Origin of the sequence: Yersinia pekkanenii (genome assembly GCF_001152565.1) — a bacterium.
Lineage (GTDB): Bacteria > Pseudomonadota > Gammaproteobacteria > Enterobacterales > Enterobacteriaceae > Yersinia > Yersinia pekkanenii.
In genome coordinates this window covers 19622-77292 of record NZ_CQAZ01000023.1, presented here as the reverse complement: position 1 = coordinate 77292, position 57671 = coordinate 19622, and the positions used below count along the sequence as shown (strand labels likewise).

Here is a 57671-nt window from a genome sequence, read left to right as displayed (position 1 = left end):
CGGGAATGAAATATCAATACCGCCAGAAATCAACACGATAAATAAACCGCAGGCCAAAATGGTCAACATGGCATAGTTATTTATCAGGTCATAGATATTGGCAAGCGTCAGGAATTCTGGACTGGTGAATGCAAGATAAGTCGAAATAATCAATATAGTGAATGCCAGCATCACTTCATGGCGTTTTAATAGCTCTTTATTAAACAAGCTGGTTTTATTCACACTTTTTCTATCAAAACCTTGAGGGTTAGCCATTTACTACCTCTGCAATGGCGGCTTCGCTGCTGTTGCCGGGTAAGAACTCCTGCACAAGCTGCCCGGCCCGCATGACGACAATACGGTGGCTGTTAAAATAGGCTTCATCGATCTCATCACACACCATCAGTACCGCGATGCCACGAGCTGCCAACGTATTGATAATATTATAAATACCGGCTTTATTCGCGATATCTACTCCGACAGTCGGGGAATCGAGGATCAGTATTTGCGGATCGGTTGCCAGCCATTTTGCAATAGCAATACGTTGAGCATTCCCACCCGATAAGGTATTGACCGGCAAGCCGCTGTTACCAATTTTAATCGACAGGTGCTTCACCATATCCTCCACCAGCGTATCGACTCGTTCAGTACGCATCAGGTGGAAGGTATTTTTCAGCCGATGCAATACGGTGGCACTGATATTGTCACGGATCGATTGCGCCATAATCAGCCCGGTACTCATCCTGTCTTCTGAGACATAACCGATACCGGCGGCAATAGCATCGCGGTTACTGGCAAAATACATCGGCTTATCATTGACGCGAATAGTACCTGACTCTGGTGTGGTCAAACCGAATAAACTCAGGCAGAGTTCTGTCCGCCCTGAACCCAGTAAGCCAATCAATGAAACAATCTCACCGGGATGCAGAGTCAGTGAGACATTATGATACTCGTTACTGCGGGAGAGCTGTTCCACCGCCAATACGGGGGGAAGGGCCGCTCTGTAGGGGGGCAATACCTGAAAATCGAATTTCATGCCGGTCATCAGCCAGGCCAATCGTGGGTTATCCACTTCGGCCGCCGGGTAGGTTCCTACCCAATCGCCATCTTTCAGCACCGTAATGCGGTCCGAAATTTCCAGTACTTCACTCAGCCGGTGGCTGACAAAAACCACACATATATTACGTGATTTCAGTTCATGCACTACCCGCAGTAAGCCGTTAACCTCTTGTCGGGTCAGAGAGGCAGTGGGTTCGTCCATGACAATCAGGCGAGCATCTTGGGCCAGCGCACGGCAAATGGCGACCAGTTGCTTCTGTGCGATAGGTAAATTCTCAACCAACTCATCCAGATTGAGGTGGGCATCAATGCTGTCGATCACCCGCTCGGCAGTCTCTCGCATCTGACGTTTATCCACCCACAGGTGATGGTGGTAATAGTTCATGGCGATATTCTCTGCCACAGTTAGATTGGGGAATAACGACAGGTCTTGATAAATCACCTGAATCCCCAGTCTGACAGATTCAATCGGTGTCAAAGTCGAGTAGATCTTGCCATCAATTGTCATGATAGCGTCGGCATCAGGTTGATAGACACCTGAGATAATCTTGATCAGTGTTGATTTGCCACAACCGTTCTGTCCCGCAAGGCAATGGACCTCTCCCGGTAACAGGGTCATGGCCACCTTATTCAGCGCTTTAACGCCATAAAAGGTTTTACTGATATTTTCCAGGGTAATAAATGGCTGCATAGCTCTTCTAATCCCAAATGTCATTAATGGCAGAGCCGAGCAGAAGCCCGGCTCTGCGATAACACCATGAATCAATACAGCGAATCCACGTTGTCTTTGGTCACCCGTAATACATTGTGGAACTGGATCAGGTGCTTAGCCTGGTCAACCTCGGCTTTACCTACTCCTGGGACGTCCATACCCGTTTCGATTTTCTCGCCTTTCAGCACTTTGTCAGCCACTGCGGTCATGGCATAACCGGCAGAACCGGGGTCATAAGTCACACCCATGGTGATATCACCGCTTTTAATCAGCGATGCAGCCTGAGATGGGATCATCATGCCGAACACATGAACGTTGTTTTTTGCCCGTTTTTCTTTCACTGCGCGACCTGCGCCAATCGGGCCTTGTGAACCGAAAGCGACAATACCTTTCAAATCGCTATGTGCCTTCATCAAATCCAAAGTGGTCCGGCGTGAATCATCAATGCTCTCGGCGACCGGCATCCGGCTGGTCACTTCAAACATCTCTGGATAGTGTTCTTTCTGATATTTCACAAACAAATCGGCCCACAGATTATGTTGCGGTACAGTCAGGCTGCCGACATAAATTACATAGCCACCTTTGCCACCCATCGCTTTTGCCATCTCTTCCACGTTATCGGCGGCAAACTTGGCGTTATCGATGATTTCAATATCCCAGTTGGCACTTGGTTGCCCAGGGGATTCGTTAGTTAACACCACGATACCGGCCTCACGGGCTTTCTTAAATACCGGCTCCAGCACATCGGCATCGTTTGGCACGATACTGATGGCACTGACTTTTTTGGCAATTAAATCTTCAATTATTTTAACCTGTTGCGGGGCATCGGTGCTGGAGGGACCAACCTGATAGGCTTTGATACCCAGATCTTTACCGGCACGGTCCACACCTTCTCCCATGCGGTTAAACCACGGCATCCCTGCAATTTTTGAAATATTGACCACTTCTACTTCTTGTGCCAGTGCGCTGCCTGAGCACACCATCATGCTGAACAGACTGGCCGCCAGTAAGGTTTTCACTCTTAATGTTTTCATCTAAGGCTCCGGGAGCTATTGTAGGTTGAGGTTATTATTATTCCGTAAGGTGTTGGTGTAATATTCAGCGTTTTGTATTACATGAATTTTATTTATGTTTTTAAAATAATGAAGATTTAACAGGACGCAAATTTTACATCTGTATTACATTTCCTGTAGGAGGAATCTACTACCTTGATAGCTGTTTTCCCCATATACCTGAATGCTATTTACATGGATAAAATAGCTGCATTCTCTGTTTGTGACTGGCGTCATGATTTTGAGGGGCAAGATGAAGAGAGTTACATCAAAGTGGTGGGCAGAAAGCGAATGACAGTGCTATTTACATGGATATTCTGGTTCGGATATTTTTTGAGGTTCGGACTGTTCACCCAGAACTGAATAGTCGTTTATAGAGAACTAACGCACTCCGCCGGGCACCATGGTTAACAAGTGCTGATGGGGATAATGACGGGTAATATTGCGCTGCTGTAATTGCCAATAAATTTTTTCGACATCATGGCGTTGCCGATCCAGCAATAACCCGACCACACTGCCGCTGTGGGCGACGTTCAACCCGTATAAATCGAGATCCTCCACCAGTTGCAACAGGGCCATAAAGTCGGGTTTGACCAGCAAATGCTGGCTGGCCTGTGCGCTGAGCGTGGTAGCCTGGCCTAACAGTGAGTAATCATGGTGTTCGGCGGCCTGAGTAAATAGTTGCCAGGCCCGTTCCAGTGAGGCCGAACCCGCCAGCAGTGCGGGTTGGCGATTACGGCGATGGTACTCCTCGGTGTTGAGGCGCTGCGGGCTTTCCAGCAATAGAATATCCACTGCTGGCTGCCAGTCATAAGCAATTTGCGTTGCGGCAGTCTGGTGGTCAAACAGCGTCAAGTGTTGGAACAGGGTGCTGTCGGTCGGTTCCAGGCTGACGCATAACGCAGCAAGGGCCGATTCATTCAGGGTTTCACCCAAATGACGGGCGGTTGCCAGTGCGGTAGCGGCAATGTCAGCGGTACTGCTAGCCAGCCCTTTTTCCACCGGAATGGTGGAATCAAAACGAATATGCAAGCCACGGGCGCTATCTGTGGGCTGACCGAAATAAGCCAGTACTGCCGCCAGCATCTGGCGCATGCGTGGCCGCTCATGGCGATCCGCGACACCGTCGGTGACCGACACGGTACTGAACCAGTTTATTGGGCAGGAAATCAGCTTCTCACCACCGAGAATCCAACCCTGAATCAGTTCACCACAAGAGGCGGGGCAACGAGCCTCAGCCATGGCCGAAAACCTGCTGCATGGCAGTGATCAGCCGCTGGTTATCAATGGCACTTTTGATGGCGACACGATAGTGGTCACGGCTCAGACCGGGGTAATTGGCGCAATGGCGGATCAAGATATGGTGCTGTAATAACGCCTGTTGCAAATCGAACTCTGGTTTCAGACAGCGCAGGAAAATGTAGTTGGCGCATCCTTGCCACACCTGCAACGCGGGCAGGGCGGCTAAGTGTTGATATAACCAAGGTCGCTGCTGAGTCAACCATTCATGTGTGGCTTGAATGTAAGGCTGGTCATCGAGAATAATCTCACCTGCCAGTGCGGCAAACGCATTGATAGTCCAAGGTTCACGCAGTTGTTTCATTTGCGAAATAGCCGCCAGATCGCCACTGAGTAAATAGCCAAGGCGCAATCCCGGAATGGCAAAGAATTTGGTCAGGGAGCGCAATAAGTATAAGTGTGGGAAATCCGTTAATTGAGGGATCAGCCCCGGCGCATCGGGTAGGAAATCGATAAAAGCTTCATCGATAATCAAAGCAATACGGTACTGATGACAACACTGCACAATGGCTTGCAGCAATTTGGCATCAGGCATCAGGCCGGTCGGGTTATTGGGTGTTGCGATAAATAGGCAGTCTGGGCGCTGTTGCGCTAATAGCGCCAATAGCCGTTCATCAGGCTGATAGCCATCAGCTTCACTCATCTGATAATTATGAATCTGACAACCAACCCGTTGCAGGGCGCGGCGGTACTCAGCAAAGCCCGGTGTCAGTAGCACAGCAGTGCGGGGTTGCAAATGCTGCACTACCGCGTAAATCAGCTCGGTAGCACCATTGCCTGCCATAATATTCTCTGGTAGGCAATGGTGAGCGCGGGCCAGCGCGGCGTGTAATTGGCGATACTCAACATCAGGGTAGTGCTCGGCACGGGCCAATTGTTCAATAATCGCGGCTTTCAAGGACGCCGGCATCCCCAGCGGATTAATGTTGGCACTGAAGTCAACGATATTGGTGGCATCGGTGCCTATTTTTAGTGCCATTTCCAGCACATTCCCACCATGCTCACTCATTGCTGCGATCCCGATTTAACGTGTGTGTGCAGGGTACCATAAGCGAGGGAGTGGCGTTTAATGGCAATGGCTGCGGTGTGAACGCCGTGAAATAGAATGACAGTTACTGATCTAATATCAATTAGTCACGATTTCCATTCAAGTTTATCTCTTTAAAACATAAACTGTGCATCAAAAATAAATAATGACAATATTAAACAATATTTTCAACACCTTCGGTGGGAAGCGGGTTGTCATCAGCGGCGTGCAGTGGTGACATTGCGTAAATGTCCCTTTTTGACACGGCATATCCTGCTTTAAATGGCGGGATTTTTTATGCAATGGTTTGGTAAACAAGCATTTTCTATCGCAGGCACCGGTAGCAACTGGCTGGCTCCGGCCCGGAGCGTGCGATGACCCTCGCCGCCTGGTTTATCGCTTTTTTACTTGATAGCTTGCTCGGTGACCCGCCGCACTGGCCACATCCGGTGCGCTGGATAGGTAACCTCATTTCGGCGCTGCAACGAATTATCCGCCAAGTCTGCCGCACTGAAACGGCATTGAAGTGGGGCGGCGCGTGGTTGTGGTGGGGGGTAGTGAGTATGACCTGGCTGATGAGTTGGGGATTGTTATGGCTGATGACGCACATTAATCCATGGCTCGGCTGGTTGGCGCAAGTGTGGATGATTTACACCTTGCTGGCCGGGCGTTGCCTGCGTGATGCGGCACTGCAAGTCTTCCATGCCCTGCAACATGGCAGCTTGACACAAAGTCGCGAGAAACTGTCATGGATTGTTGGGCGCGATACTTCGCAACTGGAAAAACCACAAATTACCCGCGCAGTGGTAGAGACAGTGGCTGAAAATAGCGTCGACGGGGTGATTGCGCCACTGTTCTTCCTCATGCTGGGCGGTGCGCCGTTGGCTATGGCCTATAAAGCCGTCAATACCCTTGATTCGATGGTGGGCTACAAAACCCCGAAATATCGGGCGATCGGTTATGTCTCGGCGCGCATGGATGATCTGGCGAACTGGCTTCCTGCCCGGCTGAGCTGGCTGTTACTCAGTGCGGCGGCTGGGTTATTGCGGGCCGATTATCGCCAAGCGTTGCGTATTGGCTGGCGTGACCGCTATCAGCATTCCAGCCCCAATTGTGCATGGTCGGAAGCCACGGTTGCCGGTGCGCTGGGAGTGCGCCTCGGTGGACCGAATGATTACTTTGGTGAGCGGGTAGAGAAACCATGGATTGGCGATGAACGGCGTGAGATAGCGGTCAGTGATATACCGCGCAGTATTCATTTGATGCTGGTAGCGTCGCTATTAGCCCTTTTACTGTTTGCCCTGATTCGTCTGCTGCTGATCGGCATTTAACATTGAAGAACAACTTGTTGCGCTGCTGCGACAGCGTGAGACGGAGAAAGCGCAATGAATTTATCGGTGATGGTGCAAGGTACGGCATCTGATGTGGGAAAAAGTGTGTTGGTGGCGGGGTTATGCCGCATTTTTATGCAAGATGGATACCGCTGCGCACCGTTTAAATCGCAGAATATGGCGCTCAATTCAGGGGTTACCCCGCAGGGTGACGAGATGGGGCGGGCGCAGATTTTTCAGGCCGAAGCGGCAGGCATCCCGCCGGATGTACGCATGAATCCGGTGTTGCTAAAACCCACCAGTGACCGCAAGGCACAGGTGGTATTGATGGGCAAAGTTGCCTGTAATATGGATGCGGTGGAATACCATCAATACAAGCCGCAATTGCAGCAGAAAATCAGCGAGGTTTACCACAGTCTGGCCCGTGAATATGACGTTATGGTGCTGGAAGGGGCGGGTAGCCCAGCGGAAATTAACCTACGCGACCGTGATATCGTCAATATGGGGATGGCGGCAATAGCCGATGCTCCGGTTTTGCTGGTGGCAGATATCGATCGCGGCGGCGTATTTGCGGCTATTTATGGCACGCTGGCGCTGTTGCATCCCCATGAGAAAGCACGGGTTAAAGGGGTGATAATCAATAAGTTTCGGGGTGATATCGCGTTGCTCAAATCCGGTCTGGAACAGATTGAAGCCTTGACCCAGGTGCCGGTATTGGGCGTCATGCCGTGGCTGGATATCGATTTGGAAGATGAAGACGGCGTCGCGCTGCAAAATGGCAAATATGAGAATACTGCGGAAAAAACACTGGATATTGCGGTGATCCGTTTGCCGCACATTGCCAACTTTACCGATTTTAATGCACTGGCAGCCCAGCCTGATGTGCGGCTGCGTTATGTATCGCAACCGTCGGCATTGGGTCAGCCAGATTTGATTATCTTGCCTGGCAGCAAAAATACCTTGGGTGATTTACAGTGGTTGCATCACTGCGGATTGGCGGCGGCATTGCTGTTACAACATCAACGTCAGGTGCCGGTGATCGGGATCTGTGGCGGTTATCAGATGTTGGGCAAACGCATTATTGATGGTGTGGAGTCTGGCCTTGAACCGATGGATGGCCTGGGTTTGCTGGATGTCCACACCCAGTTTGTGCCGGATAAAGTGACCACCCGGGTCAGCGGCCACTGTCTGCATGGCCTGCCGGGGCTGTTGGAAACCTGCGGTGAGCAACAACTGGAAGGCTATGAAATTCATATGGGCGCATCCCTGCTCGGGGCGGCCGCCAAGCCTTTCGCACAATTAACATTGCGTAACGGGCAAGTGGAACAATGGCTGGAAGGTGCGGTGAATAGCGACGGCAGTGTTCTGGGCAGCTATATTCATGGCCTGTTTGACTGCCACCACTTTACTCGCACGCTGCTGGACAATTTGCGCCAACGTAAAGGGCTGGCGGCGTTTGACGGCGTGACAGTGAATTACGCCGAACACAAGCAGCAACAGTTTGATATTCTGGCATCGAAAATGCGGCAGAATATTGATATTGAAAGCATTTACCAATTAATGAAAGCACATCAACAGGCGCGCGCGCAGTGATTTTGATTACCGGCGGTGCGCGCAGCGGCAAAAGTTCGCTGGCAGAACGACTGGCAGCACAGGCGGCTGAGCGGGTGTTTTACATTGCCACTTCAGTGGTAACGGATGTGGAAATGGCTGAGCGAGTTGAGTTACACCGTGTCAGCCGCCCGGCACATTGGCGTACCTGGGAAGGTTATCAGAACCTGGGTGTGGTGCTGGAGCAGCAAGTGCAGCCCGGCGAAGCGGTGATATTGGAATGCATTACCACGCTTATCACCAATCTGCTGTTTGAACAGGCCGGCGATACCCTGGCGGAGCGGATGGATTTTGCGTCGCTGGAAGTGGCTATCCAACAGCAGATAACTGATTTGTTGGCAGCCTGCGCCCGCAGTCGTGCGCCGATTTATCTGGTGACTAATGAACTGGGCATGGGGATCGTGCCGGAAAACCGTCTGGCGCGGCATTTTCGGGATATCGCTGGCCGGGTCAATCAACGCCTTGCTGCAGCGGCTGACGAGGTATTTTTAGTCATTTCTGGCATTGAGGTAAAAATTAAATGAGTCTGCGTTTATTTCTCGCAACATTGCAGTTTATGACCCGAATTCCACTGCCAGAGCGCTGGACACAAGGGTTGGCAATGGACCACTACCAACGCGGCATTATCGGCTTTCCGTTAATCGGCCTGATCGTTGGGCTGATCAGTGGGTTAGTTTTTACCTTGCTGGCACCGTGGTGTGGCGTGCCGTTGGCGGCGTTGGGTTATGTGCTGGCATTGGCACTGATTACCGGCGCTTTTCATCTCGATGGGTTGGCTGATACCTGCGATGGCGTGTTTTCCGCCCGTCAGCGTGAGCAGATGTTGGCAATTATGCGCGATAGCCGCCTCGGCACTAATGGTGGTTTGGCGCTGATACTTATCGTGGTGGCAAAAGTGTTGGTAGTGAGCGAGCTGGCATTGCGCGATATGCCGATGCTGACCACGCTGACGGTGGCATCGGTCGTCGGGCGGACAGTGATTGTGCTACTGATGTACCGCCAGCATTATGCCCGCGAAGATAATGGCTTGGGCAATATTTACATCGGTAACGTGACCGGCCGGCAAACCATTGTCACATTGGTGGGGGGCGCGATATTGACCCTGTTACTCGGCAAGGGGGCGGCTTTATTGGCATTGGTAATGACTATGGTGGTGGTGCTGCTGCTGGCGACCTATCTGCGTCGCCGTTTAGGTGGGCAAACCGGTGATACCTTGGGTGCGGCGGTCGAAATCGGCGAACTGGTGTTCTTGCTGGCGCTGCTGTGACATCAGCGGTTTCCGATCAATTTTAATGAGTCATTCCTATGCGACTTTTTTTGGTGCGCCACGGGCAAACCGACGCCAATTTGCGCGGTGTTTTTTGCGGTCTGACCGATTTGGCTCTCACTCCGCTGGGGGTGGAACAGGCCGGTGAGGTAGCCGGTTGGCTAGCTGAGGTGGATTTTACTTATGGGATTAGCAGCCAGTTACTGCGTGCCCGCCATACCGCCGACATCATTCTCGCGGGGCAGGCTCTGGGCGCGAGTACTGATGAGCAATTGAATGAAATGAATTTCGGTGATTGGGAAATGCGCCATCACCATGACATACAACGTGAGGACCCGGATGCATGGGCGGCATGGCTTGCCGACTGGCAACAAGCCAGCCCGACTGGCGGGGAGTCTTTTCCTCAGTTCTCCGCGCGAGTCGAGGAACGGGTTCAGCCCCTGCTTTTGGCATCGACTGCCTTAGCACAAAGTAACGACAATAATCAGCTACTGGTCGCCCATCAGGGGGTACTAAGCCTGATGCTGGCACGTTTGCTGGCGATGCCTGCGGCAGCGATGTGGCACTTTCATTTTGAACAGGGCGCATACAGCGTGCTGGAGATCCACGATGGATTTGTCACGCTGCGTGAGTTTAACAGTCGGGCTGTTTGGCAGCCTGCAACACGAGGTTAAAGACATGCGAACACTTTCGTCAATTCTGCGGACCATTGCGCCGCTGGATAGCCGGGCGATGAGCCGCGCTCAGGCGCGGTTGGATGGCTTACTTAAACCGCCCGGTAGCTTGGGGCGGCTGGAGCAGTTGGCTATTCAACTGGCGGGAATGCGTGGTTTATACGGGCATCAGGTTGACCGCAAGCAAATCATTGTGATGGCAGCCGATCATGGTGTCTACGCTGAAGGTGTGACTATTTCTCCCCGCGTAGTGACGATGGTTCAGGCGCTGAACATGGTGAGAGGAGTATCGGGGGTTTGCGTGCTGGCCGCCAATGCGGGTGTCGAAGTAAAAATTGTCGATGTGGGTATCGATAGCGAAACATTGCCCGGCGTTTTGGACATGAAAGTGACCCGTGGTAGTGGCAATATTGCCTGTGAAGCGGCCATGACTCGTCAGCAAGCAGAAGACTTACTGCTTGCCAGCATCATGCTGACATTACAGCAGGTAGCTGATGGCGTGAAAGTTTTTGGGGTCGGTGAGCTGGGTATGGCAAATACCACGCCAGCGGCGGCGATGGTCAGCGTGTTGACTGACAGTGACCCTGAATTGGTGGTAGGTCTAGGGGCTAATTTCCCCAGTACGCAGTTGCATCATAAAGTCGCGGTGGTGCGCCGTGCTATCGCAACCAATCATCCGGATGCCCGTGATGGTATTGATGTGCTGGCAAAAATAGGGGGGTTTGATTTGGTTGGCATGACCGGCGTCATGTTGGGGGCGGCGGCGGCTGGATTACCGGTGGTACTGGATGGTTTTCTCTCTTATGCATCGGCGTTGGCTGCTTGTCGTATCGCGCCGGGTGTCCGCGCATATCTGATCCCGTCCCATCTGTCGGCAGAAAAAGGCGCAATAATTGCCCTGAACCATTTGCAATTAGAGCCATACTTGCAAATGGACATGCGACTAGGTGAGGGCAGTGGTGCCGCGCTTGCCATGCATTTAGTCGATGCGGCCTGTGCGATATATAACAATATGGGATCGTTGGCGGAGAGTAATATTGAACTACCGGTATCGCCTTAGTCCTTGATGGTTAGAACGTTGGGTCCATTTATCGGCGAACGCCCATCGCACCAGTACCGCAGGCGAGCATACGCCCGACGACCAGTTTGATCCCTTCGGAGATAGTATTGCCGTGTTTAGCGAGTAAATAACCCTCAACTATCATCAATTTGGAAGAGCAGTTTTGCCGAGGGTAGGTGTATACGCGAGATTATAGCGAGCGTTGAAGCTAACGGCCACGACACCTCGACCGTGACCCTGGCTCTGCGTGACAGTAACAATAATCCTATTCCTGATTTGGCGATTACTTTTACTACTGATCGGGTAAACAGCCAGATCACAAACCAGAGCCACTCTGGTAACAGTTATACCGCGAATATTGATGGCACTAAAGTTGGGATTGCAAATATAGCGGTGCAGTTATCAGGTACACTGATCGCGGGGCTCATGGAAACGGTAACCATAACACCAGGGGCCAGGGATCAGGCACAAGAACCAGATATTTTATCTCTAGGGCAACCTATTCAGGAATGTGCACTGCGAGATGGTACTTATAGACGAAGAATTATTGACGTAGATGCAATGACTTTGTACGACAATTACGGTAATGAGACTGCCGGAGTAATAACATACGATTTAAACGCCGGACGTGCAATTTTAGTCACTTAAGCCAGTTATTAATAATATAACTGGCTTAAGTGGGATTGAAATAAATAACAACACTGCTACCACAATTGATATTAGGGGCGACGCGTTCGTTACACCGGCACAATGTACCGATAATGGGGTCATACAAACTTAATGCCGAGTATTGTTGGGATTATTGCCGACCGCTGGGTTAAAGCCAATATTCTCTATGACTGTTGCCATCTGTTGGGTGCAATTGCATTGCTGATCGCGGCCAATGTCACAGACCCTAATTTCATGTTCTTTGTGATACTATTCAATGCGATGGTTTATATGCCGACGATTGCATTAGCCAACACCATTTCTTATATCTGTTTAGAAAAGGCCGGGTTGGATACCATTAAGGATTTCCCGCCGGTACGTGTTTTTGGCACCATTGGCTTTATTTTTGCCATGTGGGCGATTAGTTTGTCCGGATTTGAACTGAGCAATATTCAGCCTTATATTGCTTCAGGTGCGGCGTTGATGTTGGCGATGTACGCGCTTTCATTACCCGGTTGCCCAACCTCTAATGTTAAAAAAGACCGCACGTGGGTTAATATTTTAGGGCTTGATGCCTTCGTATTATTTAAACAAAAGAAGATGGCTATTTTCTTCCTGTTTGCTATGTTACTGGGTGCCTCGTTACAGATTAGCCATACTTTCAGTAGCCCATTCCTGCATGATTTTGCAAAAAATCCAATTTACCACGACAGTCTGGTGGTTCAATATCCCTCAATTTTATTGTCAATGGCGCAAATTGCCGAAGTGTTTTTCATTCTGACCATTCCCTTCTTCTTATCTCGCTTTGGCATTAAACGCGTGATGATGATCAGTATGATTGCATGGACTCTACGATTCACCTTGTTTGCCTATGGTGATCCGTCTACGACTGGCCTCTTTTTATTACTGCTATCAATGGTGGTATATGGTTGTGCTTTTGACTTCTTTAATATTTCTGGTGCAATTTATGGTGAGAAAGAAGTAGACCATAATATCAGAGGCAGTGCACAAGGCTTGTTTATGACGATGGTAAATGGTGTCGGGGCTTATGTTGGAGCAATAATCAGTGGGCATGTGGTTGATTACTTCACCGTCGGTGGTGTAAAGGATTGGAATAGCATTTGGTTATCTTTCGCTGCTTATACCGCCGTTCTGGTCATTATTTTTGCATTTGCTTTTCAATATAAACATGAGCCGACCGAGTTAAAAGGGCAGCCGATATCACATTGATTATCATGCTCATATTGGATTGATAGTTATTACTATTTACCTTATCTCCATGGCCTTAACTGAGTAGGGGCAAACGAGTCCCTTACGCGACAATTTTAATTATTAAAATTATCTGCTTGGTATTTTTCTTCTCCGCGTCAACCCGTTTATCAGCAACATTATCTTCACTCACTCAGCGATTCTACTTATTAGGTGTAGAAAGTTGATTGATATCACCGATCAATTTTGTCTTTATGATTTATTAAAACGATTATCTTTCGGCTTATCTGACGCGATATAATCCATCAACGCTATGACTTCATTTTGTTTCCATCTATATGATGGAGGGATGTTGCACACCCTAAATTTATTCCCGTTGTCAATCAAATAGACATGTCCACGGTGAATGTAGGGGAATATAGCGTACAAATCCAATCGCCATGATCACTAATAACATATTTCTGTCGGGTACATTGATACTGATTTTATATCCACGCCCGTCATTGCTGAACATGGTAGCCATATTTTGGCTAAGGTGAGTATTTACGCCAAACAGCAGATTACTCTATATAGCGTAAGCAGCAGTGACTCAATGGCGAAATTGACGATTGTTAAGTTGGAGTGTGTAAGAAAAATCTGACAACTAGTGCTGTCGCATTCCCATATACTTTTGCTTCCCGTTACTGTCTAATTGCTTTATTGAAATTTACTATGATCAAGGTCGATATTTTGCAAAATAAATAATTTATAGATGGAAGATTTATGCTGTTAAGTGAAATATGGCTCTTAAATTGAGAGTGCTTTCCTAGTATACATGCTTTCCTCAGATATTGACGTTTAAATAAAACGAGTTCTATCTCCTGAGTTTTAACTTTTTACTTATCACATTGTTGGTGAGCGACTCTTTCTATGAAAAAGTGATAATCGCAAAGATAAAATTCTACTAATTACTATTTGTAATGTTCATTTCTATTCAAAATTCACTCAGTTAACACTGATTGAAAATAGTGAGTAATAATAAGGAATGTAAAATATGCTAGGCGTAGCGATTAAAACCCAAAATACTTTTTATGAGTTAGGTTTGCTCTCTCTACTAAAACAAGTCTTTGATAAAGAGGGCTATGAGGATTACTTATTTATTTGTCTTGATGAAACTAAAGCAGTACACAAGGCTAATATAATATTTAAAGATTTCATGGTGATAGTGAATATATATCAAGATAATGGAGTTATCACGAATAGTACGAGCAGTAGTAATAAGCCGATGATGACGATTAATATTCCGTTTAACAGCAATAAGTTAGATATTTACAACATCATATCTAAAATAAAGAAAATCCTGGTTATTGCGCACTTGAGCCACTGTAGTATTATGAATAGTGATATATCCAGACGCCTCGGGCTTAATAACTACGTCCAACTCTCTCTAACTGAAAGTAAAATTGTTGAGCTAACAGGCCAGGGATACAGTACTGTTGATATTTCAAAAATACTTGAACGCTCGGAAAAAACGATATTAACCCATCGTCGAAATGCCATTAGAAAACTTGGGGTATTAAATCGGTTGGATTTTTACAACTACGCAACAAATATGAGTAATTATAGTAATAAAGAAACCGTTTTTATTTGTATTTGATAAGTCAGGGTATCTCCCTCCAGAGCATATAACTTCATTTAGAACTCACTTTACCAATCCATGTCTGGAGAGGCTTTCACTTCACGCTAGATTGGATAATGTAGAGTGAAGTGATTTTGCTTGGCATTAACTGGCAGATACAACTTTCGGATTGAAGCTATTGATAATTTGTACGTAATGTTTACGTTGATGTTCGGTAAATTCACCCCCACTGGTCGTCAAGGTAAATATCAGTATCGCACGATTATCAGGATTAGATCTGGCGTGTTGTGGCAATAGCACAATAGATTGAACCTGGCGCGTTCTTTCCCCATCTTGTAAAAAATTATTTGCTACCTGCACAACCGGCAGTTTTGCCGGGCCGAGCTCATGTTTGAGCAATTTGCCGTCAATCTGGAAACCAGGCAGTTTATTACGCAATGCTTCCATCTCTTTTTCACAGAAGGCTTCAGGTGTTTCCTCCTCAGCCAGCAAAGCACGGTTGATGATAATGTTATATTCGTGGTTATTAGGATCTTTGAACATTAAAATATTCACTGACTGATCCAGAACCGGGGCTGTTGTTAAAAAGGTGCCCTCATAAATCGAATAGGGCGAAGGTATCGTATTCATAGAATTTTAAGCTCCAACATTCTGGTTATGTATGGGTAACAACAGCACTTCAACGCGCCTATTTTGTTCTTGTCCTGCTTTTGTATCATTAGATGCGACCGGTTCTAATGCTCCTACTCCCCGGATAATAAAGTTCTCAGCAGAGCGTGAACTGTATTTAATGAGCCAGTCGCGAACGACTAACGCACGCTGCTCGGAAAGCTTCATATTGAATGACGCATTACCGGTGTTATCCGAATGACCCACTATCAATATTTTACTACCTTGATTATTTTCTACCAGCAGTAACAGGGACGCCAGCATGTCGTTGGTTTGCGTATTGAGTTTCAGTGTAGTGCTGTTTGAGTCAAACAGAGGAACCATTTGGGCTGAACTGAACATGGGAATATCTTGATAAATTTCAATTCGCTGGTTTATTTGGTTCAACAACGGCTCGCATTGAGAGAACCCCCAGCGCGTGATGTCGAATGAGTTAACGCATGCAGACAATATTTTTCCCATATCGCTTAACTTCACGATGTTATCTGCAATATGTTGAATAGAGATATTATTAATATTATCCAAAGAAACTATCTGCTGATTAAACTGTTTATAGCGAACTTTTTCTTGCGATAAAGTGTGTGCCATGTGCAAAGCCAATAGCAGGGTAACGAAGCATAGGCTCCATAACCATTTTGGGCGGGAGATCGGCATTATCATTGGTGGTTTTACTGCATCTATCACCTGCGGTTTACGCCAATTAATCACCTTCGGGAACGGTGGTAGTGATAAGGCTGAGGCTAAACCGGGCAAAATACCCAACGTCTTCTCCAGCCATGCTGACCAGGCACCATGCTTGATAAACCCTTTGCCATTATCAGATAAAATCACATCAGTTAACTGGAATGATGTATGGGAAAAGAGGGTTTGTAAGGCACTGGTGACACCGGATTGGTTTAACCAGATAAATAGATTGTGCGCCATCGCATAGCGCTGAGCCGCGAACCTGGTGTTGTTGGTATCTTGCGACTCAAGTTTCTGGCTCAATGATTGGAAAGCAGCCGTTATATCAAGCGCTTTCTGGTTGGCAAGATTAATATCCCCTGTCCAATAGGCGTTATCAGAATTATGGCTGAGACGTTCATTACTCAACTGTATATAAATAGTCAACACGCAGGAGAGGGGGGTTGGCAGCGACAGTGCAGAAAAACTGTTCTGCCACTTGGCGAGCTGTGAAATTATAATTGATGTATTTTCATATACATCAGGCAAGAACGGAAAGAAGGCCAATACCTGTGCTGATGGATGGTGGGCCGCAATATGTTTGAGGCGTTTTTGTAACGTTTCTGGATCAGGAATTAAGATCCAAATAGCATGGCTGGAAAAACGCGTATTATCGGCAGTCGCAGGGTTACTAAACCACTTGGCCGCATAGGGGCCGAGGATCAAAATGACGGTGTTTCCCTGATCCGCAGGCTGTGCCACGACCGGTTGAGGTCGCTGAGCCGGTTCCGGTTGCTGGTGTGCCGGTTTATGGGCGTAATGCCAGCAGACCGTGATGACTAATAGCGCCAGAAAAACAATAAAAATAACGTTATTCCATAACGTATTCCCTTGAAAACTAACGCTTGTTATCAAAGCGCAACTCGCCGCGAGCCATAGTAGCACGAGTGTTTTATTTAATTTAATCTTAAACATTTAAGACAGAGCACCTAAATTACGAAAGCACCAGAACCAGAGTGCGGAGAGCGATATTGTCAGAGCAAAAAAGGGCAAACCAAGAGAGCGCCAGTGACGGTGTTGTTCCATGGGTTTATCTGCGGTGGCAGGCTCGGCTTCAGGGGTAACTTCCTCGAGTTCTGACTCAATGTTGATATCATTACTGGCTACGACCAGGCTTGGCGCTGATAACTTATGACCATAACGTGCGAGCAATTGTTGTGATTTAATATCACAGCTCGGTAAATTGCATGTGAGAACAAGGATCTTGTGCGCATATTGGTAAATTGTTTTGTCATCACTGTTTAATAATTTTTCCAGGCTTAGGCTATCGATAGGTAAAGGCGTGCTGTAACCGTAGAAGTAATCTGATAATAAGTAGCCATCCCAACTTAAGCCTTTGTCTTTAACTGTATTTTCAGTACGTCTGTCGAGATAATGGCAAAGCTGATGACATAAACAATTGACTTCGATTGGTGGTAATTGCTCTGATTTCAGCGCGAGACAGAATTGTTCAATCAGCGTTACCAACTTTAACTGAAAACCGGACAATGACGGAATGATGCCATTGAATGATAATAAGCTGTCGATAGTTAAAATCTGTTTAAAAATGCCTGCGCTTTTCACCAGCATTTCTCCACAACATCACCCCAACCTTGCGAACGAATATAAGGACATATTCTGATCGAGTGTGGGTTTGAGTCCGTTTCAGTATTAAAGGCTAGGTTTAACTCAAAGGTTGAGTCATCGATTTGGTTAATAAATTTTTTCATATTGTTCATATCAACCTGTTCCACCATCACTTGCACGTTTTGTGGGTTATAAACGCCAAGGTGCCACCACTCCACATCTTCACGGGTAAAATCCACTTCATCTTTTTCTACTTTCAGCGTTTTTTTATTCACAATAATCAGGGATTCTAGCCACTGTTGGTGGACGCTGGGGAGGTCAGCGAAATAACTCACTTTGTTTACACCAACAACATCCGGATGTGCGGCCCGTTTTTTAAAATTGACACCAATCCGGTATTCGAATTCCTGTAAAGAACGTTGTGTACCCAAGGTATAGCAGCCTAGATCACTCCCTTCTTGTTCAGTATTCAGTAGAGTACGAACCCGTTTTTTGGCGATTTTGTCTCGCTCCCACCAAGCGAGATCAACGGCACCCGATTTTTTGGCCGCATCATTGTGATCTGACCAAACCTTACTGTGCTCCTTTCGGGTATAGAAATGCCAGAGTAAGATTTTGTGTGGGGCATAGGTATCATAGCCGTGGGTAAATGTGCGGGCCGCCATGGCAATTTCTTCGCCCATAAAGAAAATATCAGGATCGTTGGCGACATCGCGAACAAAACTGCCATCACTAAATATAAAGCCAGCGGCCAAATAGCCACACCGCACTGGTGCGGTTTCGGTGAACGGCATTGACATCATTCGCACCATTCCTTCCGGCGTGAAAGAATGAAATATTAAGCGGCTGACATAATCTTTTCTGTGTTCGTTCTCGCCGGGTTCATAGCCAGGTGGATAACTGGATAATACCGGCTTAGGGCTCTTATCACGCAGGCTGTTCAACATAGTGACCATTTCATGATCCCAGTGTTGAATAAAGCGGCAGTGAGAGTCTATTTGCAAGAAATAGGCTTCATTTTGAAATAGCCCTTCGGCCATATGCCTGGCCCAACAGGCACCTTTACTCTCATAATAATGAACACTTAAAATCCATATGCACGCCTGGTTATATTCCAACTGATACAATGGAAAACCAAGATGGGTGCTACTTTCGATCAGTTGCATACCCTGATTTAAGAACGCATTGATGTCATTATCATTTTGCCAAAAAACGGCAATATTAAGATTTTCTGGCTGTTGGGCTGTATTTATCATGTCATGCAGCGTCGGGATCAATTCGGGATCCCGATAACTGGCAATGCTGACAAAAATAGACGATACAGGCTGCATATATAATCCGTGTAAAATTGACTGTGTTGTTATCGTGGGTTAATTAATCTGCAAAATAATTTCTGCTGCGGCGCTAAATTTACCGTTAGCCGGTTTTGCGCTAACTGAGGCTGGCTCAAGCGTCGCTTTCCATTTGAATTCAGCGGGTGTGGCACTGGCAATATTGATTTTTTGCTCGTTGGCGCTGCCATCTAGTGCCAGTAATCTCCCGGTGCTGTCGCTGATTTTTATGCGCATCCGATCATCCTGACCTTCGTTGTCTTTTACTTTGATGTAATTGCCGTCGGCAGTCGGGGTTTGCGTAGTAATGGCTGCGGTTGCCGAATACTGGCCATAATCGGTTTTACAGGTAATATCAAAATTAAGGTCTCGTTCTATTCCGTTACTTAAGTTGCCGGAGGTCACCAGACCAAAGTCGACAAATTTTGTACCGTCAAAAGTGCAGGATGGGGTGCTGATGATGTTGATCTGGCTAATGTCCAGTTTCTGCGCATAGTTAACCACGCTATTACTGTTCACCCAGTTATAGGCTATTGTGCCGCCAGGCAGAACCTGCTGACCGACCGGATTAGTCAAGGCTAGCGTATCCTTGATTTTATAGATCTCAATTCTGAAATAACTATTTTCGCCATAATCCCAACGGCCAGTCGGGGTACTAAATGTCATCTCCCCACTGCTGTTAAAAGTACCATATGCAGGGTTGCCACCATTATTCCACAGGGGTTTGATGGCAATACCGTCGATATTGGTGGCAAACAGCCCGTTCCCCAGACTTTCGCCCAGCATGGCAGTGACATTTTTGCCGTAAAGGTTGCCTGTCACGCACTGATCATGGCTGACGAGGAACCCCTGTGTCGCAGTATTCACATCAGAAATATACTTTGTAGAATCCGCCGGTTGATCTGCATCAATGGTAATGGTAAATGCAGAGATCGTCATGGTTGACGGCGGAGATCCCCCTTCGGCACTTATCGTGTCAACCACACAGGCGGCATTTGCTTGCCCAGCGAAAACTGCACCGCATACTAAAATAAAAAGCTTCCGTATCATGGCTGACTACTCCTGTTCTGTATCAAGTTTAGAAATCAGTTCCTGGGGAATGATCTGAAGTAATTCACCAAAGCTTTTGCCGATTGTTTTTTCTGAAAAAGACAATAAAGCAATGACCGGGCTGCTGGGTTCGGCATGGGTAAACCACTGGCGGACCTCAATAAGTCGAGATAAGGCATCCGCACGGTTTTGAATCCCTTTTGGCAGTGTTGGCGCTTGCAGCGCGACAGGTGCCGGGGGTAATGGTGCTTGCGGCTGAACAGGCGGCATCGCAGTGTCGATCTCTGCTGTTACCGCCATTGCTGCTGCCGTTATCAGGGGATCAGGGGAGGCGATGTCTGGCTCATTATCCAGTGGAACCGCAATGTATTCCGCTACTTCAAAAGCGACCACCGCCGCCAGATCATCCCCGGCAAAGTGGCGCAGTAGTGAGGTCAATCTGACAAAGTCTGGTGTAATGTCGCCAAGGGAATCATTAGTCCGCGCCGTTAATTCCAACAACAAGGCATAGGCTTTCTGCAACGAGAGGATGGTACTGTCGCCACGGCTCTGCCATTCATGCTTAATCGCTTCCAGTATGCCTTCTTCCAGTGCCCCTTCTTCACGAGGGAAGGAGTGAGCTTTTTCCATCTCTTTAACTGAAATCTGCATTCCTGCTGCTTTAGGTAACAACTGGTTGCGAAAGTCAGCGATAAACCCTTCAGGATTGTCCAATTCTGCCAGGGCATTAGCCCGCATAAAGGGTTCAAACTCCCCTTCATCAAAGAGTTGGGGGTGCAGGTCATCAGGCCAGGTATTCAGGCACCAGAGTATGGCCTCCAGCCCTTCGTACACGGCACTGACACCAATTTGGCGCAGGCGACAACGCATCAGAATAATAAGCAGCCGCACATCGCGAGCTTTACCCAGCAGTTCGAGGCATTTTCGCTCGGTATCTGTCCAGTTAGTGGGTTCGGCAACTTCGACAAAATCGCCATATTCGGCAGTCAATTTGGGTTGCAATTTTGTCTGCATCATAAGAAATGCTGAATCATATTCCAGAGTTAGGCCGCAGGGGTGGTCACCTGGAATAGCTTGTATCAGGCGGTGATAATAACCCGTACTGTCAGTAATACGCTGTACACTCATGTTTTTCCTTTTAACGCCATGGGTGGACGTCGTGGTTTATTTTTCGTTTTTAGGCTAACAGCCGTGCAGGTTATGGGTTAATAGCAGTGCATTTCGGGTTCAAAACTCATCCCTCGGACATCGGCAGAGATATCATCCCGCGCCAGCCAACTGGTGTATCCCAACTGACTCCCGCCCTCCAGAGTCGCAATAGGGACTTCACTGGCAGCTAATATCAACCGGACTTCCCAGGCATATTCAAATCCGACAAAGTTACGTACCCACTCACGTAATATGGGCAAATCCTGTCCGGAGGGGCTGAAACGTTGGTACTGCTGTAGGCTGAGCGGGCCGAAGATCAGTTCAAATTTGTGCTGCCGATCTAAAACGGTATCGCCCAGAATGGCACCGTCACCCAACATCATCGCCGAGTCACCGTCACCGAGCTGGGTCTGGTCATTTTTATCCAGATAGATCCATTGCGGGGCGTATTCCACCATGCTGACCGGCACTTCAAAGTAGTACTGCAACGCACCCAATAAACCTTCAGGATTACGCGCTTCACGAATTAAATGTGCTGATGAGGCGAGGTGTGCATGAACCGGCAACGCACTATTAGTCAGTTCCTGTGGATCAAGCCCGGCCAGGCTACCGACATAAAAGGAAAATTTTTCATCATGTTGCCTATCCAGCGAAGCGGTATCCTGCGAGACAAACCAGGCCCGATAAAATTGGGATAGAGCACGATGATGAAAAAGATCAACGAAGTCGGTCATCGTATGGTCATGCAGTTCAGCGCGGGTGTAGGCCAGTTCGGTCATCTGCAGAGGCATCGCACCATGCGGCCCCCAAATACCCAGACCAAAAAGCTGTAGATCCAATTTCCCGTCTTTGATTTCAACATGGGATATCTCACGGGGTGAGAACGCCATACTGGCACTTTGCCCGATACGGAATGTTTCTTGCTCAGGCAGCATAGCTTGCCCTGGCGCTGGCATATCGGCAGTGCGGGCAGCATTAGCGCGCATCATGCTGATAAAACCCGCATTCCAGGGCTGTGCTTCTTGATACCAGACATCCAGATTGGTCAGACCTTTCTGATGAATTTTCTCATCAGGTTGCATTACAGGACTCCTCGTCGGCCAGGGCGGGCTTTCCATTGACCGACACGCCCTCTTTGCATGGAGTTCAGTTCGGTTTCAGTAAACACGTTGATGGCAGCATGGCGCGCCAGATAGTTTTCCATGATCAAACCAAACAGATAAGGGCTGATACCGGAGAATCCTTCTTCATCGACAGTCAGTGTGCAGCAGATACCACGGCCATAAACCAGCAGACCATTACCCGGCAACCGTCGGATCACCGGCTCGCTTTTACAGCCAACCAACGCATCAATTTGGGTATTCGATTCATGGTCTGAAGCATTAACAAACAGGCGCAGCATATTGCGCAATGATTCACCGCCATTGGAATGGGACATATCAGACAACGGCAGATAGTTGAAACTGAGCTGACGAATCAAACGCCAGGCAGATTCATCGATGGCAAAGGGGGCTCGCGGAGCACTGGGCTGGAATACGAAGCGCGCGCCATGCACTGGCGCCGAATCCGACATGGTTAATTCAAAGTTACCACTACTCGAAATGAGTCGAGGCAGATCCCGATTAGTCACCAGTGCCTCGATAGATAAATAGCGCAGGCTATCGCCATAAGGTGCTTCTTGTTGGTCAACTAACGAAACAAACACCTCAGTACTGGCATAAGGGGTGCGGGTGTCATACTTCCGTTTATTATTCTGACCGGTCCTGGACTTGCGGGTAATGGAGAAATAACGACCAAAATTACCATTGTCACAGTGGCGGGTTTGGTAGAGAGGATTAAATACCACCTCTTTGCTGGTTTCAGCCTGTTGACCAAACACTTTACTGATCGAGAAGACTTCGTAGTCTAGCGGACGGCTACGATCAGGTACCACATGAAAATCGTTCAACGCCCGATTGATCTCAATCTTATCCATCCGCTTCGGAAACAGATTGATCACCGGGGTGCAATTTAATAGGAAACGAGAGGCAGCAACATGGCTCACTAGCTCCTGCGGCAACCGATCCAGTAAGATGATTATCTCTGCTTCGTTGGTATGATTATTGCGCAGACTTTTGGATAATTGTGTCAGGGTAAAGAAATAGAACCGCTGGCGGCAGGTAAAATATTCGTGCATCAGGTTATGGCCATGGAAAATATTCCATGACAACGGCAACAGGCTTTGATCAGGGCTGAGCCCCTCAAAAGAGAGAGGGTTGTCACTGATTACGGTATCTTCTGCTGTTTCTCCGTGGCCTGCCCGAATGATGGTAGCAACATGGCTGGCATGCAGGAGTTCAAAGATATGTGAAACTATTCTCTCGTCCCCATCAATATAGATGGGTAACCGATCCAGCCCCTCCAACTGTGAGAATTGTAAGTCACCCACCAGTTTTAATTTAATGCGCAAGGCACCCTTAAGCCGGTGATAGGGAATCCGGTGCTTCTCCAGATTAGGCATGTCAGGTGGCACAGAGCTAAGGCGCGCCTCGGTTATCTCCAGTGGCCACAGCCCCACATCCTGCCCACTGCGGAATTCACAGCGCGTGGTTTCGCCTGGCGCAATATGGGTGAAGAAGGAGCTGCCACGAGGAACATTATACCCCAGGGTCAGGTCACCCTCTTTCAGATTTGGCTTAAGCTGAATGACCCCCATAGAGGGAGTGGGTGAGTTGTAATTAGGATAGACAATATCCAACAGACGCTGAGTAAATTTAGGGAACTCGGCATCTAGTTTTATTTGGGTTCTGGCGGATAAAAAGCAGAAAGATTCGATCAGACGCTCGACATAGGGATCGGCAACTTCAATCCCATGCATACCCAAACGGCCCGCAATTTTAGGATGCTTATCGGCGAACTCTTGCGCCATTTCGCGCATGAAAGTCAGCTCTTTATTGTAGTAGTCAAGAAATTTGTGATCCACTTACTGCCTCGGTTGTTTTATGTCAGCTTTCTTTCGCCCTATCAGTCGAATTACTTCTATCATTGTGCTCGTTTATTAAGATTCTATACATTCATAGATAACGGCATTTATAGACAACGAAATAATTTTATCAATTTTGTCTGCACACAATAAATTAAAATATTATTTTTATTCTACTTTGCAGATGATGTAGGAGAAGGTTTGTAATAATGTTTTTTAATATAAATTAGTATGGGAATTATTACATGCTGGAGTGTATGACTCAACTTTCTTTAAAGGCTTTATAATGTTAGAACTAATGGTTTATAATTACATGCTGACTTTAATCAATGGGTTGCGTTATGGCTACGATATGATTTTAGGACTTTTGCGTGGGCGAAATTCCTAATTAAAATGAGTGTGTATTATATTCAAATTACGCTTAAATTTTTATTGTAGGAAATTTCCATACCTATTAATGGAATTATCTTACATTGGTTGGTGAGGTTGTCTTATATTAATGTTTGATGGAGGGTTAGTATATTTAAGCGCAGTAGGACATTAAGTCGAGTGAAATTCTTAAAATGATAAATATTGAATTAATCTGCTTTTGTTTTTTATTTAATCACATTACTCTTGGCCCCACGAGATAGTTCGTTACGTAATTATTTTTACCCTACGAGCCACCATCAATACACATATAAACTGATATAGACATCCGGCATAAAAATACAGACAGATGTGAATACAGTTAAAAAGACCAGGATAAACAACGTGGCTATTACCAGGAAAAATTTATTTGGCAAACTGGATGCCACTCTTTTTAAAGGTATTGAAAGTGCGACCACTATTTGTAAGTTGCGCGGTAACCCTTATGTAGAGCTGGTTCATTGGTTGAACCAACTTTGGCATCAGGATGATAACGACCTTAAACATATTATTCGATATTTTGCGGTGGATGTTGACGCTTTTGAGCGCGGCTTAGCTCAGGCACTGGCCAAATTGCCAGTCGGTGCGACCAGCATCTCCGATTTTTCATACCATATTGAGTTAGCCATTGAACGGGCATGGGTCTATGCCAGTTTAGAATGTTTAGATACTCGTATTCGTAGTGGTCACCTGCTGCTGGCGATGTTAACCAACATGGAGTTGCGCCGGGCGCTGTTTGTTATTGCCCCAGAAATGGAAAAAGTCTCTCTGGAGCATTTGAGCAGCGATTTGAATTTCATTACGCAGACATCACCGGAAGCGAATGAAACAGCCACAGATGGCAGCCCGATGTATGACGGCGCGTTACCCGGCGAAGCCAGTAATGCTATTGGTCATAAAAGCACAGGTACATTAGCGCAGTACACCACTGATCTGACCGCATTGGCCCGTGAAGGCAAGATAGACCCGGTGCTGGGGCGTAATCATGAAATTAGCACCATGGTGGATATATTACTGCGTCGCCGACAAAACAATCCGCTGCTTACCGGTGAAGCCGGCGTAGGGAAAACGGCGGTAGTTGAAGGATTGGCATTGGCTATTGCTGCGGGTGAAATGCCGCCAGCACTGAGTCAGGTCAGCTTACTGGCGTTGGATATTGTCGCTCTCTCTGCGGGTGCCAGTATGAAAGGTGAGTTTGAAGCTCGTTTGAAGAATGTTTTGGACGAAGCGATGGCTTCACCAACACCGGTAATCTTGTTTATCGATGAAGTACACACTCTGATTGGTGCGGGTGGTAATGCCGGCACTGGCGATGCAGCGAACTTGCTGAAACCTGCTTTGGCGCGTGGTCAATTGCGTACCATTGGTGCCACTACCTGGAGTGAGTTTAAACGCCACATTGAAAAAGATCCGGCGCTGACCCGTCGTTTCCAAGTGCTTCAGGTCGGTGAGCCTGATGAAAACACCGCGATTTCCATGCTGCGTGGGCTAACACCTGCGTTAGAAAAGCACCACGGTGTATGGATAATGGATGAAGCCTTGCAGGCTGCGGTACGTTTGTCTCATCGTTATATTCCGGCTCGTCAGTTACCAGATAAGGCGATCAGTTTGCTCGATACCGCCTGTGCACGAGTTGCGGTGGCGCAGTTCTCACAACCAACAGAATTGCAGCAACTGACATTCCAGAGTGAAACGGCGCAAACAGAGTTGTCATCACTGGAAAAAGCACGGCATTTTGGTAAAGGGCAGGACGAACGTGCTGAGCAGTTACAAGCAAATATTGCCCAGTTTTCAGCAGCAGCCAGCCAGCTTAATCAGCGTTGGCAGGCAGAGCGCGAGTTGGTAGCGGCGATTACGGCTACACGAACTGCGCTATATGAACTGGTTTCACAGCCAACGCTTGATGAAGATAAACGCCAGCAGCATCAGCAACAATTGGCGCAGCTAGAAGAACAGCTTTTACAGGTTCGTGGTGCACAACCCTTGGTGCAGGCTGAGGTAAACGCCACAGTGATCGCCAATATCGTTGCAGACTGGACTGGGATCCAGGTAGGACAAATGCTGAAAGACGATATCCGCGCGGTGATGGAACTGCCGCAACGTCTTGAAGAGCGCGTTATTGGTCAGCCTCATGCATTAGTGCAATTGAGCGAAAATATTATGACTGCGCGTGCGGGTATGGCTGATCCAAGAAAGCCACTGGGCGTCTTTATGTTGGTTGGTCCTTCTGGTGTGGGTAAAACAGAAACTGCGCTGGCAATTGCTGAAAGTATGTACGGTGGTGAGCAAAATTTGATCACTATTAATATGAGTGAATATCAAGAATCGCATACGGTTTCATCATTAAAAGGTTCGCCTCCGGGCTATGTTGGCTACGGTGAAGGTGGTGTGTTAACCGAAGCCGTACGTCGTAAACCTTATAGTGTGGTGTTGTTAGACGAAATCGAAAAAGCACATTCTGATGTACATGAACTGTTCTTCCAGGTATTTGATAAAGGTCAGATGGAAGATGGCGAAGGGCGGTTTATCGATTTTAAAAACACTATTTTGCTGTTGACCAGTAATGTAGGCAGTGAGTTATTAAGCAACTTATTAGCTGATCCCGATACCGCACCGGATCAAGATGGAATATTAAGTGCTTTGCAGCCTGAATTGTTGAAAGTTTTCCCCGCAGCATTTTTAGGTCGCGTTACGGTGATCCCTTATTTGCCGCTACAACAAAGTGCGTTGCAACATATTGTCCGGTTACATTTAGATCGTATCGGCGGGCGTTTGCAGTCTCAACATCAGTTGACGCTGCAATACAGTGACAAAGTGGTTGACGATGTCGTTAGCTGTTGTTCGGTGGCAGAAACCGGCGCGCGGATGCTTATTCGTTATATTGAAAAAAATATTACACCGGAAATTGGCAAGTTTATTTTGCGCGACCACAATGTGATGCCTAAGCAGATTGTTTTCGTCGATAAAGTTGAAAATAAATTTACGGTCTCGGTGTTGAATGAAAATGATAAAATACATTAATTTTAATGTGATGATGATGTGTTTTATTCAACCAATATTTGCTGTTACTTGTAATAATAAAAGGCAAAAAAAGAATAGTAAACACCTGTCCGTGTAGATGTGAACTATATAGATGTTTTAACCAATAAATAATATTTTAAAATAAACTAAAGGATAAAAATTATGCGTAAAGTAAATTTAGCAGTCTGTGCTCTGGCTCTGTCTGTTGCTTCAGCGACTGCTTTTGCAGGTACCGATGGTACTGTTACTTTCAACGGTAAATTGATCAACGAAACTTGTGAAGTTGCAGCTGGAAGTGAAAACATTGTTGTAACATTGCCGACGCTTTCTACCCAGAATCTGAGCGCGGCTGGTGAAGAAGCCGGTTCTACTAGCTTCGTTATCGACGTAGTTAATTGCCCGACTGAAATCACCAGCGTAGCTGCTCACTTTGAAGCTATCAACAGCACCGGCGCTAACCCAGTGACGGGTAACCTGACAAACAACGCTGAATCTGCTACGGCAGCTGGCAAAGTTGAAGTTCGTTTGTACAACATCTCAGATGCATCGCAGATCCTTGTTGGTGATACCGGTTCTAAATTTGATGTTATCCCAGGTGCTGATGTTGACGCTCCAGGTACTGTGCGTATGTCTTACGCAGGTGGCTACTATGCAACTGCAGCAACTACTGCTGGTGATGTGACTGCTCAAGTTCAATACGTACTGGCTTATAACTAATATCCCTTTGGGATGATAGGTTTGCGGCCCATCTTTAATCGGGCCGCATGTTAGCAAGTAATAACACCTTACTGCTCAGGCTGATAAAAGGGCTGGTAGCAAGGTGTTATAACAATAAACTTGCTCATTCAACGCATTATTATTTGGTAGCGTGATGTTTTATAAAACAATTATTTTAGTGTTGTCGCTGATTGCTGGCAACATCCCAACGTATGCTGCTATGACGATTAGTGGCACTCGTGTGATATTTCCGGCAGCCCAAAAAGAAGTCAGCATACGGACTAATAATAAAGGCACGCAGCCAGCTTTAGTACAAGTTTGGGTCGATGACGGAAAGAGTAATGCTAATATTAATAACGTAACTGTTCCTTTTATGGTTACCCCGCCGGTATTTCGTGTTGAGGCCGGTAAAGGTCAAAGCATCCGTATAATTTATAACGGTATGGCATTGCCGCAGGATAAAGAGTCAGTATTCTGGTTTAATATGCTGGATATACCCTCAGTACAAAAAGATGGAAGTGATAAAAATAAACTTGAACTGGCTTTTCGCACCCGAATTAAAATTTTCTATCGACCAACCTCATTGGATAGTAGTGGCTCTGAACAAAGAGAGAAACTGCAATGGGAACTGATTAGCGATAGTCAGAAAGGCCAAGGTGTGAAAGTGACTAATCCGACGCCTTATTATATCTCCTTTGATAGTGGTGTGGCGATAACAGGTGGGAATAAAGTAGAGCTTAATACCGAAATGTTAGCTCCTTTTTCAACACTGGTATTTTATCCGAAAAATAAAACCTCAAGTATTTCAGCTGTAAATTACAAAGTGTTAAACGATTACGGCGCAAACGTTGAAGAAAAATTATCGTTTACACAAGGTAAAGGGACTCTGGTTAAAGAATAATAAAAACTAAGCATGAGCATATTTTTTTTGAAAAGGGAACCCTACGCACTTGTCACCAAAGGGACAGAATTAACGGGAGCTTTATATCGTGAACCATTCATGTATAACACGCGACATAGAAAATAAAATCGACAGATTGGTTAATGTACCCTGTAAAGCTTTATTAGGTTTCACGATTGTAATGATAAGTGCGGCTTTACTAATAAATAAGAGTGCTACAGCAGCACCTGTTATGAATTCAACTGATCATGCTGAAATCACAGCCGTTGAATTTAACCCTGGGTTTATCCACGGTTTGTCCGTCGATGTCTCGCGGTTTATGAATGAAAATCCGGTGTCTCCAGGCACCTATGATGTAATGGTCATTGTTAATGGCAAAATGAGTGGTAAGCATACTATCCGCTTTAAATCAGTAGACGGTGAGTCAACTGCCGAACCTTGTTTCAGATTGGATCAGCTTGATGCATTAGGTATTAGAATTGAGCTTAATGGTTCTACTCATATACCAGAGAACGTCAAGGTAGCAGCAAAAGATCAGTGTTACCTGTTAAAGGATTTAATTAACGACAGCAGTATCAGCTATAACTCCGGGGATTTTGAACTTTCAATCACCGTGCCGCAGTTTAATTTAGTGAAACATCCACGCGGATATATTGACTCCAGTTTGTGGGAGTCAGGCGGGCCAGTGGGTTTTCTGGATTATAGCGGCAACCTTTATAGCGTTTTTAACGGTCATAATGATGATGACAATAAGGTATCAAATTCGTACAACGGCAATATCGGTTTAATTGGCGGGGCGAATATAGGTGAGTGGCGGTTAAGAAAACGCCTTAATACCCGTTGGGCCAATACTGGCGGGATGCATACCCAAAATTTGTACGGTTATGCGGCAACAGACATTACCCCATTGAAAAGTCAATTAACAGTTGGTGATAGTAATACTACTGGTGATTTATTCGAGGGCTACGGGCTACGCGGTGTGCAGCTTGCATCAGACCGCCGTATGTTAGCTGAAGGGATACGCAATTATTCCCCGGTAGTGCGTGGTGTGGCAGAAACCAACGCCAGAGTTACCATCAGCCAGCGTGGGCAAACTGTGTATGAGACGGTGGTGACACCGGGTGCTTTTGAACTGGCTGATATTGGTACCATGGCTTACGGTGGTGATTTGCAAATGACGATCACCGAATCTGATGGCAGAACCCGTACTCAGAGGATACCTTTTTCGGCGCCACCAATGTTGCTTTACCAAGGGGTCTCTCAGTTCAATATCGCGGCTGGACGACTGAATGACAATACGGTAAATGCGGATCCGACTATCGTACAGGGCTCGTATCACTACGGTCTAGGCAATACCTATACGCTGTATGGCGGAGCGCAACTGGCAGAGAATTATAGTTCGATAGGGATAGGTAACGCATTCAATACACCGATCGGGGGTATTTCTATGGATGTTATCCATGCGAGAAGTGAATTGTTCAATGACCATCGCTTATCCGGTAATAGTTACAAAATTGACTATAGCAAATACGTGGGAGAAACCGATACCAACCTGACATTAGCGGCGTATCGATACTCTTCCAGTGGATATTACAGTTTTAGAGAAGCAAGCCTGGATCACTATGGCATTAACAATGGGCGTGATGATATTGACTACCGTACACGTAACCGCCTGTCGCTCAGTGTTTCCCAGCGTATAGCTGACAATATGTCGGTTAACCTGAACAGCAGTTTTTATAGCTACTGGGGAAATCAGGGTACGTCAAAGCAATATGCCGTGACCTATAACCATTCGTTGCGTTATTTCTCTTATGCTGTGACGGCGTTACGCACCAGTAATAGCAGCGATAACAGCAACAATGGCAACAATAGTAGTAACAATAGCAATTATGAAAACAGTTACATGCTAGCGATTAGTATCCCTCTTGGCGGCAGTGGGATAAGCCGGCCGTTGTTTAGTTCGCTATATTCTATGGCTAGCCGTGATGCTGCAGGGAACTCAACAGTGCAGGTGAATGCGAATGGCAGCAGGGGCGATCAGAGTGAGTTGTCCTATGGTGTCGGGACATCGTATGCCAGCGGTGGTGAAACCTCTGCGGCTAAAACGGTAACAGGTAACCTTAATTACCAGACCCCGGTAGGCCAATTCGGGATGACGGCATCAGCCAATAATAATGCGTCGAAACAGCTTTCAGCTTCGACGAACGGTAGCCTGGTGGCACATCAGGGCGGTGTAACAATCGGCCCAAGACTTGGCGACGCGCCTTTTGCCATCATTCATGCCGAGGGTGCGGAAGGGGCAATGTTGTTTAATGGCCGTGGTGCGAAAATTGACAGCCGTGGATACGCCATTATGACATCGCTGACACCGTATCGTGAAAACAGTGTTGGTATTGATTACAACAAGTTACCTGACTCAGTCGATGTACTTGAGAACCAGAAAATAGTAGTACCGAGAGCCGGGTCAATGATCCCCGTCAGTATGAAGACCATTACTGGTACCGCACTGATACTGATCGTCAGGGATGAAAATAAAGAGTTTATTCCTATTGGTACAGAATTGTTGGATGCCGATGCAGTGAGTCAAGGAATTGTTGGGCAAGGCGGAATGGTATTTATCCGGGGCTGGTCGCCAGGAACACAGCCACTGCATGCCATCTGGAATAGTGGCAAAGATAAATGCCGTATTGAATCAGGCACGGAAGCTAACACAGTGGCGAAGACAGAAAGCACGAAAATAAAACAGTTGGAGGTGATATGTCTTCGTGGCTAAAAAGTAATGTTGTACTGAAATTGGGTTCGTTTTTACTGTTGCTGGTAGTGGCTTTTATAGCGCGGCAGCCAGTGCAGGCAGCCAGTTCATGTGCAGGAACGACTGATTGTAACGTTCAGGTTTCATTTACCGGCGAGTATTTGGAAGATACCTGTGAAGTCAGTATTAATGATGGTTCATCTTCAGAGTCTGTTTTATTACCGACTTTATCGACAAACCAATTGAGAACCGATGGAGCAGAAGCGGGTAAACAGCAATTTCAAATTGCGTTGAAATCATGTCCGGTAAATAGAACTGTATCATTACGCTTTATTAGTGCGGGTGCCTCAGTACCGGACGTAATCACCGGAAACTTACAGAATGAAGTAGCTGATGATTTCAGCAAAAATGCACAAATTAGATTAAGTAAAGCTACAGGGCAACAAATGGTGGTTGGCGATGAAAATAGTGTTCAGGAATATGTTATTTCCAGTTCAGGTGAGGATGTCACCCATTATTTTTTAGCGGGTTATTATGCAAAAGGTATGAATACAGTAACCCCTGGGCAGGTTAGAGCAACTGCTGGTATTGAATTGGTTTATAAATAGGGGGATACGGTTCAGTATTATTTTTTACATTTAATCTCTCCGATAGTGGTTCGGGAAGCTGACTTCTCGATAATATTTACAATATATTTTGAATAAAAGGTACATATGGTTAGTAAAAGTAGTTCCCAAAAATTTATCGCTCGTAACCGAGCGCCACGCGTACAGATTGAATACGATGTGGAAATATACGGTAGTGAGAAGAAAGTTGAACTGCCATTTGTTATGGGTGTGTTGGCTGACTTATCTGGTAAACCTTTAGAACCCTTGCCTTCAGTGGCAGACAGAAAACTTCTGGACATCGATATTGATAATTTCGATGAGCGTATGAAGGCAATGAAACCACGCGTTGCATTTGCTGTAAAAAATACGCTGACTGGTGAAGGCCAATTGATGGTGGATATTACTTTTGAGAGTCTTAATGACTTTTCTCCAGATGAAATCGCAAAGAAAGTCGATTCGCTGTCTCAATTGTTAGATGCCCGTACTCAATTAGCTAACTTGCAAACCTATATGGATGGCAAGGCTGGTGCAGAGGAATTAGTAATGAAACTTCTGAAAGATAAATCATTACTGGCAACACTGGCATCGTCACCGAAAGCAAAGCAATCCGCTGTTGACACGCCACAGTAAGATTGATTAGGAAGAGAGAATCCATGTCCACTTTAGAAGCAAAAAATAAACCAGCCGCCACTACTGCGACTGAATATAGCGATTTTAATTCGTTATTGACCAAAGAATTCAAGGCGAAGTCTGAGCAGACGAAAGCGGCTGTAGAAGGCGCGGTTAAAACCTTGGCTGAGCAGGCGCTGGCTAACTCAGTAACCGTATCAGACGATGCTTATAAAAGCATTGCCTCTATCATTGCTGAAATTGATAGCAAGCTGTCTGAACAGATCAATTTGATTCTGCATCATCAAGAGTTTCAGTCTCTGGAAAGTGCATGGCGTGGTCTGCACTATTTAGTGAATAACACCGAGACTGATGAGAAGTTGAGATTGCGTTTCCTTGACATCTCTAAAGATGAATTACGCCGTAACATGAAACGTTACAAAGGTGTTGCTTGGGATCAGAGCCCATTATTCAAGAAAGTGTATGAAGAAGAATATGGCCAACTGGGTGGCGAACCTTATGGTTGCCTGGTAGCAGATTACTATTTTGACCATACTGCGCCTGATGTTGACCTGTTAGCGTCAATCGCCAAGGTTGCTGCTTCTGCTCACGTACCCTTTATTACCGGCGCGGCACCTTCGGTGTTGCAAATGGAATCCTGGCAGGAGCTGTCGAATCCGCGCGATTTGACCAAAATCTTCACGCAGAACCTTGAGTATGCAGCATGGAACTCACTGCGTCAGTCTGAAGACTCCCGCTATATTGGTCTGGCGATGCCACGTTTTCTGGCGCGTCTGCCATACGGTATTAGCACTAACCCGGTCGATGCCTTCCACTTTGAAGAGACCACTGATGGCGCTGATCACAGTAAGTATGTGTGGTCAAATGCGGCCTATGCAATGGCAGTTAACATCAACCGTTCATTTAAAGAATACGGCTGGTGTACCCTGATCCGTGGTGTGGAAAGTGGTGGTGTTGTTGAAGGTCTGCCATGTCATACATTCCCGACCGATGATGGCGGCATTGACATGAAATGCCCAACAGAGATTGCTATTTCTGACCGTCGTGAGGCCGAGCTGGCTAAAAATGGCTTTATCCCATTGGTTCACCGGAAAAATACGGATTACGCAGCTTTCATTGGCGCACAGTCACTGCAAAAACCAGCTGAATATTACGATGCGGATGCAACAGCTAATGCCAACTTGTCTGCGCGCCTGCCATATCTATTCGCGTGTTCACGTTTTGCCCATTACCTGAAATGTATCGTGCGTGACAAAATCGGTTCATTCAAAGAACGTGATGAGATGCAACGCTGGTTGAACGACTGGGTTATGAACTATGTTGATGGCGACCCGGCGAACTCTTCTATCGAGACGAAAGCACGTCGTCCTTTGGCTGCGGCTGAAGTGATTGTTGAAGATGTTGAAGGCAACCCAGGTTATTACCAGGCGAAGTTCTTCCTGCGTCCTCACTTCCAGTTGGAAGGTTTGACGGTATCACTGCGTATGGTTGCGAAATTGCCTTCGCTGAAAGATGTTGCGTAATTAAATGTATTAAATACCACCAAGAGGCTGCGGGATAATATTTCCAGGCATCCTGTTGTGAGCATCACTATTTAAATACATCTGATTTTTATCGTTACAAGTAGGAAAGTATGTGTTTTCGTGCAGAAACATCGCACGAGGCCTTTAGTCATTCAATGCATGGCATTGAGTGGCATTAATCTAAGTGTTAGAGAGGAATGTATGGCGCAAGATATGTTTATTAAAATTGATGGTATCGAAGGCGAATCTTTAGATGCTAATCATAAAAACGAAATTCAGATATTGGCTTGGAAGTGGGATGTTTCTCAGCACTCGAATATGCACAGTGGTTCAGGCGGTGGTTCAGGTAAAGCCTCTGTTTCCGATTTCTGCTTCACGCATTATATCGATAAAGCTAGCCCGAACTTATTGAGCTACTGCTTACTTGGTAAGCACATTAAAAATATCCAATTCGTGCTGCGTAAAGCCGGTGGCGATCCGCTGGAATACCTGACTATCAAATTTACCGATGTCATCATCACTGCTGTTGATATGGCTGGTTCTCTTGAAGATGAAACTCGTCCACGTGAAGAAATTCGTTTCTCATTCACTAAGATGACCCAAGATTACGTTATGCAGAATGCTGAAGGCCATAAATCTGGCGTTATTTCTGCCAACTACGATGTTAAAGCTAATCAGCAAAGCTAAGTAATGCTGTTTTAGATTAGACGTCAAACTTGCCACTATAAAGGTGGCAAGTTTTCTCAGTCTCAGGTTTCTGAGTCAATAGTTTAGGTGCATATCAGCATGAGTATTAATGTCCTGATTTGTGTCACAGGCTTTATCCACAATAGCTGTAAAAAGACCCGACAGTAGCGGATGTAATAAGAGAAGTCATGGGGATGTCGGTGACTATAATATTGTGGATAAAGCTTAATGTTTTTATTTGATTAGGCTGAGTATGAAAAAGAGTATCCGTTGGTTTAATTCGATTACACAGTACTTTTTTGTAGCGCTGGTAACTCTATTAGTAATGGCCTGTAGCTCGAAGCCTCAACCCGCAGAAGTTGAGAAACTTGTCGTCGAGCTTACTACGACTAAAGATATTAATCCTAATGACAAAGGTGTGGCCAATCCGTTAAGGATCTCGGTTTTCACTCTTAAGAGTATGGATGAATTTAAGTCGAGTGATTTCTTCACTATTACCGAAGAAAGCACGCCATCGCTAAAGGAACAGATGGATAAAGTGTATGACGGAATCATGCTACCCAATGAGACAAAAAAAATAGAGCTGACGCTGGACAGTGGAATCACTGCTATCGGCGTTGTTGCTGCTTATCGTGAAATTGAACAGGCGGAGTGGAAAGCGGTTATTAACCCGTTACCCAAGAAACGTATAGAACCCTGGTATAAAAAATTATGGTCAGGGAAACAGCAAGATGTACCGATCGTGAAGGTGCATGTTGAGCGTCTGTCAATATCAATCAAAGAAATGGATTAAGTCGTGAGAACTAACAAAGTCGTTTGGAGTGAGGGTCTTTTTCTTCGCCCGCAACTTTTTCAACAGCAAGAACGTTATCTGGAATATTACGCCCATAAAAGAGCGGCAACCATCACCCCCTTCTTTTGGGGATTCGCACAATATGAAATTGATCGTGAAGCGCTCTCCTATGGCAAGTTGGTGCTGCGATCTGGCAAAGGCGTGTTACCTGACGGTACGCCCTTTGATATCCCCGGTCACGCTGAACTGCCTGAGCCGCTCACCATCACCCCGGAACATTTGGGCAAGCTTATCTATCTGGCAGTACCACTGCGCATGGATAACAGTGATGAAACTATTTTTGATGAATATGATTCGAGTTCATTGGCGCGTTTTTACGCCTATGAAGCGGATCTTAGCGATACCAATGCGATTCGTCAGGGGCCAAAGCCGGTACAGCTATCGCGACTGCGCCTCAGATTAGTTTCTGAAAGTGAAATGACCGAATCATGGATCGGTTTGCCATTGGCCAAAGTTCGCGCTATTCAGCCAGATGGCAGTGTATTACTGCATCTGGAGGATTACATTCCCCCCGTGACGGGCTATGCGGCAAGCTCACTGCTGTCGGAGTGGCTGACCCACCTTAATGGTTTGGTCAAAATGCGTGCAGATATGCTGGCTAAACGCCTATCAAACAGTGATGGTAAAGCCAGCGCCAGTGCAGAAATTGTCGATTATTTACTGCTGCAAATTTTTAATAAATATGAGCCGATCCTCGATCATCTACGGAATATCCCTGAATTGCCGCCGATCATGCTTTATCAGGAATTAGCCAAATTTGCCGGTGAACTCTCCACCTTTATTCGCACCAAAACGCGTCGGCCGCGTCCGGCGCCAGGATATGACCACGGCAAACTTTACGCATCGATTCGCCCATTAGTGGATGATGTGCATGAGTTGCTCAATCAGATCTTAGTGCGTGCCGGGCAGATGATCCCGCTGGACCCTAAAGGCAACGGCGTGTGGTCAGCCTCTGTGCTGCCTAATGAATTACGCTCGTTCTCCAATTTGGTATTGGCCGTCCACGCACAATTGCCAATGGATGTATTGCAGCATCAGTTCTCGGTGCAAACTAAAATCAGTGCGCCTCAACAGTTGCATGAATTGGTGCGATCACATTTACCGGGTCTGGAGTTACAACGCTTGCCGGTCCCCCCACGGCAAATTCCGTACAGCGCGGGCTACGTTTATTTTGAATTAATGAAAAGTGGGCCATTCTGGGACAAAGTTTCCAATGCAGGGGCCATTGCATTACACGTGGCTGGTGATTTCCCTGCACTGAAAATGGAACTCTGGGGGATTAGAGATTCATGAGTGACAGCAGTGAATTGAACGGAGGAATGCCGATACCTCCCTTTGACCAAAGCAGAGATGCGGATACTAATCCGCAGGCGTTGGGCCATTTCTTGCTTGATGAGCAGAATAGCTATACGGACAACATAGATAATACGGATAATACGCAGCACAGTGCGGCGTTCAGTCGTGGAGCGACCCGTCCATCAGGCTTTCAGCCCTATGACACCGCCCAACTGCGAGGCGAAAGTGTGCAGCAGCGGGTGGCTAAGGCAGTCGCTTCGCCTACACCATTATTAGAAGCCGCACAGCCGTTATTGCGCGCCTTAAGTGAAATGCCGGAACAGATAGCGGATGCCTCACAGATTCAGATATTAAAAGAATGCCTGAAAAATGAGATAACCCTGTTTAGTGTGGTGTGCGATGAAGCCGATATCTCATGGAAGAAAATGGCTATCGTCCGCTATTGCTTGTGTACCGCGTTAGATGAAGCGGCTCACACCATGTCGTGGGGCATGATATCTGGCTGGTCGCAAAGCAACCTGTTGAACCACTTTGAAGGTGATAATGACGGCGGGAATAAATTTTTCCTGTTAGTCGGTCGTCTCTCAATGAGCCCGCATGAATATTCGGATTGTTTAGAAGTATTGTTGCGTATTTTAGGGCTAGGTTTTGAAGGCCGTTACAGCATTATTGAAGATGGTGACCGGCAATTAACCAAAATCCGCCAGGGGTTGTTAACGCTACTGCAAAGTACCAGAGACACGGTTCCTACCGTACTTTCTCCGCATGGGTTAGTGACCCATCAATCCAGAAAACGCCGTGGGATTTTTGTCCCGGTTCGCGTATCGATGCTGTTGTGTGGCTTCTTAATTGCCGCCACCTTTATCGGCAGCAAATATTTTCTCTCCATCCCAGAAAGCGACTTGCTAAAAAGGATGGCTGTATTGCAACGGCCTATTGTTGTCGCACCACCGGCTGTCGCGCAAAAATTAAATCTGACGGTGTTGTTAAAAGACGAGATCGCGAAGCAATTAGTGAGTGTCGATGAAACAGCCGGTAGCAGCAAAGTTATTTTCAAAGGCGACACCATGTTCCCGGTCGGTTCGGATAAGGTCCGACCAGAAATCATCAATATCATTGAACGTGTCGCGCAGGAAATTCATCGCGTGCAAGGAGCGGTGTTGATTGTGGGGCATACCGACTCGATGCCGATTAATAAACCTGGCTTCCCGAATAACCAGGTTCTTTCTGAGAGACGAGCTGCCAATGTGGCACGCTTAATGGAGAAAGCCAGTATCCCGACCGACAAAATTCGGTTTGAGGGTAAAGGGGAAACGCAGCCAGTAGGTAGCAATGACGATGCAGCAGGACGCTCACAAAACCGCCGTGTAGAACTCTTTGTTAATTATTGAGATATAGAATGTCTTATTTGAATCGATTTTTTTCTGGCTGGGCCATGAAACGAATATTGCTGGTTGGCTGCTTCATGTTGCTGGCTGCCGCGATATGGTTTCTGGGGCCAATCTTCGGATTTGGCGAGGCGCGGCCTCTTGAAGGTTACGAACCCAGAATTATTTTCTTGCTACTGGCGCTGGCCCTATTTTTGGGGTTGTGGTTCAACGTGCCGCGCTTTGTTCTCGTGGCCGTGGTCGCTTGTGCCGCAGTATGGGTCATCGCACCTTTTATATTAATCGGGGATAGCCATCCGCTGGAAGATCCGCTGCGCCGTGGCGCAATTATCGCGTTTATCGCCTTTATCACTATTCTTTATGGTGTGTGGCATTTTATGCGGGCTTTAGCGCTCAATCCTGCGCTACTGGATAACTTTATTAACCCGAAGAAAGTCCAAGCTGAACTCGAACCTGACCTTTCTGAAATCAATGCAATTATTCGTAATGGCATAAATTATGTGCGCCGTATTCACAGCGGTATTCCATTCTGGAAACGTTTTTTTGTTTCTGGTCGTTGGCGTGCCGAACTGCCTTGGTTCATGGTGCTGGGGACGAAGAGTGCCGGGAAAACCTCGCTGATCCTCTCCTCAGGACAAGATTTTCCGTTACCAGAGCAGTTGAATCGTATAGGCAAAGAAAATGTGTCTACTCAGCATTGTGAATGTTTGTTCTCTAATGATGCGCTGTTTTTAGATACGGCTGGCAAATACATTGATGACGGCAAAACGCACCAAACTGAGTGGAATGGCATATTAAAGGCGCTTAAAAAGTATCGTCCGGTCAAAGCCGTTAATGGTGTCATCGTGGCTATTTCGGTCACCGACATTCTGGGTAAAAGCAAAGCTGAGCTACTGAGCCTGTCAGCAACCCTGCGTACACGGTTAGATGAGGTGCGTGGTGCACTCGGTGTCCGTTTCCCGGTGTATGTAATGGTAACGAAACTGGATCAGTTATCTGGTTTTGATGAGTATTTCCGCAATTTAACGGCCGAAGATCGCGAACAAATCTGGGGTGTTACTTTCCCTTATACCGAGGAGAAAGGGCGTGCAGATATGGCGCTTGAGCAACGTATTAGCAGTGAGTTAGCGCTACTTGAGAACCGTATCAGTAACAACATGCATGTCCGCCAGCAGGAAGAGTATTCAGTTACTGATCGCAAAGGCATGTACGCGTTACCTCAGGATTTCAGAATGTTGTCCCAGCGGGTCACTGAAGTCTTGCAAAATGTTTTCTTCGCCTCACGTTTTGATGAAACAAAGTTCCATACCACATTGCGCGGGATCTATTTTGTCAGCAGTTGCCAGCCGGTGAATATTGGACTGTTAAATAACAGCACGCTGATCCAGAAGTGGCGCAATGTTATCAGCCACACCAAACCTGCATCTCCGGCCTCTATTTCTCAGCGAAGCGATGAAGATAATCAGGTGATTAGCGAAGCTGCTTATGGAAAACAATATTTCCTCAAGCAGTTGTTCCGTGACGTGATCACCAAAGATGGGGATTTGGTTAGCTATAACCTCAAAGTGCAATCCAAATACCGCTTCCAGAACCTGCTAGGACATGTTGCCTGTATCGGGCTGGCGGTGTGGCTGGTGTGGTCGTTCCTCATCAGTTTCCAGCATAACGAAGGGTATTTACAGGCGGTAGGGACCAAGCTCCAACATTTAGAAAGCACGGTTAATAGTTATGTTAAAACCAGCAATGAGCAGATGTTACCTACATTGTTGAACGCCACTCAGCAGTTACCTGAGTATGGCACTCTGGACGTGGGCAACCCGGATCTTGACTGGCGTTACGGCTTATACACCGGTGGCGCTATTTCTCAGAGTGCGAATAGTTTGTACCAGTTCTTCTTGCAAAAACATCTACTTCCGATGGTTGAACGTGAGGCACAAGTCGCATTAAAGAATGCGATTAATGCGGCGGATCCCGTCGCGGTATATGCAGAGCTGAAACTCTATTTGATGCTCACCGGCGAGGGTGATTTCGATCAAAATTATGTAGTCGATCACCTCGCTCAAGCCTGGCAGAAAAGCGGAAAAATCGAGCCATATGAAGAAAAGGATATTTTTACCTCTCATCTGAAGAGGCTGTTTACGCAAAAAGAGTGGCAAAAGTATGGGCAGCCAGCGGATAGCGAGCTGATCAAGCAGGCCCGGGCAATGCTGGCGGAGCAAACCGTTACCGCCAGATTGTGGGGCCGTGTTCAATCTCGTTTGCAGGCAGAAGCTCCGGCCAACCTGACATTGCGTAACATGGTGGGTGAAAATGCAACACAGGTTTTCACCTTGTCAGATGATGAGTTACTGCATGGAGGGATCCCAGGGTTGTATACCCACGCGGGTTATCATCAGGTGGTTAAAAAAAAGCTTACGCCATTGCTGATACAGCTTCAGCAAGAGGACCGTTGGGTGATGGCGCAGCCGCTTTCCTCCTCATTTGATCCTCTGGCGCTACAACAAGAGGTACTGACTGCGTATTTGAAAGAATATACCGATTACTGGAAACGCTTTCTCTCCAGTGTGCGCCTGATTTCTGTTGATGCTGACAGTGGAGAGAATGCAGAAGGGCTGTCTCTGGATATTGCGCTGTTGCGAACATTGGTATCAGAAAACTCACCTTTGCTCAATTTGGCAAAGCAAGCGGTGAAAGAAACGACACTGGTGGAGAAGGCCGCAGAGAAAGCACTGCTTGACGATATCACGATAAGAAATCAAGGCAATTTAATTAACCAGGCTAAAAAAGTGCAGGAAAAAATCGCATTTCGTGAGAATAAGCTGGTTCAGAAATTTGTTGATAGCCGCTTTGACGCCTTGCGGGCATTTGTCAATGGCGAACAGCGTGATGACGGTGGCGACAGTAACCTTTCTATTCTTCAAGGGACACAGATGAGCCGGGTCGTCGGCGCGTTAAACGATCAATATACCCGTCTGGTGGTATTTAACAGTGCTTTTGAATATGGCGATATTCCTCCGATTTCTAATGGAGGAGAACGTATTGCGGTCGAGTCGCAAACGTGGCCAGATCCGTTTAGTAATATTATTGCGCCGTTATTAACCGGCTCATCGCAGACATTTGAAAATAAAGTGATTGCTCATACCGCCAATGCGATCGATATGGGAGTAGGACAGATATGCCGCAATACATTACAGGGGCGCTATCCCTTCGCTGACAGTGAGAAGGTTGTCAGTTTGAATGATTTTGAGCGTTTCTTTGGCGCGGGTGGCACGGTGGATAATTACTTTAAGAAAAACTTAGAAAGTAAAGTCGATACTATTGCGACACCTTGGCGTTATAAGGGCAGCGCAAGCAGTGAGGGTCTGGAATTCTTTGAACAGGCTGCGGTTATCAGGGATGCATTGTTTAATGCGAGTGAAGGCAGAAAAATGGCAGTAGATTTCTCTGTATCAGTGCGTTATTTATCCCCCTCGATTACGCAACTTATTATGAACTTTGACGGGAATATTGTGCGTTATTCCCATGGCCCAGTGACACCATCTTTCTTCAAATGGCCGGGTGTACGCCAAGGGACAATGGTGAGTTTAACTGCTCAGCGCCAACAAGCATCGGCGATGCCTGACATTATTCTACGCGGTCCTTGGGCGCTACTAAAGTGGGCTGATAAGGCAGATGAAGTAGAACAAGATGCTAATGGCAAGCAACTCTTGACCTATTTAATGGGTAAAGACCGCGTGGAGCTGGAAGTGACAGGTTTAACTTACGGTAATGAAAGTATTAGTGAGCTACTCAGAGGCTTCCAATGTCCGAGTGCAACTAACGACTTTGGAGGCAATGCAGGTATGGACAGATAATGGAATAAACAGACTCGTCATTATGAACAGACAATTAAGAGTGTAATTAGCACTTTGCGATATTAACCAGATATTAGGTATTAATATGTCAAGGACAATAAAGTTGAGCAGTCGGGTTATGCCTTATTTATTGGGTGAGCCTGCGCTGGTACTGTCAAAGTTGGAAGGTGAAGAAGCCTTTTCGACTTTGTATTCATATACCGTTACGGCAAAAACCCCGGCTAATCCATCTATTCCTTGGCAAACGGCCTCCAATATCGATCTCAAAGCCTTAATTGGTAAAGAGATGACGATTGAAATGGAACTGGATGGCAATGGCCTTGATGATGTTACTGGTGTTGGTAAAGGCACACGTGAAATTTCTGGTCTGGTAGAGAAAGCCAGGTTTATTGGTCGTGATGCGAATCAGGCGATATTTGAAATTGTTATTCGGCCTTGGTTCTATCTGACTAATTTAACCTCTGATTTTAAGATTTTTCAGAACAAGAATGTAGTCGATATTATTGATGAAGTGTTAGGCGACTATAATTTCCCGTTTGAAAAACGGCTGGCAACCACTTACCCGAACCTCGATTTTCAGGTGCAGTACGGTGAAACCGACTTTAACTTCCTCCAGCGTTTGATGGAAGAGTGGGGCATTTACTGGTTCTTTGAACATGATGATCATAAACAAAAATTAATTTTAGTTGATCATGTCGGTGCGCATAAACGCTATTTCAGTGCAGCCTACCATACCATTGAGTATCTCTCGGATCAGCCAAAGGCCGGGGAAGAGTACATTACCCAATTCCAGACTCAGGAAGCCCTGACCACAGGGCGTTGGGTCTATAACGATTATGATTTTACCAAGTCGCGTGCTGACATTTTGACCATGGACAGCAAGCCGCGTAAAACCAGTTTTAATGATCTTGAGATCTATCAATGGCCTGGGGATTATGATCAGCCGGACATCGGTGAACACCTCGCGCGGGTACGTATCGAAGAACGTGGAGCCTTGGGTTCACGAGCGACCGGTTCCGGTGCAGTTCGTGGCATCGTTTGCGGTGCTAACTTTGAACTGCAAGGTTTCCCGGTTGATAAAGCTAACCGTGAATACATGGTTATTTCCAGCCGTTTGTCAGTGACCGAGGTTGAGCAGCTCTCTCACGGGGATGAGTTTCGTTATGAAACCACCTTTACGGTTCAGCCGACCACCAAGATCTATCGTCACCCACAGCTAACACCCAAGCCAAAAACCAGCGGGCCACAGAATGCCATGGTAGTGGGGCCTCCAGGTGAAGAGGTTTGGACTGATGAATATGGCCGGGTAAAAGTACGATTTGTCTGGGACCGTTATGGCAAAAACTCAGAGTCAGATTCGTGCTGGCTACGGGTTAGCCAGGCTTGGGCAGGCAACAGTTTTGGTGGGATTTATATTCCGCGTATTGGTCAGGAAGTGCTGGTCGACTGTATTAACGGTGATCCGGATCGTCCGTTAGTCAGTGGTAGCCTCTACAATAACGTGACCCGCCCACCTTGGGATTTACCGGCCAATGCGACACAAAGTGGTATGGTCAGCCGCTCTATTGGTGGCGGGCTGACTAACTATAACGGTGTACGTTTTGAGGATAAACCGGGCCTGGAGCAATATTGGGAGCAGGCTGAGCGCGATATGGCGCGTCTGACGAAAAACGATGAAACGCAAATCATCGGTGCCAATGCCGATCTCAGTGTGGGTGCTAATCGCAGTGTTATTGTGGGCGCTAACTCGACATCAACGGTGCTCGGTGCTGCCGCTCAATCCATCGCTTTAGCCTCCTCGATACAAGTGGGGTTGGCACGTAGTGTGGTGGTGGGGGCGACCCATGCATTGAACGTGGCTTTAGCCAATGCGACTAACGTGGGCGGCGCTAACCTGACTAACGTCGGGGGCTACAATGCCCTTTCTGTCGGCGGGGCCCATCAGGTTGCCGCGGGTGGTGCAGCAACACTGGTTGCGGGTGGCGCTGTAGCGATCGGTGCGGGTGGTGAGCTGGTGCTCAGTGCCGATACCATCAAAATTATAGGTAAAAAGAAAGTCATTATTCAGGGGGGAGAGATTCACCTCAACTCTGACGATTGTTGCGGTAAGAAGGGTGGCGGCGCAGGTGGGGGGTTAGCGGCTCTTTCGAGCCTTGCGGGGCTGGCATTATTGGGTGGTGGAATTGGGTTACCACTACCGTTACCACCATTGCCGCTAGTGCCGATTGATCCACCAGTACCGACGATTGATCCACCAGTACCGACAATTGATCCGCCAACCGAGACAGAGACGCCAACGCCGACCGAGACAGAGACGCCAACGCCGACCGAGACAGAGACGCCAACGCCGACTGAGACAGAGACGCCAACGCCGACCGCGACAGATGTACAGACTCCTCCACCTTGATTCTGAAAGATAAAAGGTGCTCAGCATATAGGGTGTGAACATGAGCAATTATGGGAAGCCGATATGCTGAGAACGTTGTTTCTTTGACCGAAAATATAATTAAGTGAGATGAAAAAATGTTACCTGCAGCAAGGAAAGGAGATGCCACCAGTTGTGGTGCAATATGCAGTGGTTCACTCAATGTGTTCATTAATTCCATTCCCGGCGCTGTTGCGGGTGGAAGTGCCGCATCATCCTCGTTGGTCGGAATGACCTCGGTGGTCACCGGTTCTGGAACCGTATTTATCAATAACCTCCCGGTAGCCCGGGCGGGTGATGTGGCCGGCGACGGTGCCGCAATTGTCTGCGGATCATCCAACGTCTTTATCGGGGGTTAATCGGTTAATGTTGGAACCATCCACGACCCACAATACTGCCGATCTGCCGGAAATCGAAGATATCCTGTTACATGGTGGTCATTACATCTCTTATTTCGATGACATTAGTGAGGTGCATGCTTACGATCAGCAGGAACCGGATATCCTGAAACGCCTGGAGCTGGAATATAAACGATTCCTAATGTGGGGCGAGCAAGGCCGAGAGTTTTCAGAAAAGGATCAACAGCAGGCGACAAAATTGCCTGCTAATGACGGTTTTCTAGAGAATATAAGGGAATGCGTAAAGGATAAAACGCTAACAGAATGTATTTTAGATTCTGGTGGGCTTATCGATAGAGTCACCAAGGAATTAAGCGTAATTGATTACCTGGAAACATCCCATCACGAGGAAAAGGTAGATTTGTTAAAAGTACTGGCACCGGAGCATATCATAACAAAAGAAAAAAACAGTGTACCTGCGCTGGTATTCCAGGAACTCCACAAGTTAGGGCTAGATAGCCATTTATAAATTTTAATGCGGATATAATAATGAATACAACAAACTTAACTGAATTATTAAAAAGCAGTTCGTTAACTGAAATACAGTCAGAAGTGATTGCTAAACTAAAAGCGAAACCAACAGATACCGATGCGCGTGAGTTATTATTCAAGCTCTATTGCCTTGGCGGATTATGGCAAAAAGCGCTATTGCAGCTTGAAACATTGACCCAGATTGCACCAGACATGACCAAACAGGCTGAGCTTTATAAGAACCTGGTATTGAGTGAAAGGTTGCGTGAGGAAGTTTTGGCAGGGAAACGTGGCCCAGGTACTTTGGGTAACGCTTTGCCTGAATGGGTCGCATTGATGCAGCAAGCGAACCAATGTTTGCACCAGGGTGATTACCCACAAAGTGAAGAGTTCCGTCAGCAAGCATTATCACAAGCGCCTGAAAGTGCAGGTGAAAGTAGTTCAGCAACATCGTTCTCTTGGATTGCCGATAGCGATGGGCGGATCGGGCCGGTGTGTGAATTTATCAGCGCAGGTGGTTACCGCTGGGTTCCTTTTGCTGATGTGCAGTTAATGAAGGTTTCCAAACCGACCAATATTACCGATCTGGTCTGGGCACCGGCACAACTTACTGTGAATAATAAAGTATGGTACGGCTACATACCGGCGCGTTACCCATTAGGAACCGATGCCGATAATGACACTAAGCTCGGCCTGAAAACAGAATGGGATCAACCGGCAGATTCGCTTTATATTGGCTCTGGACGGAAGATGTTTATTACGGACCAAACTGAGTATGCATTGTTTGATGTTGAAGAATTTAGGTTTGACGAACAGGTTAGGTAATGGAAAAGAAGAGACAGTTTTTGCCCGCACTATTAGAACGCTTACTCGATGATGAACCTAAAAAGCGATTAGAGCCGCATGATAAGTTCTTTTATGACTCGCGTACTATGCGAAAACTGGTACAGCAGAATATTGGCGAGATATTAAATAATACCAATATCGATGACCGGCTTGATGAACAGCGCCATCAATGGGTCGCAAAGTCGGTATTAAATTATGGTATTGCCCCCTTGGTGGGGAGACATGCAACTCCCCATGGTTGGACGACCATTGAGCGAATTATCCGCGAGGCTATTATCCGTTTTGAGCCTCGAGTCATTGCTGAATCGCTGGTGGTCAGCCAAATGCATAATGCCAGAAAGGGTATTGTTCAGTTTGAGATTGGAGGGTTGATTATGTGGGATCCGTATCCTATCAACCTTTGCATTGAAGGTGCTTATGACGTTGAAACCAACCAGGCGGAACTACGGCCACGATAGTCGGGTTTTGACCAGGATTAGCCGTATGAGGAGTTGGCGGTATGGGCGTAAGCTCGAGAAACCTGGGGGCCAATTGATTATGGCCTCCCAGGGGGTTGAGGTATCAGAGGTCAGTTGATGCCTCAATTTATGTCAACCGTAGCAATTTATGTCAACCGTACAATATCCAACTCATTATTAACCTTTGTCGTGGATCCCACGCGCGCCTAAATTATTATTATCTACCTGTGGCAACCCAGTTGTTGCTGAGCTGGACAACAACCCCGTCTCAACGTAATTGAACAACTTCGCACGGGTATCAGTGATATCCAGATTACGCATGGTCAACTGACCGATACGATCATCCGGTGAGAACACTGAATCGCCTTTCTCCATGGTCAGGCGCTCTGGTTTGTAGGTCAGATTGTCAGACACCGTATTCAGAATGGTATAGTCATTACCACGGCGCAGTTCCAGCGTGACCACACCGGTTATCTCGCTGGCAACCCAACGCTGTATAGAGTCACGCAGCATCAGGGCTTGTGGATCGAACCAACGGCCTTGGTACAGCAAGCGGCCCAGCACCCGACCATTGGAATGATATTGCTCAATGGTATCTTCGTTATGAATACCGGTCAGCAGACGCTCGTATGCGATATGCAACAGCGCCATTCCTGGGGCTTCATAAATGCCACGGCTCTTGGCTTCAATAATACGGTTTTCAATCTGGTCACTCATGCCCAGACCGTGACGGCCACCGATGCGGTTAGCTTCCATCATCAGCTCAACGCTGTCGTCAAAGGTCACACCATTCAGGGCGACCGGATAGCCGCGCTCAAAACGGATAGAGACTTCTTCCGCTTTCACCACCACGTTTTCGTCCCAGAATTTCACCCCCATAATCGGGTTAACAATTTTGACGCTGGAATTAAGGAATTCCAGATCTTTAGCTTCGTGAGTGGCACCTAACATGTTGGAGTCAGTGGAATAGGCTTTTTCGGTCGACATTTTGTAATCGAAACCGGACTGAAGCATAAACTCGGACATTTCAAGGCGACCACCTAGCTCATCGATAAAATCGGTATCCAGCCATGGCTTGTAAATTTTCAATTCAGCATTGGTCAGCAGACCGTAACGATAGAAACGCTCAATATCGTTGCCTTTATAAGTACTGCCGTCACCCCAGATATTGACGTCATCTTCTTTCATCGCGGCCACTAGCATGGTGCCCGTCACCGCACGGCCCAGCGGAGTGGTGTTGAAGTAGGTGACACCGGCGGTAGTGTTATGGAATGCACCACATTGAATGGCAGCGATGCCTTCGGCAACTAACTGTTTACGGCAATCAATCAGGCGGGCTTTCTCAGCGCCGTATGCCATCGCTTTACGCGGAATAGCATCGTAATCGTCTTCATCAGGCTGACCCAAATTAGCGGTATAGGCGTAAGGGATCGCGCCTTTTTTTTGCATCCATAATAGGGCTGCACTGGTGTCCAAACCACCGGAAAAAGCAATACCAACACGCTGATTAATAGGAAGGTGTTTGAGAATAGTTGTCATCAATTAAATCCTGTATGAATTAGGTCAGTCTGGCAAAGGTTTCAATGCCTACATTGATATCGCAAAACCCACATTCGAGTCAAAGACATTTTGCATATTTATGTATGTTTCATTGCATAAGTATTTCATCGCCATTATGATGAAATGGCATTTCATTTAAATAAATTTCATGTTTCATTGTGAGATCTGCATGGATTTTTTACTGCGAGCAAAACGTTAAAATTTAACGTGGGAAATCACCATAGTAAATCAACGCATCGGGATGTCTCACCATAGTGGTGGAAAGCACGGATGTATGCAAATGGACGTGATTTCAGGGGCTGTTAAGGTGAAAATCTTTCGCGAAAGCGCGTGGTATCAAAAGCGAAAATCCTATCGGGTACTGTTTTGGCGTGAGATAACGCCACTGGCTATTCCGCTGTTTATTGAAGGGTTATGTGTACTGCTGATGGGGGTGTTCAGTACTCTGCTGGTCAGTTGGTTGGGTAAAGAAGCGATGGCGGCGGTAGGCTTGGCCGATAGCTTTAATATGCTGATTGCAGCCTTTTTTGCCGCAGTTGCACTGGGAACATCGGTAGTGGTGTCATTCAGCCTGGGGCAACGTAAACGAAAACAGGCACAAACAGCGGCTCGTGAATCTATCTCTCTATTAGTTTTAATCTCATTATTGTTGGTGCTACTGGTGCATTTTGTCGGTGAGGGAATTATCAATCTGATGGCTAATCAGGCAGACCCGGCGGTTAAGGCGATGGCGCTAACCTATCTGCATTTGACCGTCTGGAATTATCCGGCAATGGCGATAACTTTGGTGGGATGTGGTGCGTTACGCGGTGCTGGCAATACCCGGTTGCCGATGTTTATCAATATTGCGATGAATATTCTCAATATTGTTATCAGCAGCGTGCTGATTTACGGGCTATTTGACTGGCAAGGCGTGGGTTTTGTCGGCGCAGGGATTGGCATCACGCTTTCACGCTATATTGGCGCGCTGGTCGTGGTGTTGGTGCTGATTTACGGTGCTAATAATACCCTGCGGATCCCCTTTAAAACCTATTTTATGCCGTTTACCTCGGCCATTATGTTTGAAGTCTTGAGCATCGGTATTCCCGCCAGTGTTGAATCCGTGATGTTTAGCATCGGCAAGCTGATTACTCAGCGCTTTGTCGCCGGTATGGGCACCGATGTGATCGCCGGTAACTTTATCGCTTTTTCAATCGTCGGGCTGATTAACCTGCCGGGCAATGCGCTGGGATATACCTCAACGATTATTATTGGCACCCGCTTGGGGAAAGGGCAAATTTTGCAACCGATCCGCCAACTTAAGCATATCTTCTGGTTATCAACTCTGGGTGTGTGCTTTATTGCGCTATTATCGATCCCCAGCGCCGGACGCCTGGCCTCGCTGTATACCAATGAGCCGGGCGTTATCAACGTGGTTAAGCACCTGATCTGGATAAATGCATTATTTATGCCTATTTGGGCGGCGGCCTGGGTGTTGCCCTCCGGTCTAAAAGGGGCGAAAGATGCCAGTTATACCATGTGGGTAGCGCTGGCAGGGATGTGGGGTTGTCGCATTATTGCGGGTTATATTCTTGGTGTGACATTAGGGTTCGGTGTTACTGGCGTGTGGATGGGGATGTTCCTCGACTGGATAGTCCGTGGCGTGCTGTTTTACCGCCGCATGTCTACCGGCCGCTGGTTATGGCGTTATCGCCCAACGGTATGATAGTGCGGCGTTATGTGCGGCTAGCCGGTTAACAATGCCAGAGTTTTGGTTGCCACATACAGGCCGACGCCAAAGCTGGCATGAGCAATCAGGCTGCGCCGCCGGGCAATGGTGGGTTGGGGTGTTTTCACCGCCGCAATACCTGCACCCATACCCGGTTGTAGAATAAAGAACGGCGCAATCTTCTGCTGGATGTGCGACCTGAAAATGAATACGCACAAGGGCATTTACCTGGCGCGATTCATATTCCTGTCGAGGAATTGGAAACGCGGTTGGCGGAACTCTCTTCTGAGAGTGAAGTGGTTGCTTATTGCCGTGGCGCTTATTGCATGTTATCCGAAAAAGCGGTCGCTCTGCTGCGGGCAAAAGGGTGGCAAGCACGTCGATGGGTTGAAGGTTTCCCCGAATGGAAAGCCGCCGGGCATGATATTGAAACTGGGGTGTGCAATAAGTAATCAAGGGCAGCCATTGCCCACTGACCTCTCTATTATGATCTGATACTCGCTGACATCACCCGGCATGGGGTATCAGGTCCGATCCCCATCATTTTTGGCCTCACATTTCCTTTCTCATCGAAAACCTAACCAGTCAATAGTTTGAACCTCATCACGAAAACAACAAAACAAACAAAAACAACAAATGGTATTTATTGGTTTTTAATTTCAAGCAATGAGTCTTTATAGGATTTTTGTTTTTTAATTGATAACTTTTTATTTATTTAAAGAAATTTAACTCTGTTGCGTTAATGTGACTTACTGATCTTTATATGTTGTTTAATATTGCTTTGGGTGGTTATTTCTGTGATTGTGAATTGCTGTTAAAAACATAATAACACTTTCTAACTTTTCTTATCTTTTGAGGCCCGACATGAAAAATGTAGCAATACTCGGAAGCAGCGGGGGAAATCTGTTCAATCTCGGTGGCGCCTACCCTGAAAGACTGTTGCAAGAAATCTATACTCAGCTCCAATCTGTTGGCTTAGGTATCAGTGCGGTGCAATTTATTGCTGCGGAAGAATCGATGGACGTGGCTAAACCCACTACCGCCGCCGCAGTTTATTCAGTAACCGCAGAAGAAAGGGATAAACCCCAGATTACCTTCCAGGGAAAACTGGCAGAGGTAAATAAGGCGGTAAAATCATCGGATGCCGCCATTGCGGCACAAATCCGCGCCGGTGAAATTGATGGCATCATTATCATGAGTGCCGATCCTGATCGCAGTAATAAAGAAGCTATTCTGGCTGCGATAGAAAAGAAAATCCCGATTGTCGGTACTGGTGGTACCTCGATGGCGATGATTACCTCCAAGGGGGCAAATGTCATCGCCACATCGGGAACTACCGGTACCAATAGCCGTACCCGCGCCATCTCGTTTGCTGCCTCGCTATGCAAATACTGGCAGATAAAATATACCCCGATACTGGGCAGCAGCAGCGTAACTGCACCGGGCAGCGATAAGAGCCTGTTAAAACGGATCAATATTCGCAGCATTATGATCCCGGCATTACCCGGCTTTATTGCCATGGCGATCGTGCTGGCATTAAGCCATATTCCGGGCCTGCAATCACTGAATACCATCTTTGAACTGTTACTGAAAGGACTGCCGGTTATTGTTGCGGTTATTGCCGCAAAACAGGTTTCTGAATTAGATGAAGTATCGATTGTTGCCGGAGTGGTCGCTGGGGTCTTGTCGGTTGAGGGCGGGCTAATTGGCGGTATTTTGGGGGGTATCGGTGCCGGTATCATGGTGCGTTACCTGTTCGGGTTATGCCTGAAATGGCAATTTCCGATGACCACCATCAACATCGTGGCGGGTGGTTTATCTGGTTTATGTTCCGGGTTGGTGATGTATTACCTGCTCAGCCCATTGGCATTAGCAGCAGGTGATTATATCAAGTTGGCTATTGAAGCCACGCTGGCTTTCAGCCCAATTTTAGCGGGATTACTGGCCGGTTTGGTTATTTGGCCGGCCATTCTGGGCGGGGTTTATCACGCGGTCATATTGCCACTGGTATTACTGGAAATGGAAAAGTCAGGTGTCAGTTTCCTCGGCGCCGTGGATATGGTCGGGCTGGTGATGGTTGCCGCAGGGATTAACCTGGCTAACATTATTGCTCCGCGAGAAAAAAGTGAGGCCGCGGTTGCCGCACCGGGTTTGCTTATTAACCTTGGCTTCGGGACTTTCGTCGAATCGGCTTATCCGTTCATGTTCTCTAATAAAGTGGTGTTTGCCGGGGCGATATTCTCAGCCGGTGTCGGTGGCATGTTGCTGGGGCTATTAAATATTAAAGGCGTGGCTTATGTACCGGCTTTCGCTTCACCTTTCTTGTCCAACAACGCCTTTTATATGGCGATAGTGATGGCGGTAACGCTGGTTCTAACCTGCGTAATTACCTTGTTAGCCAATAAGTTTGTCGCAATTAAACCGGTAGTACCCGAATCGGCAACACCAGGGATCTCGGGGTAAGAGTTAACAATTAAAAAAGCAGTTTTATATAAATCCAAGTAGAGGTAAGCATGTTTAACGCTGATATGAGTAAGAAACGTTCCGTCGCCATGGATAAAGTACGAAATGCAATTCAGTTACATGGTGGTCAAACTATTCTGAGTACCGGAATAACCGGCGATGATGCTCGCTTAGCGAAAGCAGTATGTGATTCAGGCGTTAAGTTATTGGAACCTAATCATCCAGCTCTGGCATTGGCACGCGGCCATAACGGAGTGACGAACATGCATGCGGCAGAACGCGTTCGCCATGAGATAACAATTGGTCAAATGGCCGAAGCGGTGCAGGGAGTGCGCAATGTGGTCGCTGACGATATCTTTATCACCGTCGGCATTGCGGGTGGTTTTACTGAAACGGTACCAACACCGGTCACTGAACAGGACATGTTACTGATTGCCCAATCAGGTGCTGATGGCTTACATACCCATAAATCCAGTTTTGAAGATTTAAAAGAGTTAGTCGATCTGGCCCATAAATATGGCCTGACCGTTGATGCTTACATTGGTCACCCTAGTGATTTGCATACCTTTGGTATTGCAGCGGAAACCCCGGCTGATGTTGCCGAGGTCGCTAAAAAGATGGAAGCGCTGGGTGTGGATATGATTGGTCTGATGACCGGTATGAGCTATGAAGGGGTCACTGCCGGTGATATTCCGGAGGCTATCAAACAGCGGCTTATTGCACTGGTTGGGGCGGTTTCTGTGCCAACGCTGGCTGAAGGAGGAATCAATCTGGAAAATGCTAAGGCATTTAAAAATACCGGAGTGAATATTTTGGTAGTAGGCACCGCGATCGATAATGTGGTTTGTAATGCGGCCAAAGAGGTTGTTTCACAGTTTATTACCCACTAATTGTATTGGTTTGGCCTATAAGGGAGAAGCGTATTCTCCCTTTTTTATTGGGAATAGAAGTATGTATAGATTATTAGCGATTGATTTAGATGGCACGTTGCTTAATTAGGATAATAAAGTATCGAAACAGAATATAAGCGCAATAAAACATGTGGTTCATAACCAGGGTACGGTAGTTTTATGCTCGGCCCGACCGGTTGATACTATCGCCGCGGTGATCCGCAATACTAAGCTGGAGCGGCTTATTCGCTATTTTATTTCCTTTAATGGTGCTTGGGTATATGACGCAGTAATAAAACAGGATATTATTTTCACCCCCCTCAATGGTAGGGATATCATGAAAATGACGGATGCGCTATTAGTGAATAAATTACCAGAACATTTGTGCCAATACTTAAATATATCTTCGCAATCGGTGGTGAGTATCGGCGATCAGGACAATGATATCAGTATGTTCCAGTTTTCCGCTGTTGGGGTAGCAATGGCTAATGCCAGAGAATGAGTCAAATCTCATACGGATAGGGTAAGCACCGATAATAACCACCATGGTGTTGCTTTTGCGATTAATCAATTGTGGCCTTTGTGATTGAGTCGTCTTTTGTTTCAACCGATTTCTTTTGTTTCAACTGATAGTTGAGTAGAATAGCGCTCATTGTATCGCAAGGGATCAGGCCGTTATCCTTATGAATCAGATCAAACGTAAACAGTTTATTCTAGAGAAGCTTGACAGCCTGGGTGAGGTTTCTGTTATTGGGCTTTCCGAAGAATTGGGCGTAACCTCTGAAACTATTCGCCGGGATCTCTCCTATCTGGAAAAAAGTGGTGAAGTCACTAAAGTTCACGGTGGGGCGATAAAAGTTCAGAATATACAAGAGGGCAGTTTTGCTCAACGAATGGATTTAAATCGGCCAGAGAAAATGTTGATTGGTCAATATGCCGCATCGTTGGTAACGGAAAATGACTCGCTGTATATTGACTCCTGTACCACTACACTTATTTTTGCCTCATTCTTACCACTGGTTAAATTTACTATCTTTACTAATTCTGCATTAATTGCTGATCAAATTAAAAGCAAAAACAATATGGCAATTGTTCATGTTCTGGGCGGTGAGTACAATCACACTTATAAAGCTAATCTGGGTATTCAGACCATTGAACAAATGAATGATATTCACACTGATTTTTCCTTTGTTGGGGTGGGGGGAATAGACAGTGATTTCGGTGTAATGGTTAAAAATCTGGATGAAGGGCGTATCGCCAAGAAAATGTTGTCGATGGGGCGGCAGAAAGTGATTTTATGCGATTCAAGCAAATTTGGTCAAAGTGGCTTAATGAAAATAAGTGATATCAATGATATTGATATTATCGTTACAGATAAGAAAAAGAATCTTCATAAGCAAGAAATTGAAAAGTTATATGCGGACAAAATTATTTACGCCAATTAGTTGATATCCACCGGCCAAGCTCAAGTTTTTATCGATTTTCTCAGTGACAGGATGTTCGCGGGGGAAATGATTTGAGAACACTGCATCGGTCATGGGCTGAAACTCACGAACTGTAAAAAAATTAAACCCATCGTAATACTGATAATCCTACCTCTTAAGTCGAATTATTAATCATTTCCTGCCGCTTGCCGATAACGAGTTAAGCAGAATGTTATTCCTTATTTACCGAATGACTAAATTCGCTTTGTTATTCCTTATTAATCATCATTCGCATTGGGGAAACGATGGATAACTTTCAAAAAGAGATTGAAGAGAGAACCAATCTCACCTCAACTAACCGGTTTGAACTGTTGCTATTTCGTCTAGGCATGTCTCAAGAAGAAGAAAAATCCGAGTTATTTGGTATCAACGTGTTCAAGCTGCGTGAAATTGTACCCATGCCTACGCTGACTAAGGCTGCGGGCATGGTATCTCCGATGATGGGTATCGCGAATATTCGCGGGGAGATCATTCCGGTGATTGATCTTCCGGCTATCGTCGGTTGTGTGCCAAAAACCGGGTTAAATATTCTATTGGTGACCGAATATGCCCGTAGCACTCAAGCCTTTGCGGTAGAGTCGGTTGACGATATTGTCCGTCTTGAATGGAGTCAGGTATTGACAGCCGACGCGGGTGTGAAGAGCCGTAATATCACCAGTATTGCACGGCTGGATAATGACACTGCAAGTAATCGCCTGGCTTTGGTACTGGATGTTGAACAGATTTTGTATGACATTCTTCCGGCGAGTCGCAATGTGCAAATTGACAGTGAAAAAACCAAAGCGTTTGAATTAAAACCGGGTGCAGTCGCCATTGTGGCGGAGGATTCTAAAGTCGCTCGTTTAATGCTTGAACAAGGTCTGAAGATGATGAATATTCCAGCCGTGATGCATATCACCGGTTTGGCAGCCTGGAATAAGATAAAGCAAATGGCAGAAGAAGCACGGGCAGAAGGTAAGCCTATCTCGGATAAAATCGCGTTTGTATTGACTGATTTGGAAATGCCGGAGATGGATGGTTTTACCCTAACGTTGAATATTAAACGCGATGAGTTTCTGAAGAATATCCCGGTGATTATTCATTCTTCGTTATCGGGTAGTGCGAATGAAGATCATGTTCGTAAAGTGGGGGCTGATGCTTATGTGGCAAAATTTGAAGTCAACGAATTAGAAGCGGCCATTCACAGTGCGTTGAATTCAAAGAAAACACTGAATTTGTAGCAGCCATGGTATTTCTGCGGCCTTTTCCTTAATGCTGTTATTGGCAGGAACGGGCCGACATATGCGATGGATTGAATTACACCGTTTGCCATAGACACTTTGTAGCATCAACAATACCGCTGCCGGAGCAGGGTATCTTCCTACCCAGTAAACAAAATTAACTAACCCTCAAACGCGTGATTAGTGTCTCCAGCGCGATTATCAGCGCGGCGGCTAATAGTCCGCCGTGGCTGGTAAGAGTAATGCAGAACGATGACGCCACCATTTTCGGTTTTTAACCCTCTTTTTTCGGTAAATTCTAACCTATTGATTTTATATAGGATTGGCCGAGCGCATTAAAAAAGCCTTTTTTGCTCTCTCAGCCTATTTTTCTTTTATCATCAGAAAGATATGTGTATTGTATAACAGTTCACTGCCGCACAGGCAGCTTAGAAATTAGTTAGGTAATTCAGGCCACTTGATATCGGAGTTCACTGCCGCACAGGCAGCTTAGAAACTAAATTAAATGTTCGCAGTACATTTACTTATGGTTCACTGCCGCACAGGCAGCTTAGAAAAGAACGAGATGACTGCCTTCTATTTGCCATACGTTCACTGCCGCACAGGCAGCTTAGAAATCAAGCAGCTCGTTAGCGATGCGAGTATAACCGTTCACTGCCGCACAGGCAGCTTAGAAACAACACTAAAGATAAAGAAGGCTGCGCAAAGCGTTCACTGCCGCACAGGCAGCTTAGAAATCGAGAAATAATACGGTACTCAATTAATTTTCGTTCACTGCCGCACAGGCAGCTTAGAAACACAGGTCACCACGCCAGACCCAGTTAAATGGGTTCACTGCCGCACAGGCAGCTTAGAAAGATAATTCACTTTACTATAGTAAAGTAATTATGTTCACTGCCGCACAGGCAGCTTAGAAACCGGCTGCTTACCAGATTTAATATGGCCTATCGTTCACTGCCGCACAGGCAGCTTAGAAATGAAACGCTGGTTAAAGATATCGACAAAATGCGTTCACTGCCGCACAGGCAGCTTAGAAAAGATTGATAGTTTATTTTAGGGCTTCTAATTCGTTCACTGCCGCACAGGCAGCTTAGAAAGCAGGCTAGAGGACCGC

Annotated in this window: 46 protein-coding genes, 4 pseudogenes and 1 CRISPR repeat array (1 of these 51 cut by a window edge); of the genes and pseudogenes, 34 read left to right on the top strand and 16 right to left on the bottom strand. The window is 46.6% G+C overall.

Annotated elements, in window-relative coordinates; translation table 11 throughout:
* The 5 genes from AEP37_RS13155 to cobD form a co-directional block, all read right to left on the bottom strand.
* Positions 1 to 255, bottom strand: the start of a protein-coding gene (locus tag AEP37_RS13155; protein ID WP_049613743.1) for an ABC transporter permease. Its footprint begins 768 nt before the window's first position; 255 of the gene's 1023 nt are visible here — the first part of the coding sequence; it begins with the start codon at positions 253 to 255; the stop codon falls past the left edge of the window.
* Positions 248 to 1729: a sugar ABC transporter ATP-binding protein gene (locus AEP37_RS13150; protein WP_049613742.1), complete on the bottom strand. Its 1482-nt coding sequence runs from the start codon at positions 1727 to 1729 to the stop codon at positions 248 to 250. Before AEP37_RS13150 ends, AEP37_RS13155 begins: the two co-directional genes overlap by 8 nt.
* A gap of 71 nt (positions 1730 to 1800) precedes the next feature.
* Positions 1801 to 2736, bottom strand: coding sequence for an autoinducer 2 ABC transporter substrate-binding protein (locus AEP37_RS13145; RefSeq protein WP_235801346.1), 936 nt, complete (start codon positions 2734 to 2736; stop codon positions 1801 to 1803).
* A gap of 447 nt (positions 2737 to 3183) precedes the next feature.
* Entirely contained in the window at positions 3184 to 4044 is an 861-nt protein-coding gene (locus AEP37_RS13135) for a GHMP family kinase ATP-binding protein (RefSeq protein WP_049613739.1), read from the bottom strand.
* A complete protein-coding gene (cobD, locus tag AEP37_RS13130) occupies positions 4037 to 5110 on the bottom strand; it encodes a threonine-phosphate decarboxylase CobD (RefSeq protein ID WP_049613738.1) in 1074 nt (357 codons plus the stop codon). The genes AEP37_RS13135 and cobD overlap by 8 nt, the downstream gene beginning before the upstream one ends.
* A gap of 392 nt (positions 5111 to 5502) precedes the next feature.
* Between cobD and cbiB the strand changes: the two genes are divergently transcribed.
* From cbiB to cobT, 6 genes are read left to right on the top strand one after another with little or no spacing between them, the layout of a single operon-like run.
* Entirely contained in the window at positions 5503 to 6459 is a 957-nt protein-coding gene (cbiB, locus tag AEP37_RS13125) for an adenosylcobinamide-phosphate synthase CbiB (protein ID WP_049613737.1), read from the top strand.
* Positions 6460 to 6513: 54 nt separating this feature from the next.
* On the top strand, positions 6514 to 8052 hold the full coding sequence (locus AEP37_RS13120; RefSeq protein ID WP_049613736.1) for a cobyric acid synthase: 1539 nt from the start codon (positions 6514 to 6516) through the stop codon (positions 8050 to 8052).
* Positions 8049 to 8594, top strand: coding sequence for a bifunctional adenosylcobinamide kinase/adenosylcobinamide-phosphate guanylyltransferase (cobU, locus tag AEP37_RS13115; protein ID WP_049613735.1), 546 nt, complete (start codon positions 8049 to 8051; stop codon positions 8592 to 8594). The genes AEP37_RS13120 and cobU overlap by 4 nt, the downstream gene beginning before the upstream one ends.
* Positions 8591 to 9337, top strand: a complete 747-nt coding sequence (gene cobS, locus AEP37_RS13110) for an adenosylcobinamide-GDP ribazoletransferase (protein ID WP_049613734.1) — start codon at positions 8591 to 8593, stop codon at positions 9335 to 9337. The genes cobU and cobS overlap by 4 nt, the downstream gene beginning before the upstream one ends.
* Positions 9338 to 9375: 38 nt before the next feature.
* Positions 9376 to 10011: an adenosylcobalamin/alpha-ribazole phosphatase gene (locus AEP37_RS13105; protein WP_049613733.1), complete on the top strand. Its 636-nt coding sequence runs from the start codon at positions 9376 to 9378 to the stop codon at positions 10009 to 10011.
* Between the two features lie 4 nt (positions 10012 to 10015).
* Positions 10016 to 11071 carry a nicotinate-nucleotide--dimethylbenzimidazole phosphoribosyltransferase gene (cobT, locus tag AEP37_RS13100; RefSeq protein ID WP_049613732.1) on the top strand — a complete coding sequence of 352 codons (1056 nt, stop codon included), beginning with the start codon at positions 10016 to 10018 and terminating at the stop codon, positions 11069 to 11071.
* 31 nt (positions 11072 to 11102) lie between these two features.
* Here the strand turns inward: cobT and AEP37_RS28045 are convergent.
* Positions 11103 to 11253: pseudogene (locus AEP37_RS28045) on the bottom strand (IS91 family transposase); the annotation flags it as partial.
* Between AEP37_RS28045 and AEP37_RS13095 the strand changes: the two are divergent.
* The 3 genes and pseudogenes from AEP37_RS13095 to AEP37_RS13085 all read left to right on the top strand — a co-directional run bounded on the left by AEP37_RS13095 (position 11219) and on the right by AEP37_RS13085 (position 14564).
* Positions 11219 to 11719, top strand: coding sequence for an Ig-like domain-containing protein (locus tag AEP37_RS13095; RefSeq protein WP_082170797.1), 501 nt, complete (start codon positions 11219 to 11221; stop codon positions 11717 to 11719). The pseudogene AEP37_RS28045 and the gene AEP37_RS13095 sit on opposite strands and share 35 nt — an antisense overlap.
* Before the next feature lie 129 nt (positions 11720 to 11848).
* Positions 11849 to 12949 (top strand): annotated as a pseudogene (locus tag AEP37_RS13090) (nucleoside permease); the annotation flags it as partial.
* A gap of 1012 nt (positions 12950 to 13961) precedes the next feature.
* Positions 13962 to 14564 carry a helix-turn-helix transcriptional regulator gene (locus AEP37_RS13085; RefSeq protein WP_049613730.1) on the top strand — a complete coding sequence of 201 codons (603 nt, stop codon included), beginning with the start codon at positions 13962 to 13964 and terminating at the stop codon, positions 14562 to 14564.
* A gap of 126 nt (positions 14565 to 14690) precedes the next feature.
* On the opposite strand, the gene AEP37_RS13080 is transcribed toward AEP37_RS13085, so the two are convergent.
* The 8 genes from AEP37_RS13080 to tssF form a co-directional block, all read right to left on the bottom strand.
* Complete coding sequence (locus AEP37_RS13080) at positions 14691 to 15176, bottom strand: DcrB-related protein (protein ID WP_049613729.1); 486 nt, start codon at positions 15174 to 15176, stop codon at positions 14691 to 14693.
* Between the two features lie 6 nt (positions 15177 to 15182).
* Positions 15183 to 16853 carry an OmpA family protein gene (locus AEP37_RS13075; protein ID WP_049613728.1) on the bottom strand — a complete coding sequence of 557 codons (1671 nt, stop codon included), beginning with the start codon at positions 16851 to 16853 and terminating at the stop codon, positions 15183 to 15185.
* Complete coding sequence (locus AEP37_RS13070; protein ID WP_049613753.1) at positions 16854 to 17501, bottom strand: hypothetical protein; 648 nt, start codon at positions 17499 to 17501, stop codon at positions 16854 to 16856. It lies immediately after the preceding gene.
* Positions 17498 to 18835, bottom strand: coding sequence for a GlcNAc-transferase family protein (locus AEP37_RS13065; RefSeq protein WP_049613727.1), 1338 nt, complete (start codon positions 18833 to 18835; stop codon positions 17498 to 17500). Before AEP37_RS13065 ends, AEP37_RS13070 begins: the two co-directional genes overlap by 4 nt.
* 39 nt (positions 18836 to 18874) lie before the next feature.
* The gene (locus tag AEP37_RS13060; RefSeq protein ID WP_049613726.1) at positions 18875 to 19885 is read right to left on the bottom strand and encodes a fimbrial protein; all 1011 of its coding nucleotides are present in this window, start codon (positions 19883 to 19885) and stop codon (positions 18875 to 18877) included.
* A 6-nt stretch (positions 19886 to 19891) separates the two neighbouring features.
* Positions 19892 to 21013, bottom strand: coding sequence for a type VI secretion system protein TssA (locus AEP37_RS13055; RefSeq protein WP_049613725.1), 1122 nt, complete (start codon positions 21011 to 21013; stop codon positions 19892 to 19894).
* Between the two features lie 77 nt (positions 21014 to 21090).
* Positions 21091 to 22116: a type VI secretion system baseplate subunit TssG gene (gene tssG / locus AEP37_RS13050; protein WP_049613724.1), complete on the bottom strand. Its 1026-nt coding sequence runs from the start codon at positions 22114 to 22116 to the stop codon at positions 21091 to 21093.
* A complete protein-coding gene (gene tssF, locus AEP37_RS13045; RefSeq protein WP_049613723.1) occupies positions 22116 to 23996 on the bottom strand; it encodes a type VI secretion system baseplate subunit TssF in 1881 nt (626 codons plus the stop codon). The genes tssG and tssF overlap by 1 nt, the downstream gene beginning before the upstream one ends.
* Positions 23997 to 24749: 753 nt before the next feature.
* Between tssF and tssH the strand changes: the two genes are divergently transcribed.
* The 17 genes and pseudogenes from tssH to AEP37_RS12960 all read left to right on the top strand — a co-directional run bounded on the left by tssH (position 24750) and on the right by AEP37_RS12960 (position 47232).
* Positions 24750 to 27425 (top strand): type VI secretion system ATPase TssH, encoded by a 2676-nt coding sequence (gene tssH / locus AEP37_RS13040; protein ID WP_049613722.1) that lies wholly within the window; start codon positions 24750 to 24752, stop codon positions 27423 to 27425.
* Between the two features lie 162 nt (positions 27426 to 27587).
* The gene (locus AEP37_RS13035; protein WP_049613721.1) at positions 27588 to 28142 is read left to right on the top strand and encodes a fimbrial protein; all 555 of its coding nucleotides are present in this window, start codon (positions 27588 to 27590) and stop codon (positions 28140 to 28142) included.
* A gap of 154 nt (positions 28143 to 28296) precedes the next feature.
* Positions 28297 to 29043 (top strand): fimbria/pilus periplasmic chaperone, encoded by a 747-nt coding sequence (locus AEP37_RS13030; RefSeq protein ID WP_049613720.1) that lies wholly within the window; start codon positions 28297 to 28299, stop codon positions 29041 to 29043.
* A gap of 88 nt (positions 29044 to 29131) precedes the next feature.
* Entirely contained in the window at positions 29132 to 31816 is a 2685-nt protein-coding gene (locus tag AEP37_RS24930) for a fimbria/pilus outer membrane usher protein (RefSeq protein WP_072086303.1), read from the top strand.
* Positions 31801 to 32403 carry a fimbrial protein gene (locus AEP37_RS13020; protein ID WP_049613719.1) on the top strand — a complete coding sequence of 201 codons (603 nt, stop codon included), beginning with the start codon at positions 31801 to 31803 and terminating at the stop codon, positions 32401 to 32403. Before AEP37_RS24930 ends, AEP37_RS13020 begins: the two co-directional genes overlap by 16 nt.
* A gap of 105 nt (positions 32404 to 32508) precedes the next feature.
* On the top strand, positions 32509 to 33033 hold the full coding sequence (gene tssB / locus AEP37_RS13015) for a type VI secretion system contractile sheath small subunit (RefSeq protein ID WP_049613718.1): 525 nt from the start codon (positions 32509 to 32511) through the stop codon (positions 33031 to 33033).
* Positions 33034 to 33056: 23 nt separating this feature from the next.
* On the top strand, positions 33057 to 34556 hold the full coding sequence (gene tssC / locus AEP37_RS13010; protein ID WP_049613717.1) for a type VI secretion system contractile sheath large subunit: 1500 nt from the start codon (positions 33057 to 33059) through the stop codon (positions 34554 to 34556).
* Between the two features lie 201 nt (positions 34557 to 34757).
* A complete protein-coding gene (locus tag AEP37_RS13005; protein ID WP_049613716.1) occupies positions 34758 to 35243 on the top strand; it encodes an Hcp family type VI secretion system effector in 486 nt (161 codons plus the stop codon).
* Positions 35244 to 35496: 253 nt separating this feature from the next.
* Positions 35497 to 36036, top strand: a complete 540-nt coding sequence (gene tssJ / locus AEP37_RS13000) for a type VI secretion system lipoprotein TssJ (protein ID WP_049613715.1) — start codon at positions 35497 to 35499, stop codon at positions 36034 to 36036.
* Between the two features lie 3 nt (positions 36037 to 36039).
* Entirely contained in the window at positions 36040 to 37389 is a 1350-nt protein-coding gene (tssK, locus tag AEP37_RS12995; protein WP_049613714.1) for a type VI secretion system baseplate subunit TssK, read from the top strand.
* Positions 37386 to 38783: a type VI secretion system protein TssL, long form gene (tssL, locus tag AEP37_RS12990; protein ID WP_049613713.1), complete on the top strand. Its 1398-nt coding sequence runs from the start codon at positions 37386 to 37388 to the stop codon at positions 38781 to 38783. Before tssK ends, tssL begins: the two co-directional genes overlap by 4 nt.
* An 8-nt stretch (positions 38784 to 38791) precedes the next feature.
* Positions 38792 to 42634, top strand: a complete 3843-nt coding sequence (gene tssM / locus AEP37_RS12985; RefSeq protein ID WP_049613712.1) for a type VI secretion system membrane subunit TssM — start codon at positions 38792 to 38794, stop codon at positions 42632 to 42634.
* A gap of 85 nt (positions 42635 to 42719) precedes the next feature.
* A complete protein-coding gene (locus AEP37_RS12980; RefSeq protein ID WP_082170795.1) occupies positions 42720 to 45041 on the top strand; it encodes a type VI secretion system Vgr family protein in 2322 nt (773 codons plus the stop codon).
* A 116-nt stretch (positions 45042 to 45157) separates the two neighbouring features.
* Entirely contained in the window at positions 45158 to 45418 is a 261-nt protein-coding gene (locus tag AEP37_RS12975; RefSeq protein WP_049613710.1) for a PAAR domain-containing protein, read from the top strand.
* Positions 45417 to 45926: pseudogene (locus AEP37_RS12970) on the top strand (TagK domain-containing protein); the annotation flags it as partial. The gene AEP37_RS12975 and the pseudogene AEP37_RS12970, both read left to right, overlap by 2 nt.
* Positions 45927 to 45946: 20 nt before the next feature.
* Positions 45947 to 46753, top strand: a complete 807-nt coding sequence (locus tag AEP37_RS12965) for a type VI secretion system accessory protein TagJ (RefSeq protein WP_049613709.1) — start codon at positions 45947 to 45949, stop codon at positions 46751 to 46753.
* The gene (locus AEP37_RS12960; protein WP_049613708.1) at positions 46753 to 47232 is read left to right on the top strand and encodes a type VI secretion system baseplate subunit TssE; all 480 of its coding nucleotides are present in this window, start codon (positions 46753 to 46755) and stop codon (positions 47230 to 47232) included. The genes AEP37_RS12965 and AEP37_RS12960 overlap by 1 nt, the downstream gene beginning before the upstream one ends.
* A 177-nt stretch (positions 47233 to 47409) precedes the next feature.
* Here AEP37_RS12960 and argG read toward each other — a convergent pair whose 3' ends face one another.
* Complete coding sequence (argG, locus tag AEP37_RS12955; RefSeq protein WP_049613707.1) at positions 47410 to 48771, bottom strand: argininosuccinate synthase; 1362 nt, start codon at positions 48769 to 48771, stop codon at positions 47410 to 47412.
* Between the two features lie 295 nt (positions 48772 to 49066).
* On the opposite strand from argG, the gene AEP37_RS12950 reads away from it, so the two are divergent.
* Positions 49067 to 50497: an EmmdR/YeeO family multidrug/toxin efflux MATE transporter gene (locus AEP37_RS12950; protein ID WP_082170794.1), complete on the top strand. Its 1431-nt coding sequence runs from the start codon at positions 49067 to 49069 to the stop codon at positions 50495 to 50497.
* Between the two features lie 20 nt (positions 50498 to 50517).
* Here the strand turns inward: AEP37_RS12950 and AEP37_RS24925 are convergent, their stop codons facing one another.
* On the bottom strand, positions 50518 to 50649 hold the full coding sequence (locus AEP37_RS24925) for a DUF2938 family protein (RefSeq protein ID WP_235801347.1): 132 nt from the start codon (positions 50647 to 50649) through the stop codon (positions 50518 to 50520).
* Between the two features lie 42 nt (positions 50650 to 50691).
* Between AEP37_RS24925 and AEP37_RS12945 the strand changes: the two genes are divergently transcribed.
* The 7 genes and pseudogenes from AEP37_RS12945 to AEP37_RS12920 all read left to right on the top strand — a co-directional run bounded on the left by AEP37_RS12945 (position 50692) and on the right by AEP37_RS12920 (position 56557).
* Positions 50692 to 50952 (top strand): rhodanese-like domain-containing protein, encoded by a 261-nt coding sequence (locus AEP37_RS12945; RefSeq protein WP_235801343.1) that lies wholly within the window; start codon positions 50692 to 50694, stop codon positions 50950 to 50952.
* Positions 50953 to 51364: 412 nt separating this feature from the next.
* A complete protein-coding gene (locus AEP37_RS12940) occupies positions 51365 to 52963 on the top strand; it encodes a PTS sugar transporter (protein WP_049613706.1) in 1599 nt (532 codons plus the stop codon).
* Between the two features lie 50 nt (positions 52964 to 53013).
* Positions 53014 to 53853, top strand: a complete 840-nt coding sequence (locus tag AEP37_RS12935) for a histidine biosynthesis protein (RefSeq protein ID WP_049613705.1) — start codon at positions 53014 to 53016, stop codon at positions 53851 to 53853.
* Between the two features lie 121 nt (positions 53854 to 53974).
* Positions 53975 to 54202, top strand: a pseudogene (locus tag AEP37_RS27580) (HAD hydrolase family protein); the annotation flags it as partial.
* Complete coding sequence (locus tag AEP37_RS27575; protein WP_331462901.1) at positions 54191 to 54355, top strand: HAD hydrolase family protein; 165 nt, start codon at positions 54191 to 54193, stop codon at positions 54353 to 54355. The pseudogene AEP37_RS27580 and the gene AEP37_RS27575, both read left to right, overlap by 12 nt.
* Before the next feature lie 181 nt (positions 54356 to 54536).
* Entirely contained in the window at positions 54537 to 55298 is a 762-nt protein-coding gene (locus tag AEP37_RS12925) for a DeoR/GlpR family DNA-binding transcription regulator (protein WP_049613703.1), read from the top strand.
* A gap of 284 nt (positions 55299 to 55582) precedes the next feature.
* Positions 55583 to 56557: a chemotaxis protein gene (locus tag AEP37_RS12920; protein ID WP_049613702.1), complete on the top strand. Its 975-nt coding sequence runs from the start codon at positions 55583 to 55585 to the stop codon at positions 56555 to 56557.
* Positions 56558 to 56964: 407 nt separating this feature from the next.
* Positions 56965 to 57654: a CRISPR direct-repeat array (repeat unit 28 nt; unit sequence GTTCACTGCCGCACAGGCAGCTTAGAAA).
* Between the last annotated feature and the right edge of the window lie 17 nt (positions 57655 to 57671).

Bases quoted from the DNA above. Each gene is read 5' to 3' on its own strand.
- AEP37_RS13150 (WP_049613742.1), bottom strand. From the start codon at position 1,729: ATGCAGCCATTTATTACCCTGGAAAATATCAGTAAAACCTTTTATGGC.
- AEP37_RS13145 (WP_235801346.1), bottom strand. From the start codon at position 2,736: ATGATGGTGTGCTCAGGCAGCGCACTGGCACAAGAAGTAGAAGTGGTC.
- AEP37_RS13135 (WP_049613739.1), bottom strand. From the start codon at position 4,044: ATGGCTGAGGCTCGTTGCCCCGCCTCTTGTGGTGAACTGATTCAGGGT.
- cobD (WP_049613738.1), bottom strand. From the start codon at position 5,110: ATGAGTGAGCATGGTGGGAATGTGCTGGAAATGGCACTAAAAATAGGC.
- cbiB (WP_049613737.1), top strand. From the start codon at position 5,503: ATGACCCTCGCCGCCTGGTTTATCGCTTTTTTACTTGATAGCTTGCTC.
- AEP37_RS13120 (WP_049613736.1), top strand. From the start codon at position 6,514: ATGAATTTATCGGTGATGGTGCAAGGTACGGCATCTGATGTGGGAAAA.
- cobS (WP_049613734.1), top strand. From the start codon at position 8,591: ATGAGTCTGCGTTTATTTCTCGCAACATTGCAGTTTATGACCCGAATT.
- AEP37_RS13105 (WP_049613733.1), top strand. From the start codon at position 9,376: ATGCGACTTTTTTTGGTGCGCCACGGGCAAACCGACGCCAATTTGCGC.
- cobT (WP_049613732.1), top strand. From the start codon at position 10,016: ATGCGAACACTTTCGTCAATTCTGCGGACCATTGCGCCGCTGGATAGC.
- AEP37_RS13085 (WP_049613730.1), top strand. From the start codon at position 13,962: ATGCTAGGCGTAGCGATTAAAACCCAAAATACTTTTTATGAGTTAGGT.
- AEP37_RS13080 (WP_049613729.1), bottom strand. From the start codon at position 15,176: ATGAATACGATACCTTCGCCCTATTCGATTTATGAGGGCACCTTTTTA.
- AEP37_RS13075 (WP_049613728.1), bottom strand. From the start codon at position 16,853: ATGTTTAAGATTAAATTAAATAAAACACTCGTGCTACTATGGCTCGCG.
- AEP37_RS13065 (WP_049613727.1), bottom strand. From the start codon at position 18,835: ATGCAGCCTGTATCGTCTATTTTTGTCAGCATTGCCAGTTATCGGGAT.
- AEP37_RS13060 (WP_049613726.1), bottom strand. From the start codon at position 19,885: ATGATACGGAAGCTTTTTATTTTAGTATGCGGTGCAGTTTTCGCTGGG.
- AEP37_RS13055 (WP_049613725.1), bottom strand. From the start codon at position 21,013: ATGAGTGTACAGCGTATTACTGACAGTACGGGTTATTATCACCGCCTG.
- tssG (WP_049613724.1), bottom strand. From the start codon at position 22,116: ATGCAACCTGATGAGAAAATTCATCAGAAAGGTCTGACCAATCTGGAT.
- AEP37_RS13035 (WP_049613721.1), top strand. From the start codon at position 27,588: ATGCGTAAAGTAAATTTAGCAGTCTGTGCTCTGGCTCTGTCTGTTGCT.
- AEP37_RS13030 (WP_049613720.1), top strand. From the start codon at position 28,297: ATGTTTTATAAAACAATTATTTTAGTGTTGTCGCTGATTGCTGGCAAC.
- AEP37_RS13020 (WP_049613719.1), top strand. From the start codon at position 31,801: ATGTCTTCGTGGCTAAAAAGTAATGTTGTACTGAAATTGGGTTCGTTT.
- tssB (WP_049613718.1), top strand. From the start codon at position 32,509: ATGGTTAGTAAAAGTAGTTCCCAAAAATTTATCGCTCGTAACCGAGCG.
- tssC (WP_049613717.1), top strand. From the start codon at position 33,057: ATGTCCACTTTAGAAGCAAAAAATAAACCAGCCGCCACTACTGCGACT.
- AEP37_RS13005 (WP_049613716.1), top strand. From the start codon at position 34,758: ATGGCGCAAGATATGTTTATTAAAATTGATGGTATCGAAGGCGAATCT.
- tssJ (WP_049613715.1), top strand. From the start codon at position 35,497: ATGAAAAAGAGTATCCGTTGGTTTAATTCGATTACACAGTACTTTTTT.
- tssL (WP_049613713.1), top strand. From the start codon at position 37,386: ATGAGTGACAGCAGTGAATTGAACGGAGGAATGCCGATACCTCCCTTT.
- tssM (WP_049613712.1), top strand. From the start codon at position 38,792: ATGTCTTATTTGAATCGATTTTTTTCTGGCTGGGCCATGAAACGAATA.
- AEP37_RS12980 (WP_082170795.1), top strand. From the start codon at position 42,720: ATGTCAAGGACAATAAAGTTGAGCAGTCGGGTTATGCCTTATTTATTG.
- AEP37_RS12975 (WP_049613710.1), top strand. From the start codon at position 45,158: ATGTTACCTGCAGCAAGGAAAGGAGATGCCACCAGTTGTGGTGCAATA.
- AEP37_RS12965 (WP_049613709.1), top strand. From the start codon at position 45,947: ATGAATACAACAAACTTAACTGAATTATTAAAAAGCAGTTCGTTAACT.
- AEP37_RS12960 (WP_049613708.1), top strand. From the start codon at position 46,753: ATGGAAAAGAAGAGACAGTTTTTGCCCGCACTATTAGAACGCTTACTC.
- argG (WP_049613707.1), bottom strand. From the start codon at position 48,771: ATGACAACTATTCTCAAACACCTTCCTATTAATCAGCGTGTTGGTATT.
- AEP37_RS12950 (WP_082170794.1), top strand. From the start codon at position 49,067: ATGCAAATGGACGTGATTTCAGGGGCTGTTAAGGTGAAAATCTTTCGC.
- AEP37_RS24925 (WP_235801347.1), bottom strand. From the start codon at position 50,649: ATGGGTGCAGGTATTGCGGCGGTGAAAACACCCCAACCCACCATTGCC.
- AEP37_RS12940 (WP_049613706.1), top strand. From the start codon at position 51,365: ATGAAAAATGTAGCAATACTCGGAAGCAGCGGGGGAAATCTGTTCAAT.
- AEP37_RS12935 (WP_049613705.1), top strand. From the start codon at position 53,014: ATGTTTAACGCTGATATGAGTAAGAAACGTTCCGTCGCCATGGATAAA.
- AEP37_RS27575 (WP_331462901.1), top strand. From the start codon at position 54,191: ATGAAAATGACGGATGCGCTATTAGTGAATAAATTACCAGAACATTTG.
- AEP37_RS12925 (WP_049613703.1), top strand. From the start codon at position 54,537: ATGAATCAGATCAAACGTAAACAGTTTATTCTAGAGAAGCTTGACAGC.
- AEP37_RS12920 (WP_049613702.1), top strand. From the start codon at position 55,583: ATGGATAACTTTCAAAAAGAGATTGAAGAGAGAACCAATCTCACCTCA.